Below are 57671 nucleotides of genomic sequence, written 5' to 3' on the forward strand. Positions count from 1 at the left end.
GGGCGTGCGGTGCCTGCTGGGAAGGGGCCGGTGGGGCATTTCGACCCGTCCCTGATGAGCCTCGCCACCGTACGGAAATAACCCACGTGGCGATGCCGCAAGCCCGACCGGACGGCAGGTGTGCCGCCATACAACACAACCGTGACGATGCGGATTCGCCCGACCGCGACCACTCCGCACCCAGCACGCCGCCGGACCGCAGACGTTGGATCGCGCTCGCCGTGGTCCTCGTCGCGGGGTTCATCGATCTGCTGGATTCCACCATCGTCAATGTCGCGGTGCCGAGCATCCAACGTGACCTCGGGGCGCAGTACGCGCAGCTCGAATGGATCGTGGCGGGATACGTGCTGGCGTTCGCGGCAGTCCTCATCACCGGTGGCAGGCTCGGCGACATCTACGGCCGCCGCCGGGTGTTCCTGACAGGCGTTGCGGGGTTCACCATCGCCTCGGCGCTGTGCGGCATCGCCGTCAGTCCCGGCATGCTCATCGTCGCGCGGTTTCTCCAGGGCGCAAGCGCGGGGCTGATGGTGCCGCAGATCCTCGCGATCATCCACGTCACATTCCCGCGCGACGAGCGCGGCCGGGTGTTGGGCATCTTCGGCGCCGTGGTCGGATCGGCGGCAGTGGTCGGGCCGACCGTCGGCGGTGTGCTCGTCGACTGGAATGTGTTCGACCTGCAGTGGCGGCCGATCTTCCTGGTCAATGTCCCGGTCGGTATCGCGGCCGTCGTGGCGGCCCTGTTCGTGGTGCGCGAATCGAGGTCCGCGACCGCTCCGAAGCTCGACCTCGTCGGCGCCACCCTCGCCACGGCCGCGATCGCGATGCTTGTGTACCCGCTCACCGAGGGGCGCCGATTCGGCTGGCCGGCCTGGACTCTCGTCATGATGGCCGGCGCGGTCGCGATGCTTGCGGTCCTTGTCGTCCACGAGAACCGGCGAACCCGGACGATCGGTTCACCGCTGATCGTGCTCGGATTGTTCCGGCGGCGGTCGTTCTCGATCGGCAGTGCGCTCTGGCTGATCTTCTGGATCGCGCTCGGTGGCTTCTTCCTCGTCTGGACGCTCTACATGCAGGTCGGCCTCGGCTGGTCGCCGCTGCGGGCCGGTCTGACCTTCGGCGTGTTCGCTGTCGGCGCTGCGGCGGCGGCAGGCATCTCCGTGGAGGTGCTCGTACCCCGGTACGGGCGGCGAGTGCTGATGGCGGGAGCACTGCTCAATGCGACGGGCTTCGCCGGCTACGTGTGGGCCGCGTGGCACTATGGTACCGCGATCGCCTCGTGGGAAATGATTGCGCCGCTGGCTATTTCGGGTCTCGGCTTCGGCCTGGTCGTCTCGCCGACCATCGATTTCGTGCTGGCCGAGGTCCCCAAGGACGACGCCGGTTCGGCGTCCGGTCTGCTGAACACCGCTCAGCAGCTCGGCATCGCACTCGGGGTCGCACTCGCCGGCGTGGTCTTCTTCGCCCAGCTCGACAGTGGTTCCGGCCGCGGCGTCGACGTGGTCGCACCCCGGGTCCGCACCGAATTCACCGCGGCCGGCCTGAACACACAAGCGCAGGCGCAGGTCCTCTCCGGCTTCCGGGCATGCGTGCACGACAGATCGGCCGGTACCAACCCCACCGAGACCCCTGCGAGCTGCCAGGCGATTCAGGGTCCGTCCACCCAGCCCGGAAAGCCCGATCGGGTCGCCGAAATCCTCAGCGACGCAGGCAAAAAGGCCAGCGCCGAGAACTTCTCCCGCACGTTCGGGCTCACGCTGTGGTGGGGCGTAGGAATTCTCGCCGCCGTCTTCGCGGGATTCTTCGCCGTGCCGCGACGCGCAGAACACCACGATCCGAACGATCTCTGACTATCGAACTTCCTTGTAGCAGCGGGCTCGAACGGTGTCTCATGTCGCCGTGAGTCGTTCGCCGCGTGCCGGATCCGGTTGCGCGGCACGATGTCCGGCCGTGATCGACGAGTTGTCGCGCCGCCCGGTGGTGCTCGACGAACCGACCAAGGCTTGATCGCGGCCATCCTCAACGCGGCCTTCGGAATCTGCCTGGGTTGCAAGATCTATCGAATGATCGCGGGCGGTGATCGATGCGGCGTCAGTGTGAGCGAAACCGTGGGTGTTTCGGCCGCCGACACCAACTTGCCGGGAGTGTGGCCGCACGACCTCTGCCGGCCGAGTGCCGTGCGAAGGGGCATCATCCCGCGAGTTGTCCTGCGATCGGACCAGTCGCCGTGCCGGCGCTCGACTGCCTGTCGATGGCGATCACTTCGGCGACCATCGGTGTCCGCGCCCGCGGGCTGGGGACCGTCGACGATTCCTTGCACCCGATGCGCGCGTGCAGCCGGCGCAGTGGTCGTGGCGCCCACCAGTTCAGGTCGCCGGCGATGCGCATGAAGGCCGGGACCAGGACGCCGCGGATCAAAGTGGCGTCGACGAGGACGGCCAGTGCGGTGCCGATACCGAACATCTGCATGAACGACAGGCCGGTCGCGAACGACAGCAGTGTCACGGTGAGCAGGGCCGCCGCGCTGCTGACGATGCGGCCGACGCGGCCGAGGCCCTCGATGGTAGCCGTAGTGGTGTCCGCGCCGGCGTCGTGGGCCTCCTTGATGCGGCCGAGCAGAAAGATCTCGTAGTCCACCGAGAGGCTGAAAGCGATGCAGCACAGCAGCACCACCATCGCGATGTTGAGCGGTGCCGGAGTGAAACCGAGCAGCCCGGCCAGGTGACCGTCCTGGAACACCCAGACCAGGGCGCCCAGCACGGCCGAGAGCATGAAGATGTTCAGCATCAGCGCCTTGATGGGCACCACGATGCTCCCGGTGAACAGGAACAGCAACACCAGCGTCGCTCCCGCCATGATGGCCAGCGCCGGTGCCAGCCGGCCGGTGATCGCGGCGCGGCTGTCGATCAGCGACGCCGTCGGCCCGCCCACCGAATGGTCCCCCGGTAGTGCGCGAATCGCGCGCACCACAGCCTGCGAAGCCGGGCTCTGGACGGTCGTCGACGGCTGAACCTCTACGAATCCGGTTGTCCCTGAAAGGAATCGGGCGGCGGTCGACCCGGGTGCGGTCACCAGCACGCCATCCTCGTACCGCCCGAAGGCGCCGTCGACGTGGCGGACGCCGGGCATGGTCGAGACCTGCCGGGCGAGCGGTTCCAGCGCTTGCGGGTCGTGCTCGGACAGCACGGTGACGGCGTTGGACATGTCGGCCGGGTAGTCGTCGCGGATCGATGTCGTGACCTGCCGGGCAGCGGAGTCGGCCGGCAGCGCCCGCTCGTCCGATGTCGCGAACTGTGCGTGCGCGAACGGGATTCCCATCAGGAGCAGCAGCGCCATGACTCCCAGCGCGGCCCGCAGCGGCCGGCGCGTGACGGCCATCGCGGTGCGCCGCCAGAATCGCGACGGCTGCGCCAGCAGATCCCGGCGGCGGCGCAATGCCAGGGCATCGACGCGGGATCCGAGCAGGCTCATCAGCGCCGGCAGGACGACGACCGCGGCCAGCGCGGCCAGCAGCACCACCACGATCGCGGCGATACCGACCGACCGCAGGAAAGACGTGGGAAACACCAGCATCCCGGCCATGGCGACGGTGACGGTGGCCGCGCTGAACAGGATCGTGCGCCCGGCTGTCGTGACAGCCTCCACGACAGCCTGTTCCGGCTCGTGACCGCGTTGTCGTTCCTCGCGGAATCTCGACACCGTCAGCAGGCCGAAATCGATGGCCAGCCCGAGTCCGAAGGCGGTGGCGACGGTGAGCGCGTACACCGACACCTCGGTGACGTGGGCCAGCCAGAAGAGCACCCCGGTCGTGGACACGATCGAGACGACGCCCACCGTCAGCGGCAGCAGCGCGGCCATCACACCGCCGAACACCACGATCAGCAGGAGCAGGGTCGCGGGCAGTGCGATCGATTCGGAGAGGACGAGATCGCGGTGCACCCGGCTCTCGATGTCGTTGGTCAGGCCGAGCTTGCCGCCGGCCCGCACCTCGATCGCCGGGTCGTCGGCGGGCAGGTCGTCGACGACCCGTTTGGTGATCTGGGCCGCCGCTTCCGGGCTGCCGTTCGGGTGCAGCAGGACCAATCCGGACCGGCCGTCCGCGCTGCGCAGCTCCGGCGTACCGGTGGACCAGTACGAGCCCACGACCGCCACGTCCGGTTCCGCGGCGATCTTCTGTGTCAATCGCTGTGCGGCCATTGCCACTTCGGGGCTGCCGACATCGCCGTCACGCGCGGTCACCTGCAGGATCAGATCGGGGGAGCCGCCGAACCGGGTGTCGAGGATGTCCTGGACATGGGCGGACTCCGAGTGCGGATCGTCGAATCCGCCGACCTTCAAATGCTGGGACACCCCGGCTCCCATCAGGCCCGCGAGCACGAGGACGACGGTGGTGAGGGCGAGGACCAGCCGGGGGTGGGCGACGGTGGCGGTGGCAAGGCGTCTCAACATGGCAGGCTCGCCTCGGATCGGGTGTACCGGCGCAGCAGCTGCCGTAGGTGCCGGAACAGAAGTTCCTTGTGTTCGGTGAGGTAGAAGTGATCGCCCGGAAGAATCCGGACCTCGTGGAAGCCGGTGGTGCATCCTGCCCAGGCGGCCAGGTCGAGTTCGCCGGCCAGCGGATCGGCGTCGCCACCGAAGACGTGGATCGGGCAGGGCAACGGTGGCTCGGCGGCCTGGGGGTCGCTTGCGCACAGACGCAGATCGTCACGGGTCGTCGCGACCAGATCGCCCAGCAGCGCGGGAAATTCGAGCAGTTCTGCGGGCAGGCCGCCGAGGTCGGTGAGCAGCCGGATCAATGCCGGGTCGTCGAGGGGGTCGGTCAGCGACAACGCCATCGGCAGCGGGGGAGCGGCATACCCGGACAGCAGCAGCGCCCGGGGAGTGGTTCGCCCGCTGTGCAGGCGGCGGCAGGCCAACCGGTAGGCGATCAGAGCACCCATGCTGTGCCCGAAGAACAGGTGCGGTTCGGTGAGGAACTCGTCCAGCTGATCGTCGAGCTCCGCGAGCAGTGCCTCGATGTCGGTGAAGCGGGCTTCTGCGGCGCGGCGCTCGCGGCCGGGCAGCAGCACCGTCCAGACCGTCGCGTGCGGGTGCAGCGCGCGCTGCCATCCGTGGAACAGCGAGGCGCCGCCGCCGGCGTGATGGAAACAGAACAACCTCAGGCCCTGCTCGTCGGCGGGCCGAATCAGATACCGGCTCATGGCAATGCGGCCAATTCCTCGGCCAGTACCCGTACGGTGTGCCGGATCTGCTCCTCGGTGTGGCACACCGTGACGAAGAACCGCAGCCGGGCCAGGTTCTCGGGCACGGCCGGGTACAGGATCGGATTGACGTTGATTCCGCGCCGCAGCAACGCATTCGACAGTGCCAGCGTCTTCATCGAATCACCGACGATGCACGGGATCACGGGCGTGGCGAAGCTGTCGCCGGTGTCGATGCCGGCCTTCCTGGCGAGTTTCAGGAACAGCTCCGACCGGCTCCGCAGCTGCTCGAGCAGTGCGGGCTGGGACCGCAGCTGCCGAAGCGCCGCCAGCGATGCCGCGGCGTTGGGCGGGGTGATGCCGACGCTGTAGATGAATCCGGGCGTGGTGTATTTGAGGAATCGGATGAGCTCGGCGCTACCCGCCACGTACCCACCGCACCCGGCGAGCGCCTTGGACATGGTGCCCGACCAGAGCTCCACATCGGCACGGTCGACGCCGAAATGCTCGCCGATGCCGGCGCCGGTCGCGCCGAGCACTCCGATGCTGTGCGCCTCGTCGATCATGAGCAGCGCGCGGTGCTTCTTCTTCACCGCGATGAGCGCGGGCAGATCCGGGATGTCACCGTCCTGGCTGTAGATGCCCTCGATGACGACGAGCACTCGCCGGTATTGATGCCGAATCTCGGTGAGCAGGCGGTCGAGTGCCTCGTGGTCGTTGTGCGGGAAGGGCCGCCGGGTGGCGCCGGAGAGCTTGCAGCCCTGCAGAATACTGTCGTGCGCCAGGCTGTCGTGCACGATCAGGTCGCCCTCCCCGACGATGTGCCCGATCACCGTGACATTGGTGGCGTGCCCGCTGACCATCGCGAGCGCATCCTCGGTGCCCAGCAGGGCGGCGAGTTCTCGCTCGAGTTCGGCATGAATCGGTTTCTCGCCGGACAGCAGCCGGCTGGCCGAGCACGAGCTGCCGTACCGCGCGACCGCATCCTGGACCGCCGACACGACGGCGGGATGTCCCGATAGGCCGAGGTAGTTGTAGCTGGAGAAGTTCAGCACCTCGCGGCCTTCGATCACCGACGTGTCCTGGGTGATTCCGTCGTTGACGAGGAAGTAGGGGTTGGACATGCCCAGGGACTCGGCCAGCGCGATACGCTCCGAGATCGCCTTGACCTCGGGGAAATCCGCGATGCGATGCTGGGGTTCGACGGCCGGTCGTGGCTCGGCAACCGGTTCGGGTAGGTATTGCTCTCCACGGTGACGGGCGACGAGTCCGGCCACATCGCCGAGAGTCGTTGCGGGGGTGAACCCATTCGGCTCGATGACCAGTCCCGGGAACTTCCTGGCGAGGCCGCCGAACAGATCGGCGATCATGATCGAATCGAATCCCAGGTCGCCGCTGAGGGTTTGGAAAGTGCTCACCTTGTCCGCCGGAAATCCGCTGACCCGAGCGACTTCGGCGCGGACGGCGGCCGAGATGGCCGGACCCTGCTCCACGGGGGTGGGCTGCACCCGCATTTCCGGTGTGGCCGAAGTGTTCCGGGCCGCGGCCGCGAGGACGGCGGCCTGCTCCCGGAAGAGCTCGATCAGGTGATCCATGGTGGTGTCCGTCGTGTGTCGTGTTGTCGGAGTGGGTGTTTCGGTGCTGGGCGCGGGAGCATCCACCTGCGTCCAGAAGCGGTGGTTGGTGGCGAACTCGTAGCCGCCGATGCGGTGCCGCACCCGGGCGGCGGGCTCGTAGAGGACGTCCCAGTCCGGGTTCAGACCGTCGCGGTACAGCGCCGCGACCGTCGAGTCGAGCTCGTGACCGGTCGCATCCGGTCCCGGGCAGGGCACCTGGGTCGGCAGGTCGAGCCCGGCGTGGGCGCGCCCGACCATCGGGGCCAGCGTGCGCCGGGGACCCACTTCCACGAGGTGGGTGGGCTCGGCCCGCAACGCAGCCGCCGCGGCATCGGCGAACCGCACCGTGGCCTCGACGTGGTCCACCCAGTAGGCGGCGTCCATCGGCTCGTCGGCGTCGAGCAGGCGTCCGCGCACGCTCGAATAGATCGGGATTTCGGGCCGGCGGTAGTGGCATTCGCCGGCCACCTCGGCGAAGGCGTCGAGCATCGGCTGCATCAGCGGCGAGTGGAATCCGTGCGAGACGGTGAGCGGACGCGCGGTGATCCCGAGGTCGGTGAGCATCGCACCGATCCGTCCGACGCCGTCGGCGGCACCGGACAGCACCAGCTCCCGTGGACCGTTCACCGCGGCCACCGCGACACGGGGCTCGGCGGCGATCAACTCGGCGAGCTCGGAGGTCGTGCCGCGGACCGCGAGCATCGTTCCGCCGTCGGGCAGCTGCTGCATGAGCCGGCCGCGAGCGCAGACCAGCCGGCATGCGTCGGCCAGGCCGAAGACTCCGGCGACCGCGGCGGCCGCGTATTCGCCGACACTGTGGCCGAGCAGCCAGGCCGGCTCGACGCCGAGGTCGGTGAGCACCCGGGCCAGCGCGTACTCGACCGCGAAGATCGCCGGCTGCGCGAACTCGGTCCGGTGCACGAGATCGCTTCCGCCGAGCAGCAGTTCGGTCACCGAACGGTGCAGGTGCGGTGCCAGCTGTGCGTCCACCTCGGCGAGCGCCCGCCGGTAGGCAGGACTGCGCTCGTGCAGTGCGCGCGACATCCCGGGATACTGCGAGCCCTGGCCGGTGAACAGCCAGCCGATCGACAATGGCTGCGCGACACCGGAATCGGGTCCGGTGCCCGAGGCGAACGCCCGCAGCGCCGACACCGCCTCCGTCCGCTCGCCGACCGCGAACGCCAGCCGATGCCGGCCGGAGGACTTCACGAGATTGCTCGACCAGCACAGCCGATTCAGGGCGGCGGGATCGTGGTCGATGTGCTCGGCGAGCCGGGCGGCATTGCGCCGCAGACCATCCCGGTCGTTCGAGGAGACGGTGAGCACGCCGCCGCCGTCGGTCGCCGCCGGAACGCTGGTCGCGGGAGCGCCGGCCAGCAGCATGTGCGCATTGGTCCCGCCCATGCCGAAGCTGCTGACGGCGCCGTGAATCGGGCCGTCCGGCAACGGCATCGGCTCGTGCAGCAGTCGCAGCCCGTGGGCGGCCAGCCGCAGCCGCGGATTCTCGTCGGCGGCGAACCTGGTGGGCGGGACGACGCGGTGGCGCAGGCTGAGGACCACCTTGATCAGGCCCGCGATGCCGGCCGCACCCTCGGTGTGGCCGAGGTTGCCCTTGATCGACCCGATCGCGCACGGCTGCGGCCGCTCGACCGCGTGCACCGCGCCCAGCGCCTTGGCCTCGATCATGTCGCCGAGAACCGTTCCCGTGCCGTGTGCCTCGACGAAGGCGACCTGCTCCGCGGAAACGCCGGCGCGCCGGTAGGCCTCGGCGATCACCTGCTGCTGTGCCCAGCGATTGGGCGCGGTGATGCCGTTGCTGCGCCCGTCGTTGTTCACCGCACTGCCCTTGATCACCGCGTGGATCGGCAGACCCTCGGCCAGGGCGTCGGCGAGCCGCCGCAGCACCACCACCGCGACGCCCTCGCCGCGGCCGATGCCGTCGGCCTTGCCGCTGAACGGCTTGCACCGCCCGTCCGGGGCCGACAGGCCGGCCTGGGTGTAGAAGACATTGAGCGCGGGCGTGACGGTGATGTTCACCCCGGCGGCGAGAGCCTGATCGCATTCCCCTGCCGACAGGGCGACACACGCCTGGTGCACCGCGACCAGCGAGGACGAGCAGGCGGTGTCGATGGCCAGACTCGGGCCCTTCAGGTCCAGCTGATAGGAGATCCGATTCGCGGTCATGAAATAGCCGTTACCCGAACCCATTTGGGGCGTGATGCGCGTGTAGTCGCGCATGTGCACGGTCGCCCACTCGTTGGCCATGACGCCGACGAAGACACCGGTATTCGACCCGGACTGGCGGCGGGGGTCGAGGGTGGCGTCCTCGAACGCCCGCCAGGCGGCCTGCAGCAGCAGCCGCTGCTGCGGATCCATCGCCTGCGCCTCGCGCGGCGCGATGCCGAAGAACTCGAGGTCGAATGCGTCGGCATCGCAAAGGAATCCGCCATTGAGGTTGTTGACCGATCCCGGTCCGCCCGCCGGATCGTGGAATTCGCCTGCTCGCCAGCGCTGCTCGGGCACCTCGGTGACGGCATCGGCGCCGGTCATCAGCAACGCCCACAACGCTTCGGCATTCGGCGCCTGCGGGAACCGGCAGTCGAGGCCGACGATCGCGATATCGCTCATGCTGTGTCCATCGGGCATGCGCGGCGGCTCTGCGTGGTCACGCTGCGCTGCCGCCTCCGAGCCTTGACCGCTCATGCCGCCGACTCACGGTGCAGGACAGCCTCGTTCGCGATGAATCCGGCCAGTTCGGCGATCGTCGGATGGTCGAACACGACGGTGGCGTCGAGTTCGAGATCCCATTCGTCCTCGACCTCGCCGCACAGGCTCACCGCGGATACGGAGTCCAGGCCGAGTTCGGCCAGCGGCAGCGTGGTGTCGACGCTATAGGCGGGCTGGTCCAGATAGCCGGCGACCCGCTCGACGAGCCACTCGATGATCGGGGCTGCCGCGCCGGCAACCGTGTACGTGTGCATCGTGGTGATCCCCTTGTGGTTTCGGCTGTCGGATCAGCCGAGGGTGGCCAGGGCGCTGGTGCGCAGCTGTTGGACGGACGGTTCGATCTGTTCGTGCAGCACCGAGTCGATGGTGCTGTCGAAGAAGGCCGCTCGCATGGAGCTGCGCTGCACCTTGCCGCTGGTCGTGCGGTGCACGCTGCGGTGCTCCACCAGCACCACATTCGGCGCCGGCAGGTCGAACGCCGCCGCCACGGTGGCGCGGATGCGGGTTGCCAACTCGGCGGGGGTCGATTCGCCCAATGCGGTGGTCCGCACGCCCTGGATCAGCAGCAACCGCTCCTGCCGGCCGGTTTCCACGGCCAGCGCGACTCCCAGTGAGTCGGTGAGTGCCGGGTGCTCCGCGCGGACGGCTTCCTCGATGTCGTGGGGGTACAGATTGCGGCCGTTGACGATGATCACGTCCTTCAGCCGGCCGCTCACGAAGACTTCGCCGTCATGGATCGCGCCGAGGTCGCCGGTGCGCAGATACGGTCCCTGCCCGGCGATGCGCGCACCGAACGTCTCGCGAGTCTCTTCCGGTCGGTTCCAATAGCCCTGTGCCACACTGTCTCCGGCGATCCAGATCTCGCCGACCCGACCATCGGGCAGCGCCTGCAGGGTGTGCGGATCCACGATCCGGATCTCCATTCCCGGTACCGCCGGCCCGTTACCGACCAGGCGGGTTCCATGCTCGGCCGGCACCAGCCGGTGGGCTTCGAGCTGAGCTGGATCGACGGTCAGACAGTCGAGCGGACGCCCGGGCGGGCGGATGGACCCGATCAGCGTCGCCTCGGCCATGCCGTAGCCGGGGGTGAAGATGTCGGGGGCGAATCCCGCCGGGGCCAGCCGCTCGATCACCGCCTCGAGGGTCCGTGGCCGGATCGGTTCGGCACCGACGAGCGCCGCCCGCAGCGACGACAGGTCGAGCTCCGCCAACTGCGCGTCGCTCACGCGCCGGGCGATCAGGTCATAGGCGAAGTTCGGCGCGACAGTGGCGCGGGCGCGGTAGCGGTGGATGGCCTCGAGCATGCTCACCGGTCGCTTGAGGAACGTCATCGGTGACATGAACACCAAGTTCGCGCCGTGGTAGATCGGCTGCAGCAGCATGCCGATCAATCCCATGTCGTGGAAGTGCGGCAGCCATCCGACGGCGGTGTCGAGATCGGTGGCGCCGAGGGCCGTGCTGGTGGCGGCCGCATTGTGCACGAGACTGCGGTGGGTGACCACCACACCCTTGGGCGCACTGGTGGAGCCGGAGGTGTACTGCAGGAATGCGACTGTGCCGGAATCGATCTCGGGCATCGCCCAGGTCTCCGGATCGCCGAGCTCGGCGGTGTCGGTCGCGGCCACCGACACCTGCACGCCCGCCTCGCGAGCCCAGGCGGCGAGCGGATCCCGAATCTCACCGGTCGTGAGCACCAGACCGGTCCCGGTGTCGGCGAATATCCCCGCCGCGCGCTGCATGCTGCGCGCATCGTGCGGAACCGGGGCAGGTACCGCGATCACGCCCGCATAGAGGCAGCCGAGGAAGGCCCGCAGGAATTCGAGTCCGGGGGGATACAGCAGCAGCACCGGCCGGTCGGCCTCCGGGCGTTGTGACAGCCAGACCGCCATCGCCCGGGCATCGCGGTCGAGTTCGCGATAGCTCGCCGGCTGCTCGATCAATTCGCGGCCCTGCTCGCGCAGATACGTGTAGCGCCGAGTGTCGCCATAGGTAGCGGCCTGCTCGCGAATGTGCGCGACGAAGGTGGACTGCATTCGTGAACTCCCGGGATTTGATTCGTGTACCAGGTGCGACAGATTTGCTGGCATTTGTCGCACTACTTGGAAAAGAATCTTCCGGGTCGGCGGTTGCGCCGGAAAGCCACCAAAGGTGGAGACCACCTTCACCCCCCGGGTCCACATTCCCGCTGGAGGTGGCCCTGTTAGTCGGCGGATACCTTGGCGGGCATGGAGCGGTAGGCGTGCAGGTTTCGCAGGGGATGCGGGATCGGCGGGCCGTCCAGGCGCAGATCCGGATACCGCTCGAAAAGGGCTCGCAGCGCGATGGCACCTTCCAGCCGGGCGAGCCGGGCTCCCAGACAGCCGTGTATCCCGCTGCTGAACGCGAGATGCTCCGCGGCGTTGTCCCTGGTCACATCGAATTGCTGGGGGTCGCGGAAGACCGTGGGATCGTGGTTGGCTCCGGCCAATGACAGCAGGACCAGGGAACCCGATCTGATGTGCTGATTATCGATATCGACGTCACAGTTCGCCACCCGGCCGGTCATCCGCACGGGACCGTCGTAGCGCAGGATTTCCTCGACCGCGTTCGGCCACAGCTCCGGCCTTGCGGCCAGCAGTTCCAGCTGGTCCGGATGGCTTGTCAGCAAGGCGATTCCGTTGCCGAGCATGTTCACCGTCGTCAAGAATCCGGCATCCAGGAGCAGGGCCGCATTGGCCATCTGCTCGCGGCGGGTGAGTTCGTCATTCGCGACCAGCATGCTGAGCACGTCATCGCGCGGCTCGGCGGTGAGCCGATCGAGGTGCTGGTCGAAGTACTGTTTGATTTCGGCCAGGTCTTTGACGGCGTCGCGATACGTGGTCCAGTCCAGGCCTCGTTCGAGCAGTGGTGCACCCGAGTCTCCCCATTTCAGCAGGGTCGAATGCATGTCCTGCGGCAGCCCGAGAATTTCGGCGATGATCGTGACCGGCATCTGCGCGGAGAAATCGCTGATCAGATCGGGTCGAGGATTCGAATCCAGGCGGTCGATCAGGTCATCGGCCACTTCGGCGACTCGCTCCTCCAGCGTCGCGATCGCCTTCGGGCCGAATGCGTGCCCGACCATGCGCCGGTACCGGGTGTGATCCGGCGGATCGGTCACCAGCATCGAGGGCGGTTCTCCGAGGTTGGGAAGTCCCGGATCAGTCTTGGCCAGCATCCAGCGGATCGGCTTCGGCAGGGCTGGATGATTCGGCGAGACCACGCCGAAGCGCCGGTCTCGGAGGACGAGCCGGCAGATTTCGTAATCCGCGGTGATGTGCACCCCCGACATCCGGGGAATCCGGCCCTGCCGCCGGATGTCCTCGATATACGGCGATGAGCCGAGCAAGCTGTCCGGGTGGAGGGCGAGATTCCCCAGCGGCTCACCACGACGCGCCGACCACCGGAGGTAGGTCCGCAGGAAGCCGTGCATGAGCAGCCACCGAGTCCATGTGCGAGTCAACATCGTCACCTCTCACCCCCGACCCGCTCCCTATGATAGTGATTCGCTATGGGCTGTCGCAGCTGCTCGAAGGTGATGGAGTGACGTTCGGATCGGGCGAGGGGCCCACCATGGACAGGCGCAGGTTCATACAGGGCGTCGGCGCGGCTGCGGCGACGCTGGGCTTCGCGAGCGCAGGCGCGGCCAAATCTGTCGCACGAGCCGACGTTTTCGACCAGAGCTCGAAGACGCCGGAATATCGCACGCTGGTGCCGGAGATCTTCGAACCCCTGCCGGATCCCGCCGATCATGTACCGGCGATCGTCGTCGGATCAGGGTTCGGGGCGTCGGTCACCGCGCTGCGCCTGGCGCAGTCCGGGATGGACGTCGCAGTGCTCGAGCGCGGATCGCGCTGGCCGAATGATCCGTGGCGCACTATCTTCACCGTCGACACGATTCCGGATGGCCGCGGCTTCTGGCATCGAACCACCTTCACCGGGGTGAACAGGATCCCGCTTGCTTTCGATCCGTTCGGCGGGGTCCTCGATGTCTGCAACTACCCGGGCATCGACGTGTGGCGCGCCGCGTGTGTCGGCGGTGGCTCGGTCGTGTTCACCGGGGTGATGATCGAGCCGGAGCAACGGTTCTTCGATCACGTATTCCGCGGGGTGGTCGACTATCGCGAGATGCATGACGTCTACTACCCCAGGGTCCGAAAGATGCTGCGGCTCAGCCCGATACCGGACGACATCTACAACTCCTCCGCGTTCACGCACTCCCGCGCCTGGGACGAACAGGTCCGCGCGGCCGGATACACGCCGCAGCCCATCGACGGCATCTGGAAGTGGGACGTCATCCGCGACGAGCTGGCCGGGCGATCGACGGCGTCGGCGACGGTGGGCTGTTCGGACCTCGGCAATTCCAACGGCGCGAAGTTCGATCTGAACCAGAACTACCTGCTCGGTGCCGAGGACACCGGCCGCGCCCGGATCTACCCGGGCCATCGCGTGGACACCATCGCCGAGGTGCCGGGAGCGCCGGGTCGCTATGCCGTCGCCGTGACCAAACTCGCCCCGACCGGCGAGGTGCTCCGCACCCGGACCCTGACCTGCGACATGCTGTTCCTGGCCGCGGGCTCCCTGGGCACCTCCGAGCTGTTGGTGCGCGCGAGGGCGACCGGCGCGCTGCCGAACCTGAACGAGCACATCGGCGAGGGCTGGGGCAGCAACGGTGACGTCGCCCTGGCCCGGCCACTCACCGCGCTCGATATGGGCACGCAGGGTGCGCCGTCAGCGAGCCGGATTCTGGACGAGGCGGGCGCACCCGTGACGCTGGAGAACTGGTTCATCCCCGGCACGACGCCTTTCGACATCGGGTTGCTCGGATCGCTGGGCATCGTGCTCGACGACACCCGCGGCCGGTTCGTCTGCGATCCGGCGGACGGGCGCGTGGACCTGCTGTGGCCAACCGGCGGCGCCGCCAGATATCTCGCGCGAGCACGCGAAGTCAACAACACCATGATCGGTAAGAGCGGTCAGCTTTTTGCTCGATCGGGCCTGGATGCGGACGCGTCGTTCACCGCCCATCCGTTGGGCGGCGCAGTGATCGGGCGCGCGACGGACGAGTACGGCCGGGTGCGTGGTTACCGGAACCTCTATGTGATGGACGGGGCGGCGGTGCCCGGGAGCACCGGAACCGTGAACCCCGCGTTGACGATCAGCGCGCTGGCCGAGCGCAATATCGAACAGATCATTCGTTCCGGCGGGTAGTGGAATAGTCCAGCGATACAGTCGAGAGCTGTGGACGAGACTCCGGTCGCACACCGTCGGCGGTCGCTCGCCGAGCGGGTGGCGATCCGGCTGCTGTACCCGACATTCCGGCCCACCGCGGAGTCCTTGCGGGAGGCCGTCGCGGGCAAGGTGGTGCTGGTGACCGGGGCCTCGCACGGTATCGGCAAGGCCAGTGCCCGGAAGCTGGCCGCGGCGGGGGCGGTGGTGCTGCTGGTGGCGCGTTCCCGGACCGAATTGGAACGGCTGGCCGCCGACATCACGGCCGCGGGCGGCGTAGCCCACGCCTGCCCGGCCGACCTGACCGACATGGATGCCGTCGACCGGCTCGGCCGGACGCTACTGGCCGAGTATGGACACATCGATGTGGTGATCAGCAACGCCGGCAAGTCGATTCGACGTCCTATCGCCGAATCCTACGACCGCTTCCACGATTTCACCCGCACCATCGACATCAACTATCTCGGCCCGGTGCGGCTGCTGCTGACTCTGCTGCCCGATATGCGCGCACGCGGGCGGGGGCACATCGTGAACGTCTCCACCTGGGGGGTGCTCATGCCGCCGAGTCCGCGCTGGTCGGCCTACGGTGCCTCGAAGGCGGCCTTCGACGTCTGGCTGCGCAGCGTCGCCGCCGAAATCGCCGGTGACGACGTCACCACCACCTCGGTCTACATGCCACTGGTGCACACCAGAATGAGCGCCCCCACCGACTTCGGCCGGATGCCCGGCCTGACCGTCGACGAAGCCTCCGACCTCGTCACGCACGCCGTCACCGCCAAACCCCGCGACGTCGCCCCGTGGTGGGCAGTCCGGGTCCAAGCCTGGTCCGCCGTCCACCGCGACCAGGTCCAGCGCTTGATGGAACGCAGGTTCAACCGCTGAAGACCGGACCGCGGCGGGCCGCGCGAGCGTGTCGTCGCCATTACTTTTCGGCGACATTCTTATGGCAAAGGTATAGCCATTGCATCGCGTCGGACAATTTCGAAGGCCGACCGGCGCAAATGCGGGAATGGAGAGACATTTGGTCGTGGAATCGAACGTGAGAAGTCACTGAATCGTTGCTATTCGAACGCAGCGGATGTTCCCGTGAAGTCCTCGGGGAATACCCAGTGCACTGCGCACCTTCCTGGTGGATATGGAAACTATCCCAGCGTGCGGCGGTGTACACGAACGTACCGATCGGCTTATACTGGCCGCGGTCGGGGTTGCAGGAAATTAAGGCGCGAATACAGCGCGGTCCAGGTTAGAGGGATGTAATGACTGCACCGCGACCGCAGCCCGACCCTGGCCGAGGATCGAGCGGAAATGCCGAGCCGGGCGCGTCAGCCACACAGTTGATACCGCTGTCTGCCGGGCAGCAGGGGTTGTGGCTGGCGCAGAAATTGACTCCGGATGTGCCGATATCCGAGGCGCAGTATGTCGAGTTGCATGGCGACTTCGACGGTGACCTGCTGCGCGAGGCGGCGATTCGAGCCGGCCATGAGTTCCAGTCGGGGTATCTGCGACTGGTCGAGATCGACGGTGAGCCGTATCAGCGGTACGACCCGTCGCTGAACATGACGGGACCGGTCATCGATGTCCGTGGTGCACCGGATCCCGTCGCAGCCGGCTTGGAATGGATGCGCCGGGAGTACACAGCGCCGCTGGATATGACCCGGGATCTGTTGGTCGCAACGGCGATTGTGCAGGTGGGGGATCGGCATTATCTGCTGTACTGCCGGAGTCATCACGTCGCACTGGACGGCTACGGCGCGATGATGATCGTGAACCGGATTGCCGAGTTGTACACAGCGGTGGTGCAGGGCCGTACCCCAGAGCCCAATCGGCCGGCAGACATCCGTGCCCTCTACGAGGCCGAGCGCAGCTACCGGGAGTCGAAGCGGTTCACCGACGACCAGGCATATTGGGTGAACAGGCTCGCCGATGTCGGCGAGGAGTCCAGCCTGGCCGCCGGGCAGGCGCCCGCGTGCGCGGACAGTGTTGTGGCAATCACCGAACTGCCGGCGGCGACGGTGGAGCGGATCGAACACTTGGCGGAAGTGGTGGGGGCGAGCCCGGCCGCGGTGGTGATCGCCGCATTCGGCTGTTATCTGGGCCGGAAGACCGGCCGCGACGACGTTCTGGTCAACATTCCCGTATCGGGTCGCACGACCGCCGTGCTGCGGCGGTCCGCAGGGGTCTTCGTCAATGTGGCACCGCTTCCGATCGTCCTCGATCCACGGGACACCGTCGCGGCACTGGCACTGCGGGTGCAGTCCGATCTGGTGGGTGTGTTGCGGCACCAGCGGTGCGGCCTCCCCGACATTCGCACCGCCACCGGGACGCGTGGCGCCGAGCGCCGCTTCGCGGGCCCCGTCGTGAATGTCATGCTCTTCGACCAGAAGCTCCGACTCGGGTCGGTGACCGGCGAATTCCATATCCTCAGCTCCGGCCCGGTCGAGGATGTGCTGGTCGACGTGTATCGGACCGGGGATCCGCCGCGGACGCTCCTCCAGTTCCTGGCCAATCCCAACCTGTACACCGACTCCGAACTGTCGGCGCACAGCACCGCATTCGCGGAGTTCATCGACGAATTCGCCGCCGCATCGGACACCGAGCTCGGACAGGTCCACCCCGGCAGCGCCGCCGAAAGCGCCGGGATCCGCCGCCGCCGCGAGAACCTGGCGTTCTGGCGCGACACCCTCGCGGATCTTCCCGAGGAACTCGGTCTGCCATTCGACAGGCCCCGGCCGGTGGTGATGTCGAATCGTGGTGCGACTGAGGATTTTTCGTTGGATGCGGGGTTGGTTCGGGGGTTGGAGGACTATGCGCGGCGGCATGATTCTTCGTTGTTCACGGTGGTTCACGGTGCGCTGGCGGTATTGCTCGCGCGGATGAGTGGTGGCACCGATATTCCGGTCGGCACAGCGGTCGACGATGCGATCGGGATGTTCGCCAATACCCTGGTGTTGCGGACCGAGATCGATCCGGGGGAGTCGTTCGCCGATCTGCTCGGGCGGGTCCGGAAGGTCGATCGGGATGCGTTCGATCATGCCGATGTCCCGTTCGAGCACGTGGTGGACCAGCTAACTCGGTCGCGACGGCCCTTGTGCCAAGTGATGCTGGCATTCCGGAAACCTGTCGAACCGGAACAACTCCACCTCGAACTGCCGGCGGTCGGCCTCTCCAGCGAAATATCCTGCTTCGACCTGCAATTCATCCTGTCGGACCACAGCGGCGGCGACATGACCGCCGCGGTCACGTTCGCCACGGATGTGTTCGATGCCGCGACGATCGATTCTCTGACCCGTCGGTGGATCCGGATTCTGGAGTCGGTGGCCGCCGATCCGACGGTTCCGGTCGGGGCGATCGACGTGCTCGAGCCCGCCGAGCGCGCCGATCTGCTGGCACGTCATGGCGCGCCTGCGCTGGCACCGGTCACCCTGCCCGAGCTGCTGGCCACCGCTGTCGGTGTGGATCCCGATGCGGTGGCGATCGTGTCCGGCGGCCGGAAATTGAGTTACCGGGAGGTGGACGAGCGTTCGAATCGGTGGGCGCGGAAGCTGATCGAGCGGGGTATCGGTCCGGAAGATGTTGTCGCGATCGGTATGCCGCGTTCCGCGGATTCGGTGCTGGCGGTGTGGGCGGTTGCCAAGTCGGGGGCTGCCTTCCTGCCGATCGATCCGGGCTATCCGGTCGAGCGCGTCGCCCATTTGGTGACCGATTCGAGGGCGGCGGTCGGCCTGACGGTGGCCACCGTGCGTGGACGGTTGCCCGATGAGATCGATTGGCTGACAGCGGATTTCCTCGATGAGGGCGATGATCGGCCGGTCACCGACGGTGATCGGGTGCGTCCGGTTCGTGTCGACGATATCGCGTACGTCATCTACACCTCCGGATCGACGGGGCTGCCCAAGGGCGTTGCTGTCACCCATCGGGGACTGAACAACTGCGCCACCACGCACCGCGATGCCATCAGCGTCGGAAACCTGTCCCGCACACTGCATCTGGCTTCACCGGGCTTCGATGTCTCGGTCCTGGAACTGCTGTTGTCGCTGTGCGCGGGCGCGACGATGGTTGTCGCACCCGGCGACAGCTTCGGCGGCGACGAACTCGCCGAACTCCTCGACCGCGAACATGTGAGCCACGTGTGTATTACACCCTCGGCACTGTCGACCATCGACCACACCCGTTGGCTGTTACCGGATTTGGGGCATCTGATCGTCGGCGGCGAAGGCATCGGCACCGACCTGATCGAACGGTGGAGTGGTGATCGTGAACTGTTCAACGAATACGGGCCCACCGAGACGACGATCGCGGTCACGCTGACCTCGCTGGCGGCAGGGGAGCTGGTCACGATCGGCCGCCCGATCCGCGGCGTTTCGACATGGATCCTCGATCAGCGATTGCAGCCGGTGCCGGTCGGTGTGGCGGGTGAGTTGTATGTCGCCGGTGGCCTATTGGCGCGTGGGTATTACCGCCGGGCGGGTTTGACGGCGGAGCGGTTCGTGGCGTGTCCGTGGTTGCCGGGTGAGCGCATGTATCGGACCGGTGATGTGGTCCGGTGGACGCCCGACGGTGCGATCCAGCATCTCGGCCGGTCCGACTTCCAGGTCAAGATTCGCGGTCTTCGGATCGAGCTCGGTGAGATCGATTCCGTGCTCACGAGTCACGCGAGTGTCGTTCACGCCGCCACGATCGGCTATCGCGCCGCATCGGGAGCTCAGTCGCTGGTCTCGTATGTTGTTGCCGCGCCGGGGTATTCGATCGATACCGTGCTTTTGGCGGAGTATGTCGCCGATCGGGTGCCGTCGTATATGGTTCCGTCCTCGATCGTGGTGCTGGACCGGATCCCGTTGACACCGGCGGGCAAGATCGATCGCAAGGCGCTGCCCGAACCGGTGTTCACCGACAACAAACCGTACCGGGCACCGCGAACACCGATCGAGCACCTCATCGCCGAGACACTCGCCGATGTGCTCCACCTGGACGCCATCGGTATCGACGACTCCTTCTTCGCCCTGGGCGCAGACAGTTTGGTCGCGACCCGGGTCGCCGCGCGCCTGGGGGCCGCACTGAATATCGAAATTCCGGTGCGGCTGCTGTTCGATGCGTCCACGACCGCGGAACTGGCCACCCGGATGGAGCAGGAAGCGCTGACGGGGCGGCGGCCCCGCCCGCCACTGATCGCCGGTCCGCGCCCCGATCTCGTGCCGTTGGCGCCTGCGCAACAACGAATGTGGTTCTTCAACCAATACGACACCGCCTCCGGGGCATACAACATGCCGATCGCCCTGCGGCTGCGTGGCGAATTGAACGTCGACGCCCTGCGGCTGGCCCTGATCGACGTGCTCACCAGACACGAATCCTTGCGAACGCGGTACCCGGATCACGACGGAATGCTGATCCAGGTCATCGAATCCGTCGACCACGTCGACCGGGAACCCACTCTGACGACGGTCTCGTTCAGCCAATTGGTCCCGGCGATAACCGAATTGGTGACCGAAGGCTTCGACGTGAGCACCCGGGCGCCGGTGCGCGCCCGGCTGTTCCGCGTGGCCGATGCGGAGGAACCGGAATACGTGCTGGCCGTCGTGGTGCATCACATTGCCGCGGACGGCTTCTCGATGGCACCGCTGGCTCGTGACGTGACGACCGCGTATGCCGCCCGGATCCGTGGTGAGGCCCCGTCGTGGACACCGCTGCCCGTCCAGTACGCGGACTATGCCCTGTGGCAGCGAGCTACCCTCGGCTCGCCGGATGAACCGGAATCGCTGTGCGCGCGGCAGATTCGATACTGGACCGAAGCATTGGACGGAGTTCCCGACGAGCTCTATCTGCCGTTCGACAGGCCGCGGCCGGCGGTGATGTCGAATCGGGGTGCCACGGCGAACTTCTCGTTGCGTGCGGGATTGGTTCGAGCGTTGGAAGATGCTGCGCGGCAGCACAATTCTTCGCTGTTCATGGTGATTCATGGTGCGTTGGCGGTGTTGCTCGCCCGGATGAGCGGGTCCGCCGATATTCCGGTCGGTACGCCGGTTGCGGGTCGTGGTGTGGCGGAGCTCGACGATATGGTCGGGATGTTCGTCAATACGTTGGTACTGCGGACCCAGATCGATCCGGGGGAGTCGTTCGCCGATCTGCTCGGCCGGGTGCGGCGGGTCGACCTGGATGCCTTCGACCATGCCGATGTCCCGTTCGAGCAAGTGGTGGATCAGTTGGTCACGCACCGATCCCAGGCTCGCCATCCGCTGTTCCAGGTGATGCTGGCATTCCAGAACCTGGAACCGGTGAAGCTGAAGCTGCCCGATCTCGAACTGTCGGTGGTCGACCTGCCCAACAACGTCTCGCGCTTCGACCTGCAATTCATCCTCTCGCAGAACCACGACAGCGGCGACATGGCCGTCGCGCTCACCTTCGCCACGGATGTGTTCGATGCCGCGACGATCGATTCTCTGACCCGTCGGTGGATCCGGATTCTGGAGTCCGTGGCCGCCGATCCGTCGGTTCCGGTCGGAGCGATCGACGTGCTCGAGCCCGCCGAGCGCGCCGACTTGCTGGCTCGTCACGGTGCACCTCCGGCCGCGCCCGTCACCATGCCCGACCTGTTCGCCGCCGCAGTCGGAGTGGATCCTGATGCGACAGCGATCGTGGCCGGGGGGCGGCAGCTGAGTTACCGGGAGGTGGACGAGCGTTCGAATCGGTGGGCGCGGCAGCTCATTCGCCAGGGGATAGGTCCGGAAGATGTTGTCGCGATCGGTATGCCGCGTTCCGCGGAATCGGTGCTGGCGGTGTGGGCGGTCGCCAAAACGGGAGCCGCTTTCCTGCCGATCGATCCGAGCAATCCCGTCGAGCGCGTCGCCCATTTGGTGACCGATTCGAGAGCCGCTGTCGGCCTGACCGTGGCATCCGCGCGCGCACGGTTGCCGGATGACATCGATTGGCTGACAGCGGATTTCCTCGATGAGGGCGATGATCGGCCGGTCACCGACGGTGATCGGGTGCGTCCGGTTCGTGTCGACGATATCGCGTATGTCATCTACACCTCCGGATCGACGGGGCTGCCCAAGGGCGTTGCTGTCACCCATCGGGGACTGACCAACTCCACCACTGAACGTCGCGCCGCCCTCGGTATCGAAACCCATAGCCGCATACTGCATCTGGCCTCCCCGAGCTTCGATGTCGCGGTTCTCGAGCTGCTGTTGGCGTTGTGTTCGGGCGCGGCGCTGATCATCGCACCCGGCAACGCCGTGGGCGGCGACGAACTCGCCGAGCTCCTCGACCGCGAACACGTCAGTCACGTCCTGCTCACCCCCTCTGTCTTGTCCACGATCGACCACACCCGCTGGCCATTGCCGGATTTGGGGCATCTGATCGTCGGTGGCGAGAGCTGCCGCACCGAACTGGTCGAGCGGTGGGGTGGGAATCGTCAGCTGACGATCGACTACGGGCCCACCGAGACCACCATCACCGCGACGATGAGTTCCTCGTTGGTAGCGGAGGAGTCGGTCACGATCGGTGGACCGGTGCCGGGCGCCTCGACATGGATACTGGATCAGCGATTGCAGCCGGTGCCGGTCGGTGTGGCGGGTGAGTTGTATATCGCCGGTGGTCTATTGGCGCGCGGGTATCTGCGCCGCGCGGGTTTGACGGCGGAGCGGTTCGTGGCGTGTCCGTGGTTGCCGGGTGAGCGCATGTATCGGACCGGTGATGTGGTCCGGTGGTCGCCCGACGGTGCGATCGAGTATCTGGGCCGGTCCGATTTCCAGGTGAAGATCCGGGGTCTTCGTATCGAGTTGGGTGAGATCGATTCGGCCCTGGCCGCACACGAGAGCGTTGGTCATGCCGTCACGATCGGCTATCACGCCGATTCGGGAGCTCAGTCGCTGGTCTCGTATGTTGTTGCCGCGCCGGGGTATTCGATCGATACCGTGCTTTTGGCGGAGTATGTCGCCGATCGGGTGCCGTCGTACATGGTTCCGTCCTCGATCGTGGTGCTGGACCGGATCCCGTTGACACCGGCGGGCAAGATCGATCGCAAGGCGTTGCCCGAACCGGTGTTCGCCGACAACAAACCGTATCGGGCGCCCCGAACTTCGATCGAGCACCTCATCGCCGAGGCATTCGCCGGTGTGCTCCACCTCGACACCATCGGTATCGACGACTCCTTCTTCGCCCTCGGCGGGGACAGCATCATGTCGATCCAGCTGGTGAATCGGGCCAGAGCCGCAGGCGTGGTGTTCTCCCCACGCGACGTGTTCGAGCGCAAAACGGTCGCCGGTCTCGCCCAGGTCGCCATTCAGGAGGGCGCCGCGGAGACATCCCTGCCGGCGGAACCGCCCGGCGCGGGCGTGGGCCCGCTACCGCTGACACCGGTCATGCGAGAGTTGCTCGAGCGGGCGGGGCCGACCTGCGGCCGCTACTCGCAGGCGATGATGCTGGGCCTGCCGGCGGGGATCGACCGGCGGCAGCTGGCCGACGCCGTGCAGGCGATACTCGATCGGCACGGCATGCTGCGTGCGCAACTGACCCCGGGCACCGACGGGCGGTGGACGTGGGAGGTGCTGCCGGCCGGAACGATTCGCGCCGACGACGTTCTCGTGCGGGTGCCGATGGAGGCGGGGCGCGGCGAGTTCCGCGCGTTGGCGGCGGCCGAGCTGGATGCCGCCGCGGACCGGCTCGACCCTGGAGCCGGGATCGTGACGCAGGTGGTCTGGTTCGACCCGGTGCACACCGCGGAGCCGGGCACGGTGCTGGTGGTGGTGCATCGTTCGGCGATCGATCGCGTCTCCTGGCGCGTGCTGCTCCCGGATCTCACGGAGGCGTGGACGCGGACCACCTCCGGCGAGCTACCCGATTCGGCCCCGACCGGGACATCGATGCGCAGCTGGGCGCGCGGGCTGGTCGAGGCGGCCCGACGCCCGGAGCGCGCCGCCGAGCTCGAATTGTGGCGGGCGATGACCGCCGGGAACGATCCGACGCTCGGGTCACGGCCCCTCGACCCCGCGATCGACGTGGTCGCGACCACCCGCACGGTCCAGGTCGACATCGATCCCGAGACGACCGAGGCTCTGCTGACCGCGGTGCCCGCGGCTTTCCACGGCAGTGTGGACGACGGGCTGCTGGCCGCCTTGGCGGTGACGATCGCGAGGTGGCGGCGCGAGCACGAGACGGCGACTCCCGCGGACGTGACGATCCGTCTCGAAGGAAACGGCCGTGCGGAAGGCATTGTCCCGGGCTCGGATCCGGCACGGACGGTCGGCTGGTTCGCCACGAGTTTCCCGATGCGCCTGGATCTTTCGGGCATCGATCTCGACGATGCGTACGCGGGCGGGCCGGCGCTGGGGGCAGCGGTCAAATCCGTCAAGGAACAGCTCCTCGCCGTCCCGGACCACGGGATCGGCTACGGCCTGCTGCGGTATCTCGACGAGGACGCCGGAGCGATCCTCGCCACCGCGCCGCCGCAGATCGCGTTCAACTATCTTGGCGCCGAAGCGATTCCGGCGGCCGAAGCGATGCCGGTGGACGTCGGCGATGCCTCGGGTGCGGCAGAGCTCGCCGGTAGACAGCCTCCGGATATGCCGGTGCCGGCGGTGCTCGACATCAATGCTCTCGTCATGGACGACGCGAACGGGCCACGGCTGCAAGCGATCTGGTCGTATCCCTCCGGGGTTCTCACCGCTGACGCCGTGCGCGAGGTGGCGGAGTCGTGGCGCTCGGTACTGACCGCGCTGGCGGCGCATGTCCGCCGTGCCGGGAGCGGGGGACGGACGCCGTCGGATCTGGCGCTGGCCGGGCTCGGACAATCCGAAATCGAGCGGCTCGAGGATCGGTATCCGGCCTTGAGCGACGTCTGGCCCTTGGCCCCACTGCAACAGGGGCTGCTGTTCCATGCGCTGGTATCCGAGCAGTCGGTGGATGCCTACATCACACAGCTGGTCCTCGAGCTGCGCGGCCGGGTCGATCCACAGCGCCTGCGCCGAGCCGCGCACGTGCTGCTCGACCGGCATGCGAATCTGCGCGCCGCCTTCGTCATCGACGCCGGACCGGTACAGGTGGTCGACGACGACGCCGAGGCGCCATGGACGGAGCTGGACCTGTCCGGGCTGGATGACGGTGCACGCGAACGCGAGTGGACGCGGCTCATGGCCACCGACCGCACCACCCGGTTCGACCCGGCGCGTGCCCCGCTGCTCCGCTGGATGCTGGTCACCACCGGGCCGGAGCAGTACCGGCTGGTGCTGACCAATCACCATCTGCTGCTCGACGGCTGGTCGACGCCGCTGCTCCTGCAGGAGCTGCTGGTGCTCTACGCCATCGACTGCGACGCCACGATGCTGCCGCAGGTGCGCCCCTACCGGGACTTCCTGACCTGGGTCGCCCGGCAGGACCCGGCCCCGTCGCTCGACGCCTGGGCCCGGGCGTTCGACGGCGCCGACGAGCCGACCCTGGTGGCTGCGGCCGATCCTCGCCGTCACTACACCGAATCGCGTGAGGTGCTCGGCGAACTCACCGAGGCACAGACCGCGGAGTTGACCGGCCGCGCACGATCCCGCGGAATCACGCTCAACACCATGATCCAGGCGGCATGGGCAATCGTGCTGAGCACGTTGACATCCCGGCAGGACGTGACGTTCGGTGCCGTGGTCTCCGGACGGACCCCGCAGATCGCGGGTATCGAATCGATGATCGGGCTGTTCATCAACACGGTCCCGGTGCGTGTCCGCCTCGACGTCACCGAGACCCTCGGGCAACTGCTCGACCGCATCCAGGCGGAGCAGGCCGCTCTGCTCGATCATCAGTTCATCGGTCTGGCCGACATCGAGCGGGCGGCCGGGCCGGGGGCGGTATTCGACACGGTGACGGTGTTCGAGTCCTTCCCGGTCGATCGTCACGGGCTGACCGCGGACACCGACATCGCCGGCATGCGGCTGGTCGACGTGACCGGCGCCGACGCGGCGCACTATCCGCTGGGCGTGGTCGGGCGCGTCGACTCGCGACTGCACCTCGAGATCAAGTACCTGCCCGAGCTCTTCGACCACGACACCGTCGCGGCGACCCTGCGGCGGTTCGTGGGCGTGCTGGGCGACATCGCCGCCGACCCGGATCTGCCGCTGACCCGGCTGAATCTGCTCTCGCCGCAGGAATACCGCGAATTGGCGCCGGTATCAGGTGATCCCGCGATGCCGGAGCGGACATTGCCGGAGCTCTTCGCGGCGACGGTGGTCCGGGATCCGGGGGCGGTGGCGGTGGTGTGCGGGGACCGGCAGTGGACCTATGGCGAGCTCGATGCCGAGTCGAATCGGCTGGCGCGCTTGCTGATCGGCCGAGGTGCCGGGCCGGAGACGAGTGTCGCGGTTGCGTTGCCGCGCTCCTACGAGTCGGTGCTCGCAGTGTGGGCGGTGGCGAAGTCGGGGGCGGCATTCGTCCCGGTGGATCCGCGCAATCCCGGGGACCGGATCCAGCACATGCTCGGCGATTCGGGCGTCGCGACAGGAATCACGCTGTCGGAGTGGAGGAATCGACTGCCCGGATCGGTGCGGTGGCTGGTCCTCGACGAGCCGGCGCTCGAAGCGGAGGTGGCGGAGTCGCCCACCGTGCCGGTGACCGATGCCGAGCGAATTCGGCCGGTCCGGGTCGATCACGCCGCGTACGTGATCTACACGTCCGGCTCGACGGGGGTGCCGAAGGGCGTGGTGGTCTCGCACCGGGGGCTGGCGAACCTGGTGGCCGAGCAGTGCACGCGGTTCGACCTCGGGCCGGGCGCGCGGGTGCTGCATGCCGCGTCGCCCAGTTTCGACGCGGCGGTCCTGGAACTGCTCTGGGCGTTCGCGTCCGGCGGGCGGCTGGTGATCGCGCCGCCGACCGTTCTCGGCGGAATCGAACTGGCGCAGATCATTTCGCAGAATTCGGTGACCCACGCCGCGCTGACACCCACGGCCCTGAGCACGGTCGACCCGGCCGGGCTGCGGAACCTCGGGACCGTCGTGATCGGAGGCGAGGAGCCCCCACCGCAACTGGTGTCACGGTGGGCGCCGGGCCGGAAACTGTTCAACACCTACGGTCCGGCGGAGGCCACGATCCAGACCGATGCCGGTGCGCCGATGGTGCCGGGTGAGGCGGCGACGATCGGCGGACCGATCCGCGGTGTCGGTGAGGTCGTGCTCGACGCGTGGTTGCGTCCGGTGCCGCTCGGCGTCGTCGGCGAGTTGTACCTCACCGGTCCCGGACTGGCTCGCGGCTACCGCAACCGGACGGGTCTGACAGCGTCGCGGTTCGTCGCCGACCCGTTCGCGGGTCACGGGCAGCGCATGTATCGGACCGGGGACCTGGTGCGATGGCTGCGGCTACCGGAAGGAGGTCTGACCCTCGACTATGTCGGCCGGACGGACTTCCAGGTCAAGATCCGTGGCTTCCGTATCGAACTCGGCGAGGTCGAAGCGGGCCTGCTGGCCTACCCGGGAGTGGCTGCCGCGGTGGCGACCGTGCACCGCGGCTCCGGCACCAGCGATCGGTTGATCGGGTACGTGGTGCCCGAGCCCGGTGCCGACCTGGATCCGGTCGCGATCCTCGCGTTCGCCGGGCAGCGATCGGCTCCGCACATGGTGCCGGCGACCGTGATGGTGCTCGACACGCTACCCACGACGGAGACGGGCAAGATCGACCGCCTCGCGCTGCCCGAACCCGACTTCAGCACGGGCCGAACCGAATTCAGGGCGCCGGTCACCGAGATGGAGACGACGCTCGCGGGCCTGTTCGCCGAGGTACTGGGAGTCGGCACGATCGGACTCGATGACTCGTTCTTCGCCCTCGGCGGCGACAGCATTATGTCGATCCAGCTGGTGACCCGGGCCAAGGCGGCCGGTCTGGTGCTGTCCGTGCGTGAGGTGTTCGAGCGCAGAACGGTCGCCGGACTGGCCCAGATCGCGGTCCGCGACAGCGCCGCGGCAGCCTCCCTCCCGGCAGAACTGCCCGGCGGGGGCGTGGGGCCGATGCCGCTGACGCCGATCATGTGCTGGATGTTCGAGCGTGGCGAATTCGACCGCTTCTGCCAGTGGGTGATGCTCACGCTGCCGGCCGGCATCGAGCAATCTGCCATCGAGGCGACCGTGCAAGCGGTGATCGATCACCACGACATGCTGCGGGCCCGGCTACAACCCGACCTCGAACGCCCATCGGGCTGGGCAGTGCAGGTGCAGCCGACCGGGCTATCCGCCGCCGGACTGATCCGGCGGGTGCCGGTCGATGCGGCACCGGACAGCAGCGCGTTCGCCGCGATTGCCGACGCCGAGGCACACGCGGCCGCCGAACGCCTCGATCCCGCCGCGGGAGTCATGCTCCAACTGGTCTGGTTCGACTGCGCCGGCGGGCCGGGCCGGCTGCTGGTCGTCGCACACCACCTGGTGGTGGACGGAGTGTCGTGGCGGATCCTCGTTCCCGACCTCGCTGTCGCCGGGGCCCAGGTGAGCGCGGGTCAACAGCCGCAGCTCATGCCCGTCGGTACGTCGATGCGACGCTGGGCGCACGCTCTCGAGACCGCTGCCGCGAACCTCGATGAACTCGACCGGTGGCGTTCCACACTCGCCGCCGCTGATCCGCCGATCGGGACCCGCCCGCTCGACCCGGTCGTGGACCGGCAGGCCACCGTTGCCACCGTCCGGGTGACGCTGCCGACCGTGGTGACCCGCGCTGTACTCACCACCCTGCCCCGGGCGTTCCGCGGCAGTGTGGACGATGCCCTCATCGCGGGACTTGCACTCGCGCTGACCCGGTGGCGGCGCCGCCACGGCGACGACGTCACCGACACGCTGCTCACTCTCGAAGGCCACGGGCGCGACGACACGGTTCTCCCCGGTGCCGACCTCACCCGCACTGTCGGATGGTTCACCACCACCTCCCCGGTGCGGCTCGACCTGTCCGATATCGACATCGATGACGCGTTCGCCGCCGGCGCCGCCGCGGGAGCGGTCGTCAAATCGGTCAAGGAACAACTCCGGCGGGTCCCCGGCCACGGGATCGGCTACGGGCTGCTGCGCTACCTCAACACCGATACCGCCCGCATCCTGGGCGCGCTGCCCGACCCCCAGGTGAGTTTCAACTATCTCGGCCGATTCGACACGATTCCCGACGCATTGCGCGACACCGGGTGGATGCCCGCCGGTGAGGATGCCGCCGGCGGCGCCCAGCACCCCGACGCATCCGCGGCAGCCGTGCTCGGCATCAACGCGGCCACCGAGGACACGCCGGACGGCCCTGCCCTCACCGCGACCTGGGACTACCCGGCCGGCCTGATCACCGCCGCCGAGGTCACCGACCTCGCGGAACTGTGGCGCGACGCGGTGACGGCGCTCGCGGCCCACGCGTCCCGGCCGGGCGCGGGCGGGCTGACGCCCTCCGACGTCGGACTCGTCGACCTCGACCAGGCCGCGATCGACCGGATCGAGGACCGGTACCCGGAGCTGGACGATATCTGGCCGCTCACGCCGCTGCAGGCGGGTCTGTTGTTCCACGCCCAGCTCGCCGACGGCGCCCGCGACGACTACATCGTGCAACTTCGGATGGAACTCGGTGGGCACGTCGACGCGAACCGGTTACGCCGCGCCGCACAGACTCTCATCGGACGGCATCCGAACCTGCGGACCGCGTTCGTTCAAGACGGTGCCGGTGAGCCGGTCCAGGTGGTGCACCGCCGTGTCGACGTGCCGTTCACCCGGATCGACCTCGCGGAAGGCGCCGACACCGCGGCGGTGCTCGATCAGCTCATGGCCGCCGACCGGCACTTCGACATGACCGAGGCGCCGCTGCTGCGACTGACGCTGATCAGCACGGCCCCTCAGCGGTACACGCTGCTGCTGAGCATGCATCACATTCTGATCGACGGCTGGTCCACTCCACTGCTGATCCGGGACCTACTGATCCTCTACGCCGGCGACAGCGACCCCGGTGCACTGCCCCCGGTGCGTCCCTACCGCGACTACCTGATGTGGCTGCAGGCCCAGGATCAGGATGCGGCCGAAGCGGCGTGGGCACGGACACTCGAGGGCGTCACCGAGCCGACCCTGCTGGCGCATGCGGACCGCGGCCGCCAGCACACCGCCGCCGCGCGCGAAATCCGGGTGGGGCTGAGCGAGCACCGCACCGCGGCCCTGGTCGCGGTGGCTCACCAGCAGGAGAGCACCCTCAACACCATCGTCCAAGCCGCCTGGGCGATCGTGCTCGCGAACGCGACCGCGCGCGAGGACGTCGTCTTCGGGACCACCATCTCCGGACGTCCCCCGCAGCTCCCCGGCATCGAATCGATGATCGGCCTGTTCGTCAACACCGTGCCCGTCCGGGTCCGGCTCGACTACGGCGAGAGTCTCGCTCAGCTGCTTCGGCGAATCCAGGCCGAACAAGCCGCGCTGCTCGACCACGATCACCTCGGACTCGCCCGGATCCAGCGGGTGACCGGGTTCGGCGCGATCTTCGACACCGTGACCGTCTTCGAGTCCTACCCGGTCGACACGGCCGGGTTGTCCGAGGACACCGACATCGCCGGGATGCATGTCCTCGACGTGCAGGGACGAGACGCCGCGCACTACCCGCTCGGCCTGATCGTCCATCTCGGCACCCGGCTGGAGCTGATCTTCGAATACCAGCCCGGACTGTTCTCGCCAGCCGAGATCGACGCCCTCGCCGGCCGGGTGCTGCGCGTGCTCGACGCCATCACCGATGACATCGATCTCTCACTGCTGCGTGTCCAACTGCTGTCGTCGGATGAACTGGCCACCTTCGCACCCGTTCGCGGCGGGCCCAGCGTGGCGACATCGACGTTGCCGCAGGTGTTCGCGGCCGCAGCGAGGTCCGACGCGGACGCGTTGGTCTGTGACGGTGAACGGATGTCCTACCGCGAACTCGACGAAGTCTCGAACCGGTGGGCGCGGATACTGATCGACGCCGGAGCAGGACCGGAATCGTTTGTGGCCGTGGCGTTACCGCGCTCCATCGACGCCATGATCGCCGTCTGGGCGGTCGCCAAGACCGGCGCCGCGTTCGTGCAGATCGACCCCACCCAGCCCGAAGACCGGATCAGCGGCATTCTCGCCGATGCCGGTGCCATCGCCGGGCTGACCGCCGAGACCTATCGAGATCGGCTGCCGGACACCACCACGTGGCTCAGCCTCGACAGTCCCGGATTCGCCGCGAAGGCAATGTCGTTGTCCACCAACGTGATCGACGACTCCGAGCGTACGGCCACGCTCCGGCCGGAGCATCCCGCCTACCTGATCTACACCTCGGGATCGACCGGGACTCCCAAGGGCGTCGTGGTCACCCATACCGGGATTGCGAATCTGGCCGCCGAGGCGCGGGAGCAGTTCGGCCTCACCTCGTCCTCTCGAATGCTGGCCGCGGCCTCGCCGACCTTCGACGTGTCGATCCTCGAATGGCTCAGCGCCGTCGCCGCCGGAGCCACCCTGGTGCTCGCACCGGAGCGTGTGGTCGCCGGCGCCGAACTGGCCGAGCTGATCAAGGCCGCACAGGTCACCCATGCGGCCGTCACTCCGACTGTGCTCGCATCGCTGCGCCCGGACGGACTCGATACCCTCCGCACCCTGTTCCTCGGCGGCGAGACATGCTCACCGGATCTGGCAATCCGATGGGCCCCGGACCGCACGCTGATCAACGCTTACGGGACGACCGAGACCACCATCCAGAGCTGCACCGACGTCCTCCTGACCACGACCGCCGACGGTCCGCCGCCGATCGGCGGCCCGGCCCGCGGGTTCTCCGCCGTCGTGCTCGACCGCAGACTGCGCCCGGTCCCGCCCGGAGTGGTCGGCGAACTGTATCTGTCCGGACCGGGCATCGCCCGCGGCTACCACGGGCAATCCGCACTCACGGCAGCACGATTCGTTCCCGACCCGTGGGGGCCGGCCGGGACCCGCATGTATCGCACCGGCGATCTGGTCACCTGGACCGACGACCGGAGACTGCAGTACCTGGGCCGTAGCGATCTGCAGATCAAGGTCAACGGTCATCGCATCGAACCAGGCGACATCGAAACCGCGTTGTGCAGCCATCCCGACGTCTCGCGTGCCGCCGTCGCCGTCCACACCCGGCCCGACGGTGTCGACCAGCTCACGGGCTATGTGGTGCCCGCCCTGCACACCACACCGGATGTCGCGGCGCTGACCAGGCATCTCGCTACCCGATTGCCCACCCACATGATCCCGACCGCCATCGTGACGCTCGACCGGATACCGCTCACGACCACCGGCAAACTCGATCACAACGCCCTGCCCGCACCCGACCTGCGCGGTCGGGCCCGGTTCCGGGCGCCGTCCACCCCGCTCGAGGCCACCGTGTGCGAAGCCTTCGGCCACACCCTCGGCATCGAGCGAATCGGAGTCGACGACGGCTTCTTCGCTCTCGGCGGCAACTCGCTGGCCGCCACCCAACTGGTGGCGCGGCTCGCGGAGTCCACCGGTGTCACCGTGCCGCTGCCGTGGCTGTTCACCGATCCGACGCCGCAATCGCTGGCCCGCCGCATCGAGAGTCGCCGCGACGGCCTCGCAGGGCAGGACGTCGACGGACATGATCTCGCAGGGGCGCTCGCCGTGATGCTGCCGCTGCGCGCTGCCGGAACCGATCCGCCGCTGTTCTGTATTCACCCGGCGGTCGGATTGGCTTGGGGCTTCAGCGGACTCGTGCAGTACCTCGATCCCGACCGTCCCGTCCGAGGGCTGCAATCTCCCGCGCTGTCCGACCCCACCGTCAGTTTCGACACCCTCGACGAACTCGCCGCCCGCTATGTGCAGGAGATCCGGTCCGTCCAACCGCACGGCCCCTACCATCTGCTCGGCTACTCGCTCGGCGGCACCATCGCGCACGCGATCGCGGTCCAGCTCCGCCGCGACGGCGACTCCGTCGCCACCCTGGCCATGATGGACACCCGCGTCGTCACGGCCGACAGCTCCCGGGGTCCCACCCCCTCCGTGGCGACGATGCTCGCCGAGTTCGGCGGTTTCGCCGTTCCGGACGGCGACACGGAGCTGACCGTCGAGACCGCAACCGAGTTGCTGCACCGGCAGGGCGGACTTTTCACCGAGGTGACCTCCGAGCATCTCGTGAGTCTGCAACGCGACTACACCCGGCTCATCGACCTCACCTGGAACCATCGGCCGGGACTGTTCGACGGTGATCTGATCTACTTCAGCGCCGCCGACCACCACGTCGACGGGGCCTCTCCCGCTCATGCCTGGAACGACCACATCACCGGTCGTATCACCGAGCACCGGATTCCCGTCCAGCACGAACGGATGACCGATCAGGATGCGCTCCGCGCCATCGGTTTCGTTCTCACCGAGCACTTCCGGTCCATCCACGCCGCCCCCACGGAGTCACAAACCCCAGCAAGGACAAGCCGATCATGAACACCGACCGAATCGTCGGAACACGTTCCGGCGTCGAGCCAGTCAACCTGTTCGACCTTGATGTGGCAGCCGGTAACGGCCTGCAACCTCACCTTGCCGAACTGCGCCGGTGGATGGTCGAATACCTGTGCCAATCCCACCCCGACCTGGGCCGGCCCGGCCATGTCTGCCCCTACACCAGCCACGCCATCGCACTGCGATCCCTGTGGGCCGCATTCATTCCCGGTCGTGACATCGACCGCTCGCGCATCACCGCAATAGTCGCCGACCTCTACGACCTGTTTCCCACCTTGCCACCCCGGACCGAACCCGATTCCAAACTCAAAGCCGTCATCGCGGTCTTCCCCGACCTCACCGAATACACCGACATCGACACCGTCCAGCACGACCAGAAAACCAAATTCGTCGAACAGGGCCTGATGCTCGGCCAGTTCTACCCCGGCTGCACCGTCCCGGGCCTCCACAACCCGTTCTTCCCCGCCCTGGACGCCCCCCTCCCCATGCTCGCCATCCGCTACATGGCCCCCACCGACTTCCCATTCCTCAGCTCCCGCCACGAATGGATGAACTTCTACCTCAAGATCTTCGCCCCCGCCATCCCGAAGTTCATCGCCACCGCCATGTCCGACCGACTCGTCGTAACCCCGGACGCCCCACCCGATCTCGGCTCGGATGGCCGGTAACGTCACTTTCCAACCAGCCATCTTCGATGGCGCGAGAAAGGTTCGGTTGCAACCGAATCGGGGAGAACGCACAACCCTCGCCGCAGCTTCGGACCCGTGAATGCGAGGGCGAAAGGTGAAAGATGTTGTGCACCAACGGTTAAGCGTCTCAATGCGGATCTGCCGCGCTCGCCGAACGACCCGCCGAGGCCGAGACCGTGGCAACTTGCACGCGACGCCATGTGCGCCGGCGCGACACGCAAGGTCATGGGTTCCCGGGCCGAGGTCACCCTCTCTGAGCGCGCGGTCAGCGTGGGTGCGCAACCGCTGCTGGTTCTGCCGGGACGCGGAAGTGTATGTGCCGCAGCAGTTCCCAGCGAATTACGCGACGCAACCAGTGTTGTGCGGGTTCGCCCCCTGGTTGCGCTGTTCGAAGCCCGATCGTGCACCTGAATCGCACGATCACCTGGCACGGCGTGGACCTGCGCCATCACCGACAGCAAGCCGGTGTCGGTAGGTCACCGGAAGCATGCGGCCGGTGAAGTGGGGGTTCGACGGCTTGGTGTAGAGCACGGCTGCTTGCCCCTTGGTCGTCGGCAGGAACTTGACAGTGATCGTGGGGTCGGCCGCGCTGCCGAGTGCGATGAACGCCGAGGTGCTGTAGGAGCGCAACAGGCTGATGTACGCGTCGTGCAGGACCGGGGCGACCGCGAACGGCGAGGAGCAGGCCATCACGATCAAGATCACGGGGATGAGGGTGAGCACGGGCACCACGGCCAAGGTAATCGCCGGCGGCCGCATCACGTCCAGGACGAGGAATCTCCTCCCGACACGGGTGGCCTCGGCGATGGCCCGGTACGCGAGGCCCGGCGGGAAGTGATGCAGGGACGCCACCAGTACGACCAGGTCGTAGCTACGGTCAGGTGCGTCGATGGCGGTCGCGTCGGCGACCCTGGCGGTGGCACGAGGGTGGGTGCCGAGGGGACCTGCTTCGATCGCGGCAACCGATTTCGGGTCCAGGTCGGTCACCGTCACCGTCGCGGTGTCGTGCAGGTCGAGCACTCGTGCCGCCAGCTCGCCGTGGCCGGCGCCTAATTCGAGCACCCGCGGATTGCGGAGGCCGTCGAGCCGTCCGACGACCAACTGCGCGTTGTGGTCGTGGTCGCCGAACACGTTGCCGACTCGATCGAGGAACGTAACGATCCTGCGCTTGCGCTGCTCGGGCACGTCATATCTGTCGAGGTATTCGAGCCTTCCGGTCTGTAGTCGCCGGTCGAGCCAAGACGCATCCGGACCGCCACGAGGCATCGCGGCGATCATCTCGATATCAGGTGGGTATTGAGTCATATCCCTCCGCCTCCTGCCAAATTTTAGTCCTGGTGCGCAGCCAGGGCGACCATGTGGCGGCAGTAGCGTCGGTCGGCGCTGCTCTGTTCTAATCCCTGGATCGCATGTTCGATTCGCTCCGGATCACTGTCAAGCGCGATCGAAAAGTCTTGTCTGCCTGTCGATCCGATCGCCTTGTGGCTGCTTTCCGCAACCCGAAAGCCATTCCGAAGGGGACGGGCCCTCAACTCACCCGTTGGGGCAATCCATGTGCTTCAGCGAAAGTACTCGAAGGCATCCTCGCCCGGTCGCCAACACATCCGGGCTCTGTCGACGAACCCGCATAGAGTGGCGATCTCCGGGCCGGCAAGTTCGTCGTAGGTCGGCCGCAGCGTCATCGCCCCACGCGGAAATACCACTCGCAGACCGGCTTCGAACGCTTCGGCCGTCGCGACAACTTGCTCGGAAATGAACGACCGCAGCGCGTCCCCGTAACCGACCTCGCCCTCCAGAAGTTGGGCAATTTTCCGTGTGGACCACCGGAAAGACGTCGCACGTGAGGATCGGCCCGTCCTCGGAGATGTACGAGTAGTCGAAGCACAGCTGCACGGAGTCCATGACGAACACGAACGACAACAGACGACACCCGGCCAAACGAGACAACAGCTCGTTGGGCACGCAAACCAAACCTTCTCCCTCGAGATTGGAACAAAATACCGCTGCTCGACACTGGGGACTGCTGTCAAGAGGCATCGAAAAGACTTGTACGGCTATAGATTTGGCCGCCAGCGGCCACTGTTCGCAGATGAACGCAATTTCGAAATGCATTGGCGGGCAGCGGATTCAGTGGGAGATCGTTGAAGCTCGTCCGGTCCGGGGTACGCACGGAGCCTTGCGTAACCGACCCCCAAATTGCGTCGGCGAACCGTGCCTTGATGCTCGCGATGCCCAGGTGTCGGGTGGTGATGCCGACGGAGTGCGGCGTCGCCACGTACCCGTGATTGCATCGGTTACCACCAGCCCGCGATGTCGCCGCGTATCCGCCAGTCCACCGTGATCGTGGCGTGCGCCGGAGGCACGGAACTAGACTTCGAATTTGCCAGAGGTTTTCTCTTGTTGTAGTCCGTCGAACGACCCAGGGAGACCGGCCATGGCGACGCATACGTGGGAAACCGAACAGCAGCACCGCATCGACCAGGTCTTCACCGACCAGCAGGTGCGCGATGCCATGCCGTCGGAGGAGGTCATCGCCGCCGCCGCGCGGCCCGGCCTGCGACTGGCCCAGATGGTCGACACCGTCGCGGCCGGGTATGCCGACAGGCCGGCCCTGGGCATGCGCGGTAGCGAACTCGGCACCGACGCCGCCGGGCGCCGGGTCCGTCGGCTGTTGCCGCGCTTCGACACCATGACCTACCGGGAGCTGTGGTCGCGGGTGGGCGCGCTGGCCGCCGCATGGCACCGAGACCCGCAGCATCCGGTGCGTGCCGGTGACTTCGTCGCGATCCTCGGGTTCACCAGCCCCGGCTACATCACGGTCGACTTCGCCTGCACCCGGCAGGGCGCGGTATCGGTGCCACTGCAGGTGAGCGCGACGCCCGCGCAGTGGGCGGCGATCCTCGCCGAGACCACCCCGCGGGTGCTCGCCAGCAGCCTGGAGATGCTCGACGGGGCCGTGGACGCGGTGCTCGCCGGAACCGCCGCTCCGCAGCAACTGCTGGTCTTCGACTACCACCCCGAGGACGACAGCGACCGTGCCGCCATGGAGGGCGCCCGCCACCGCCTGGCGCAGGCCGACAGTCCCATCGTGGTGGCCGAGCTGAACACCGTGCTCGACCGAGGCAGCAGCCTGTCTCCCGCCCCGTTGTTCGTGCCCGCCGCCGGCGAGAATCCGCTGTCCACGCTCATCTATACCTCCGGCAGCACCGGCACCCCGAAAGGCGCGATGTATACCGAGCAGATGCTGGCCGCGATGTGGCGTAGCCGCATCGGCACCGATAGCATTTCGCTGCCCGCGATCGAGCTCAACTACATGCCGCAGAGCCACCTGGCGGGGCGGATGCAGGTGGTCAGCACGCTGATGCGTGGTGGCACCGCGTATTTCACCGCCGGTAGCCACATGTCCACCCTGTTCGACGATTTCGCGCTGGTGCGGCCCACCGAGGTGTCCTTCGTGCCGCGGGTCTGCGATCTGGTGTTCCAGGAATTCGTCAGCGACGTGGAACAGCGCGTCGCGGACGGCGCCGACCGCACCACCGCCGAGCGTGAGGTGCGAATCGACCTGCGGGAGCGGCAGTTCGGTGGCCGCGTGCTGGCGATGAGTTGCGGGACCGCGCCGCTGTCCGCGGAGACACGGGCCTTCATCGAGTCCGTGTTCGAACTGCCGCTGCACGACGGGTACGGTTCCACCGAGGCCGGAATCATCATGCGGGACAACCACATTCGCCGACCCCAGGTGCTGGACTACAAGCTCGCCGAAGTGCCCGAACTCGGCTACCACCACGACGACCGGCCGCATCCGCGCGGCGAGTTGCTGGTGAAGACGATGACGATGTTCCCCGGGTACTACAAGCGGCCCGAGCTCAGCGCGGAGATGTTCGACGCCGATGGCTTCTACCGCACCGGCGACATCATGGCCGAGATCAGCCCCGACGAACTGGTGTACGTGGACCGGCGGAACAACGTGCTGAAGCTCTCGCAGGGCGAATTCGTCGCCGTGTCCCAGCTGGAGGCCGTATACGCGATCAGCGCGCTGGTGCGGCAGATCTACGTGTACGGCTCCAGCGAGCGCGCCTACGTGCTCGCGGTGGTGGTGCCCACCGACGAGGCGCTGCATGCGCATCCGGACGATCTGAAGGCCGCCGTCCTGCAGTCGCTGCAGAAGATCGCGCAGAATGCCGGGCTGGCCTCCTACGAGATACCGCGTGACATCATCATCGAGACGCACCCGTTCACCCGCGCCGAAGGGCTACTGTCCGGTGTCGGAAAACTGTTGCGGCCCAAGCTGAAGCAGCGCTACGGGGACCGGCTGGAGGAACTCTACCGGGAGCTGGAGCGGCAGCAGACCGACGAATTGACCGCGTTGCGAAGCGGGATCGGTGACCGGCCGGTGCCGGAGATCGTGCACCGGGCGGTGCGGGCGCTACTGGGCTGCGCCGACGCCGATATCCGGCCCGACTCGCACTTCGGCGATCTCGGCGGCGATTCGCTGTCGGCACTGTCGCTGTCGAACCTGCTGCAGGAGATCTTCGGGATACAGGTGCCCGTCGGCGTGATCGTCAGTCCCGCGGTCGACCTGCAACAGCTGGCCGGATACATCGAGGAGGAGCAGATTACCGCGGGGCGGCGCGCGACCGCGGTCTCGGTGCACGGCACCGGCGATCGGATCCGCGCCGCCGACCTGACACTGGAGAAGTTCATCGACGCCGGCACGCTCGAGGCCGCGCCCGCGCTGCCGGCGGCGGCCACGACGCCGCGGACCGTGCTGCTCACCGGCGCCAACGGATACCTGGGCCGGTTCCTGTGCCTGCGCTGGCTGGAGCGGCTGGACGCCGTCGACGGCTCCCTGATCTGCATCATCCGCGGCAAGGACGCGGACGCGGCGCACGCACGGCTGGACTCGGTGTTCGACTCGGGCGATCCGGCGCTGTTGCGGCACTACCAGGAGCTGTCCGAACGCCGGCTGCAGGTGCTACCCGGCGACATCGGCTACCCGAATCTCGGTCTGACGGAACAGGATTGGCAGCGGCTGGCCGAAACCGCCGACATGGTAGTGCATCCCGCCGCGCTGGTGAACCACGTGCTGCCCTACGACCAGCTGTTCGGCCCCAACGTCGTCGGCACCGCGGAGGTGATCCGGCTGGCCCTGACCGGCACGCGCAAGCCGGTCACGTACCTGTCCTCGGTGGCGGTGGCCGGCCAGGTGCCGCCCGGGAGGTTCACCGAGGACGGCGACATCCGCGAGATGAGCCCGGAACGGATACTCGACAACAGCTACGCCAACGGCTACGGCAACAGCAAATGGGCCGGCGAGGTGTTACTACGGGACGCGCAGGAGCGGTTCGGGCTGCCGGTGGCGGTGTTCCGCTCCGACATGATCCTCGCGCACAGCTATTACGCCGGGCAGCTCAACGTGACCGACATGTTCACCCGGCTGCTGCTCAGCATCCTGGTGACCGGCATGGCGCCGAAGTCGTTCTACCGCACCGACTCCGGCGGCCATCGGCAGCGGGCGCACTACGACGGCCTGCCCGCCGACTTCACCGCCGACGCGATCGTCACCCTCGGCGGCCGCGCCACCAGCGGATATCAGAGCTTCGATGTGCTGAACCCCTATGACGACGGCATCTCCCTGGACCAGTTCGTCGACTGGCTCATCGACGAGGGCCACCCGGTCCAGCGCTTCGACGACTACGGCGAATGGCTGTCCCGCTTCGAGAGCGCCCTGCTGGCCCTACCCCAGCAGCAACGCCAGCAATCCGTCCTCCCGCTGCTGGACGCCTACCGCACTCCCGCCGAACCCACCCGAGGCTCCGTCCTCCCCGCCGGCCTCTTCCGTGTCGCCGTGCAGCAGGCCAATCTCGGCCCCGACGCCGACATCCCCCACCTTTCCCCCGCGCTTGTCCACAAGTACGTCGACGACCTGCACCTGCTGAAGCTCCTCTGACTTCGACCGGTCCGGGTCCAACCCCGGGCGGCGAAACCCCCGAATTTTCACGATCCCTTCCGGAGGCGGGTGGGCCCAGCAGCATGCTTGCGGGCCCATCCGGCCCCCTTTCCTTCCCGCCGCGCACAAGGGCACACCGCGGTTCGGTTTCGATATCGTCGGGAACCCACCGCGGTACATCCGCTCGCCGAGCGAGTGCGCGGCCTTCGATACCGCCGATCTAGTCCCAATCGAAGAATTCGAACGGCAGTAGATGGTGGAACCATCCCGGAGGGATTCCCCAGCCCGGAGGGAAGAACCCCCAGCCTGGCGGGAAGAAGTGCTTACTCTCCCAGCCGTGGTCCCAGTGCTGATCGACAGGGGTGGGGGTGTGGTTGGTGACCACATCGGCCTGGGCCGGCACGGTCACGGCGGTGACCGGAGCCACCGCGATCGCACCGGCGAGGACGGCCCGAGCCACCGTTTGCCTGGTCATTGCGAACATTGCTGATCCTTCTGGTGGTCCATTCAACTCGATCGCCCCATGGCTATCCCCGCGCAACGTGCGTGGAAGATTACTCGGTCAACTGCTATCGATCAGCGGTGGAAATAAGGGCCGATACATCCGCGGCACGGCGAATAGCTCAGGCATCGCCATAACGATAACCCCGGCAGATTCTTCCGAGCAATTGATCGCCGACTTTATCTGGGGTGCCCGTAGCAATTGGCGAGAATCCAACGAAGTTCGGGAATATCCCCTGGTAGAGGCGATCTAGCGGGTCGCGCCTCCATGGTTCTCAGCCAGCGCAATATCGTGCAGTCAGAGGCTCTCCGTCACCACCGGAAGTGAGTCAGGCCCTTTGTTTGTACAGTCCCGGGCCGGCCAGCGGCGCGAGATATACGGTGGCCGCCCGCGCGACCGGTTTCAGGCGCGGTCGACCCAGATCAGCGCCGGAGAATTGGATCCGGCGAGCCGGTCGAGCATGCGTGAGCAGAGCACACTCCGGATTTCGGCGGGATCGTGACCGCCGAGGGCTATGACGCCGGCGATATCGGTATAGGAGCCGGCTGGTCGTCACAGCCGAACGACTGGTTCAGGGCTATCCGCTACGCGCGGCGCACAGCCTGGTGTTGCCGTCGAGATGGTCGGTGCCGATCCTGGCCCGGGCGGGCACGGGTTCGCGTCGGCGTTCAAGGTGACACCAGCGCCGAAGTGGGATCGAGCACGATCTTCACCGCGCCATCGGACTTGTGCTGGAACATCTGGTAGGCGTCGGCCGCGGCGCTCAGCGGAAGCCGATGCGTAGCGAAGTTTTCGACTCCGAGCGGATCGTCGTCATCGAGCAACGGCAGCAGGTCCGGTACCCAGCGTCGGACATTGGCCTGGCCCATGCGCAACTGGATCTGCTTGTCGAACAAGATCCGCATCGGAATCGGGTCGACCATGCCGCCGTACACACCGGACAGCGAGATAGTCCCGCCTCGCCGGACCACATCGATCGCGGTCTGCAATGCCGCCAGCCGATCGATGCCGGCGGTGTCGATCACCTTCTGCGCCAGTGAATCCGGCAGGAACGCTGCTGAACGTTGTGCCAGCTCCGTCAGCGGCGACCCGTGTGCTTCCATACCGACCGCGTCGATCACCGAGTCAGTGCCGCGGCCGTCGGTGAGGTCACGGATGATCGCGCCGACCGATCGATCCGCGGTCGAGAGATCGATGCATTCGATGCCGCGCTCCGATACCCGGCGTAACCGTTCGGGCACACGGTCGACTCCGATCACCCGGTACCCCCGGTGCGAGGCGATCCGGCAGGCCATGTCACCTATGGGACCCAGCCCCAGCACGGTGACGGAGCCGCCGTCGGGCACTGCGGCGTATTCCACCGCCTGCCACGCCGTCGGCAGCACATCCGACATATACAGATAGCGGGAGTCGTCGGGGTCGGGCGACACCGTGATGTGGGTGGCCTCGGCATGCGGTACCCGCAGATACTCGGCCTGCCCGCCGGGAACCCGGCCGTAGAGCTTCGAATAGCCGAACAGCGCCGCACCGCAACCATATTCACGAACCTGCGTGGTCTCACACTGTGTGAACAGACCCTGGTCACACATGAAGCAGTGACCACAGCTGATCTGGAAAGGAATCACCACCCGATCCCCAGCGGCCAGATTCGTGACCGCCGAGCCGACCTCTTCCACGATGCCGATCGATTCGTGCCCGAGAACATCGCCGGCACTCATGTAGCTGCCGAGTACCTCGTACAGGTGCAGATCCGAGCCGCAGATACCGGTCGACGTCACCCGGATGACGGCGTCGGTCGGCTCCTCGATACGCGGATCGGGCACGTTCTCGACCGATATCTTGCGAAATCCCTGCCATGTCACGGCTTTCATCCGTCCTCCTCGATCCGGCTCCGCACATCGCGTGCTCCGTCGATCCCACCGGCGCCGAAACAACCGGCCTGACTTGGCTCGCGTACCCGGAGTCCATCCGGTTATTCACCTGACTGCCGATCCACCGCACGCAGGCGATGAACTGCCCCGCGGGGTCGGGTGATGTGCGCCGATCCGGTGTTCGCCGATCCGGGCAGTCGGAGGCGTTCGGCCAACGGCGTCGCATCTCGATGGCGCGGTCAGCGAGAGCGAATACGCCCGTTGGCATAACGGCCCGGGTGCCGTCTTGTGCGTGTGCCGCGTTAGGGATTCATGCATGTGGGTAAGCGGCAGACAGGAGGTAGTGGAGATAGCCATATTGTTTCTGGTTCTGCTGCCGGCCTATTGAATCTATTGAAGGAGACGATGCAGCTATGTCCAGCGAACATCCACCTGAAGAGCCCCAATCGGAACCCGGAGTCAAAGGCTCGCGAGACACCGGGTCGGATACGCCGGGTGGCGGATCGGCAGATCGCCCGGCTGGCACAATCGACGAAGAAGAAGTCACTTCAACACGCGACCACAACCCGACGGAAGAAAACGTCGGCTCGACCGGGACCCTTCCTCCAGAAGATGCGGAACCGGCCGTACCGCCCTACGAAGGGCGCCGAACAAGCACCGAAGAGGGGAATTGACAGCGCTCCTATCCGGGTGCATCCATCGTGGATTCGCGGAACTGGCCGGGTCTCATTCGTTTTCGGCCTCGGCATCGTTGGCGTGGCGCTCGCATCGGCGCGGCTGATTACGGGTTCGCACGGCGGGCGGACCAAACGCAGGGAACCTGCAAACCAACTGATCCGGAAGGGCATTGACGGGCGGGTTGCTCGTCAACCACGAGGCCGCGGTCGGACCGACCAACCCCGTCGGCGGTTATGACGGCGGATCCCCAGCCGGTCGCTACGGTGATGGGCGACGCGCTGCACGGGTAGCCGATCCACAGCTACATTCCGCCGCCGAGGAGTGCGCCGATGCCGAAACATACCCGTCAGAGGCTGCATCACGGCGGTCCGGTGAGCGGTATCGACGGCTTGGGCCACCGTCGTGAGCCAGACGCTGATCCGGCCGCCTTGCACACGAGAGGACTGGTGCGGTGATGGCTGAGATCGGTGTCCTCGTGCAACGCCTATCCGCCGCCGCGGCCCGCTCGGACTGCACGGTGGCGATCGCGGAGTCGTTGACCTGTGGCAAGTTGTCGTCGACGTTGGGCGCGGCACCGGAGTCCGCGCGCTGGTTGCGCGGCGCGGTCGTGGCCTACAGCACACAGGTCAAACGTCAGCTGCTCGGAGTTCCCGAGGTGCCTGCCGTCTCGCAGACCGCTGCACGTGCGATGGCCGGAGCGGTGCGGACGCTGCTCGGAGCCGACGTCGCTGTGGCGGTGACCGGTGTCGGCGGTCCCGGCGCTCAGGACGGCGAACCGGCAGGGTCGGTGTGGCTGGCGATCGATACCGGCACCGGGCAGTGGGCCCGCCATGAGCAATTCGGCGGGGAGCCCGCCGCGGTGCTGGAGGCCACCGTCGCGGTCGCGCTCGCCATGCTGCTCGACGCAGTGGAAAAGCGCACGCTCTCATCCTGAACGGTGCGATCTTGCCGGCACGTCGCGCGAGGCGGGCAAACGTGGCAGATATGCGGCGCGGGATGCGGGGTCTGGAATCGCTCGAGCTGTCGCGGGCGCCCGTTTTGTCGGTGAAGTCGCGGGTAGGTCCGAGTTGACCTGTACCTCGACCCGGAGGAGTAAACCCCCATGTCCGAGCCTCACAAGAGTGGAACTCAAGAAGGCTTCGAAGGTGCCGTGGAAGGTGTCAAAGGCAAAGCCAAGGAAATCGCGGGGATCGTTACCGTTCACGAGGACCTGCGTGAGGAAGGCCGCGCCCAGCAGGACAAGGCGGATTCGCAGCGCGAGGCCGCCAAGAAGGAGGCTCAGGCCGAGAAGGAACGCGCGACAGCAGAAGTCGATGAGCAGCGCCAGCGATCACATCAGAACCGATGAGGCCGCGATGGCCGACCACACCGGCACCGACGTGATCGATCTGCTGCGTGCAGCTCAAGCCGACATCGCACGAACCCTGAACCACCAAGCAGCCGGCGAGACCATCCAAGCGATCTCCAAGGAGGACGGCGCCTGCAAGGTCGCCGGCGGTGCGTGGTCGCTGGTACACCGGCAGCTTCGAGGCGATCTTCGGCGCCAAGAGGGGCGCTGGCCGATGTACACCGTCGCCGGCTTGCTCGTGGGCAACGGCCTGGTGCAATGCCCGGCCAGCCATACCCCCGAGGGCGTGCATCATGCTCGGCTGCTGGGTCTGACGACCGCGTCGTGGCTGCTGGCCATCGACCTGGTCTAGCGCCACAGGGCCGGATCGCGAAAACCTACCTCCTCGATGCCGCGATGGAGACAGGCTGGATCCTGACCTGGCTGCGACAGCCGCCACCCCGGTCACGGGAGCGGGGCGGCTATAGCCGACGGTTTCTTCTCACGCCAGCACGGACACCGCGACGATGACGAACACGATCACCAGCACGGCCACGACCGCGATGACAGCGATCCCGGTGGGCGGGAAGTGGTTCCGGGTGCGTGGCTCGGGCGCGGACAACCCCGATGTTTGCGGTGTCTCCGGTGGTGTCGATCCCGGTGCCACACCACCACCGGGCTCGAGGTCGGGGATACGGGCGGGGTCAGGGTCCATCGACATGACGGCACCTCCGATTTCGGAAGTAGTCCGCGCGCGAGCAGCGTGCGCGGCAAGGGTCGGTAAAAGCGGTACGTCCCGGGTATGCCCTGATCGTGGACGAGAAAACGCAGCTCCTTCACCCCGGTCAGAAGACCCCGGTCAGCGGCATCTACGAATGCGCCTGCGGTCGGGGACACCGGTTCAGCACCGATGTCGAGGGCCACCGCCTACCGCCGTTGCCACCCGATTGCCGAAGCCGGGGCCGGCGTCTGGCACAGGCAACCCACCACGTCCCTCACCACAGCTGATCACAGCACGCACCATCGGCATCGACACGGTGGCGCTACAGCCACAACTCGGTATCCGGGGAACACCGGTCGGCGCGACCCGACAAACGCTGCGCGAAGCTTTCGGCCCACACAGCCGACTCCGATTCCTCGGGACGCACGGATGCACGCCGCCCCGTTCTCGGGCCACCGGCAGCGGCCTCCCGCTTCGCGCCGCCGGGCCGTGCCTGCAGCGCCAGCAACCGCACTCCCCAGCAGACATAGGCCTCCACGCTCATCCCCGCACACTCGGCCGCATCGTCGAGCGCCAGCCAGTCGTCCTCGCCCACCCTCACCACGATGTCCCTGCTCGCCATCGAGCCAACGGTAGACCCGTCGAGGATACGACCACCAGCACAAACGGTCCCGCACGGCGTGTCCAGACCCCAGCCAGGCCCGGGCGCGACCATGATGTCGGTCATGACCGATTCCGACAGCGTGACACGGTCAGCCTCCACCTGGCCGCCCACACCGCCCGAGCATGAGACCGGCACCCGTCATCAGCACGCGGCCTGGCAGCTCGCCGGCCACGAAGTCGACCTCTACTCCGAACGCGAACTCCAACAAGTCCTGTTCGAGGAACTCGCCCTGCCCGCCACCCCCGACCACACCACCGACACCCCGTCCCTGGCAGCACTACGGCGACAACACCCCCACCCATTCCTCGACCACCTGCTGGCCTACCGTGCCGAACGCGCCGCCGCCGGAGACCTCGGCTGACCAGACCGCCACCGACTCTCTGCCCGCAGACCGGTCGCCAGCCCCTGCTCACCGCTCTCGGCGGTGCGTGCTGCGGCGCGTCCATCCGTCATGGACCGGGCGACCGGCTCGATCGCTGTGCCAGCGGCTGTTGTCGTCCGGCGCCGCCAACAACACGCGAACGCCGCCATACACCGCCCGCCACCGACGCACGAGCGAAGCCTTCCTGGATTCGATCCCCATAACCAACCATCGCGATCAGATGGACAAGGGTCTCGCCCCAGCGTCGCGGAAGTGCACGTGGGGCGCGACCCTCGTATCGGCTCGGACACTCGGGTCGCGTGCTGCGCCGACACCTCAGCACACACCCAACAGGCCACTGGCATAACCGGTCGGTGCCCGATCGTGGCCGACCAATGGCGAACTTGTTACCGACTCCGCCCACCCACCATGGCTGGGCGCATGCCCTCGATGGCTTGCATGCCAACGCTTCCGAGGCTCAACACACATCGGGCTCACGCGATCGTCGACGCCGAGATCGACACGACACAGAGCCGGCCTGCTCACGCGCCGGTCGACGCCGCGACCGACCGCGGATCCCGGTTCCAGCAGGAGGTCGCCTCGGGAACACCCACCGCGGTCGAGGCATCCTCTGGTCTCAGCGCGGCCCGTGCCGCCAACCATCCAGATCCGATTCGCTCGACCTGCACCTGAGCCTTCCTAGACAGATCCAGTGCTACGTCTGCCAGGGCCGCCGCTCGAGACGTGACACCTTCGAGACCACAGGCTTCCAGGACGGATTGCCCGATTGTTAGCGAGGGGTGTAATCGGGTAAGCGGTCGGCAGGAGGTGGCAAAAGAATGGTTATTGCACTGCTTGTGCTCCTGCTCGCATTGCTTCTGTTCGCAGCAGGTTTCGCGATGAAGGCTTTGTGGTGGGTTGCGGTCGCCGTCCTGGTGCTCTGGATCTTCGGGTTCGTCTTCCCCAGCGCCGATGACGTCGAAGCCCACAGACACTGGTACCGATGGTGAGGACGAGGTGAGCGCACGTGGGCTATTCGCGGCCTATCCCCGCCCAGTTACGTTGTAGCGCAGACAATCTGGGTAAGGCGGCGTTCGATGCACGCCCAGGTTCGCGGCGTCAGAGGATGGGCCGTCCGCCGGTCACGGCCAAACGGGCGCCGGAGATGTAGCTTCCGTCGTCGCTGGCCAGCAGGACGTAGGCGGGAGCGAGTTCGGCCGGCTGGCCGGCACGTCCCAGCGGTGTGTCATCGCCGAATCCGGCGACCTTCTCCGGCGGCATGGTGGAGGGGATCAGTGGCGTCCAGATCGGCCCCGGGGCAACGCTGTTGACGCGGATGCCGCGCGGTCCGAGCAGCTGGGCCAGGCTGGCGGAGAGATTGGCGATGGCCGCTTTGGTCGCGGCGTACGGGGCAAGAGTAGGCGAAGGCATATCGGAGTTGACCGAAGAGCTGCCGATGACCGAGGCGCCCGCACTCATGTGCGGCAAGGCTGCTTTCACCAGCGTGAAGTAGGCGCCGACGTTGAGCTTGAAGGTGTAGTCGAACTCCTCGTCGCTGATCTCTTCCAAGTCGGTGTGGGTCATCTGGAAGGCGGCGTTGCTGACGAGGATGTCGATACGTCCGAATTCCCTTGCCGCACTGTCGATCACGGTGTGGCAGGCCTGGGGCTGGGACAGGTCACCCGGCACGAGCACAGCGCGCCGGCCGGCGTCTTCGACCAGCTTACGCACCTGTTCGGCGTCCTCGTGCTCGTCGAGGTAGGACAAGACCACATCGGCGCCCTCACGAGCGAAGGCGATGGCCACCGCCCGCCCGATACCGCTGTCGGCACCAGTGATCACCGCGACCTTGCCGGTCAGCTTGCCCGAACCCCGGTAGGTCCGCTCACCGCAATCCGGTGCCGGACGCATCTGCTGCTGAGAGCCTGGCGGCGACTGCTGTTGCTCGATGAAACCCATGACGATCCGGTCCCTTCCTCGACGACACACGCATCTGCGCCCTACCCCGGCAATCGGTCAGCGAAACAGCGTGCAGCCCAGGCACTGCGGAAGCATTCCGCGGAGGTTCGGCGGTTCATGTGATCAGATCGCGCCTGACGATGTTCTCCGCTTCTCATGCCGTAAACCGACGCACCCAAGCTGTCAGGAGGCCATCCGGCGCGCGACCGCGATCACCGGCGCGCGCCGGGGCGAAGCAATGTCAGATCGGTAAGAAGTTTCAGTTACCGGGTCTGGGGACGTCTCCGCGCCAGGCACCGGTCTCGTGCGGCTGGTTTTCGATGAATTCCTTGAATCGGCGCAAGTCTCCTTTGACTCGGTGGTCGAGCAGGCCGGTTTTGTCGCCGACGTTTTCGATGAATCCTTCAGGGTCGAGGTCCATCTGGGTGATGATGCGGGTGGTGCGGTCGTCGATGCGGTGGAAGGTGACCACGCCGGCATGGCAAGGGCCGCTGTCGGAGTGCCACGCGATGCGCTCGTCGGGGTGTTGTTCGGTGATGGTCGCGTCGAATTCTCGTTCCACCGGGCCGAATTTCACCTTCCAGTGGGTGTGGGTGGCGTCGAGTTGATCGATGCGTTCCACACCGTCCATGAACTGGGGAAACGATTCGAATTGTGTCCACTGGTTGTAGGCGGTGTGCAGCGGTACGTGCACATCGGCCGACGCGGTAACGGTGCTCATGGGACCTCCTCGCTCGGGTGCTTCCAATCCCTGCCTACCCGGCGCATTCGAACGAAAACATGCGGATCGACTGACCGAGCCGTTCGCTCGTCACCATGAGCGCGGCCAGCTGGACGGAGGTCGTGGCGCGGTGCATTCCTTCCCCTGCAGACACGCGGTCTGGCACAGCCGATCCCGTGAGACGAGTTCGCCACGTCGGGCCAGGCGTGGCGAACCCGGGGGTGCGCGAGGACACTGAAGACGTACCGCCGAATTCGTATCCAGGAGCAATGTGATGGCAGCCGACAGACCTTTCGGGATCGATCCAGAAGAATTCGAGCGCGCGTTACGGGAGGTGGGGATCGAATTCCGCGACCTGCTCGGAAAGGCCGGCGAGTACATCGATCGCACAGGTGTGAATACGCTGGCGTCGCTGCTCGGTCAGTTCGGTCAGCCGGAGCGGACGCGGCCACCGCAGCCGGAGGGCGAGACCACCGGCGAGACCGGCAGCGGAGTGTGGGTCATCTACAGCATCGACGACGCCGGCGAGGCCAGGGTCGAGCAGGTTTTTCCGAGTGAGCTCGAGGCCTTGCGTGCGCATCGCGACAACACCGATGAACGCCGTCGCGTGCGGTTCCTGCCCTACGGCGTCCCCGCAACCGCCTTGGACACGCCCTGACCCAGGCTGCGGCCGCTCGCCTCTCGGGCTGATCCGATCTCGCCATCGGGCACCGCCGAGTGGATGGCTACCGACGACAGAACTCGGAAGGCAGCCTCGACCGGACCTCCTGAGGCCCGGGCGATACACCACAATCGGAGACAGCCGAATACGCGACTTCACCGGTCCGGAACCACGCAATACCGACGAATGACCTTGGCACGTCTCCTGATTCGGAACTGAACGAACAGGCCGAGGATCGCACGGATGTGTTCGCACGGTTGCGTCGCGGTAGTGTCGCACCGCTTCATGCACGCCATGACTGTTTAGAGTCGCTCGCTATGAAATGGAATCGGCGTAAGCGGGTGGCCATGGGCGGTGCTTCGGTGACCGGGGTCAGCGAGGCCGCGCGGCGGGACCCGGAGGGTTCGACCACATGCAGCGGATTCGCCGAACGGGCCCTGGCGACGCCGGCGGTCCCGGCGTGGATCCACTGGGTCCATGACCGCAACCCCGAGATCGCTCGGTTCTACTTTCAGCTGCACTATCCCCTCGACGACGGTTACGGCGATGAGGAGCGGATCCTCAAGCGGGCACATCAGGCCGAGCAAGCCGCACGGTGCGTGGAACGAGCCCGCCGCTTCCACACCGACAGGCCCGTGCTGAGTGCCTATTTCCCCGAGCTGCCCGACGACGAGGACTTCCACGCCGCCTGCGACGCAGGGCGCGAATGGGACGGGCACTGGTACTCCCGCGACCCGCTGCAAGCCTGGCCCGAGGTCCACGGCCTCCGATAGACGCTCCGGGCCTCGGTACCGGCGGTCGAGGTCCTCGCCATCCGGGCATCGACCTGCCGGGGTTCCCCCGCAGATCGGCCGGGTGGCCTGAACTGCGGAAAGAGTCAGGTCGTGAGCAGGCGGTTGAAGAACGATCGGTAGCGACGCAGGGCCATACGCAGATCCTCGGTGTCCGCCTGCTCACCGCGATTCCATTGCCCTTCGAGCTCTTGTTTGTGTTCGGCGAACGTCGTGGCCAGCGTCTGCATGACGTTTGCGACCAGAGTGTCGGCCGCGTGCACAGCGTCACGGGGGTCGTCGACGAACTTGTTCTGGATCTCCTGCCACCGCACGCGGAAGCCTTCCTCGTCCTCCGTCGTGAGGAGCTGTGGAGCTTCCTCCTCGGTCGGCGCGTCGGTCGGCCCGGCTGTCTCCGCTGCCTGGGATTCGGGTTCAGCGGAGCCACTCGTCGGGGTGCTCTCGCCCGGGAAGGCGGGGGCCTCGGACTGCGGTTCGGACGCTTCGTCTGTCGCCCGGCCGCGGGGCTGGGCAAGGTCTTCGGTGGACAGACCGTCCTCGGTCGAGTCCGATACGTGGTCGCGTTGCATGTCTCCTCCGTCTCTGATTGCCTTGGCATGCCGGGGATCTGGGCCGCTCAAGCCCGGGCGTGACGGGCTTGGCCGCCGTCCGAGAGCAGCTCGTCGAACAGAGCTCGGTAATGCACCATGGCACCCCGCAGCTGCTCGGTGGTCGCCTTGTGTCGGGTACTGAGCGCCTCGATGTCGTGGGCGGCCCGGTAGTGCTCGAGCGTGCGGCCGTGCTCCACCGAGAGGTCCTCGAGCTGTTGCTCGAAGCCCTCGGTCGGGTAGCCGCATTCGCGCATCAGGGACGTCACCAGGCGGTCCGCGTCATGCACGGCATCCTCCGGCCGGTCCACGAATTCCCCTTGCACGTTCGTCCAGTCCCGGCTGTACCGATCACGGACGCTGCTCTGCAGCGGCCGGATATCCAGCGAGTCATGGCGTTTCTCGCGCGTCCTGAGCTCGCGCTCGCCGGCCAATCGGCTGTCGGCGCCCTCGACGGTCCGTTCGTACTCCGGGCCGAAGCGTTCTCGAAGGTGACGACGGCGGACGAGAAGCAAAGCTGCTGCCGCGATCAGGATCGCCACCACGACCAGGGGGACGACGATCGCGAGAAGGGTCCCTAGTGACATCGTGCCCAACCCCTTCACATTTGCCGGAATCTGCCCTATGGCTTTTGCCCATGTGTTGCCGTTGAAACGTCGTAGTGGGTTGACTTTTACGGAGTGATTGCTATGTCGAGAACCGTCGGTTGCATCGGGCGGAGGGCGTGCCGATCAAGGAAGGCGCTCGCCGCGCTCATGTTCCGACCGGACAGATCCAGGACCACGCACCTGGGCGCGGACGTCGTGAACGCGCTGGCCGCCGAGCATGAACCCCCGCTATATCGGAGGTGAGCCGAGCGCAACGACGGTCAGGGTCTGCGGTGTCTCACGTCCTCGTGCTTCGCTTGCCGCACGCCGGACTCGGTCGCGCGGCATGAGGCAGGAGTTCTGACCGGATCTACCGGGCCGGGCGGTCGCACGCGTGGCACGTGCGGTACACCCGGTCACCAAGCTTCACCAAATTCGCCGGGCGTGTCAGCCCACGGCTCGTGTGTTCGGACTGCGAGCATGGACAGCCATGTCCATGGGGAAAGGGAAGAAGGCAGGCAAGAAGGCGACACGCTGGCGTGTCCGGCGATCCACGCCAGGTGCCCGACCGACCACGTCGGAATCGCAAGCCGAGTTCGCCACGGCACTGCAAGCCGAGATCTGGCACCGCCTCTACCCACCAGCCAGCGTCACGCAGGCCCTGGGCACCGAATACGGCCATCCGGTGCCCGAAGCCGACATGCGGACGTTTGCGGGATTGGACATTCTGCTGCGCGCCCGCGGCTGGAGCTTCATCCGGGAACACTCCGGCCCGCAACAACTCACCTTCGGCTACCCACCCTCCGAAGTCGGCCTCGCCAACCTGAGCCGAGGGTTGGAACCCGCCACCACGATCGTGGTCGTCTTGGACCGCTTCCATCCGAGCGACGCCGTCTCCAACTGCCAGGTCGAAATCCTGCTCGTCGGCACCAGGCATGGGCACCCCCAGCTCACCAGCCTGGCCGATCTCACCCGCTATCTCGGTGTCATCGAATCCCATCGGCCCGCAGACCCGACCCCGCTGCCGTTCCTCCCGATCGGCCACGCCCACGCCGGAGAGCGTGTGGACCGGACGGCAGAGATCGCGCACAGCCACAGCGCTGCCACCGGCCACAGCGACGATCACGCCAGCAGCCACCAGGAATCGGAACTACTCGACCCGGACAGCATCCCGTCGCCGCCACCTACCTCCACTGCCCGTCGTGCCACATCGAGGGTGTCCTGGGCCCGGATCGCCCAACCGCAACCAGCGGCCGGCTGCGGCAGCGACGACGACTGGTGTGCGGCCTGCTTGAGCACTGCCCGAGTCTCACCAACGACAGACGGGTAGTAACCGAACTCGGAGCGGATTGCACTATCGCTGCTGGTCAAACCTAGATTCATTGCTTCCTGGTCGTTGCTACCGAACCCTGATCACGCCTGATCCAGGAAATCCGTGTGGCGCATCGAACTTCTGGCGGGTCGTTGTCTTGGTGTCGATAGGTCAGCTCTGTTGCGGAGTGAGTGATCGTGCCAGCTGTTCCAACATCGGGTTCAGGCGCGGTCCGAGTGTGGCGATGCCCATTGCGGCGGTGACCCCGGCCCAGGCGAGCGGGCCGAGCGGGGTGCAGCCGAAGAACTGGCTGACCAGCGGTGTCTCGATCAGGGCGGCCAGGACAGTGGCCGAGCCGATGACCGTGATCAGGACGAGCGGGCTGCGTCGTCGTCCGGTCGCGGTCTGGATGAGCTGAGCACCGACGACCCCGCACAGGGCCATCGTGCTGGTTCGACGCGCAGAGCCCGGGGTGAGGGTGCCGATCAGCCAGGCCGTCGTGGCGGCGAGCGTCGTGGTGATCCCGCGGCGGCGGATCTGACGGGTCAAGGGGTCGCCGAGTTCCGCGATGCCGACGCGGCCGCTGTCGACGGTAACTTCGTCCTGGTCTGTCTCATCTCTCGGGGTGACCGAGAGCGCCATCGCCGGGAACATGTCGGTCAGCAGGTTGACCAGCAGAATCTGGCGGGTGGACAACGGCGACGCGCCGGAGAGCAGTGTGCCGAGCACGGAGAAGCCGATCTCGCCGGCATTGCCGCCGATCAGCACACTGATCGCGTCCGCGACGCTGCGCCACAGCGCCCGCCCTTCGGCGACGGCATCGACCAGCACGGTCAGCTCATCGCTGGTGATCACCAGGTCGGCCGCGTTCCGCGCCGCCGCAGAGCCGTGGACGGCGACGCCGATACCGATGTCGGCGGTGCGGATGGCGGCGGCGTCGTTGGCGCCGTCGCCGACCATGGCCACCACGCGCCCGGCTTCCCGGAGTCCCTCGATCACGTGGAGCTTCTGCTCGGGTGCGACGCGGGCCACCACGTCGCTGTTTCGCAGCAGTCGCGCCCGGCCGGCCCGGTCCTGGGCAGCCAGCTCATCGCCGGTGACCACCGTGACATCGTCTGGCCAGCCGAGCTGGACCGCGACCGCGCGGGCGGTCTGCGGGTGGTCGCCGGTCAGCATGACGGGCCGGATGCCCGCCCGGCGCAGATCGGTCACCAGCGGTGCGGAGCTGCGGCGCGGGGTGTCGGCCAGGGCGAGGAAGCCCAGCAGGTCCAGGTCGGCCAGTGGTTGTGCGAGCACATCGGCGGCCTCGTTACCGCGCGCCAGCCGTCGGCCGGCCACGGCCAGCACCCGCAGGCCGCTGCTGGCCAGGGATTGCGCTTTCGTGTCGTCGGCAGTGTCTTCACAGGCGGGCAGGATGACTTCCGGCGCGCCTTTCGCCAGCAGTATCCGGGCGCCCGTCACATCGACCGCGACGGCGGCGGCGTACCCGCGGCTGGCTTCGAAGGGCTGGACCTCCACGGGCGTCCAAGGTGATCCGGGCGGGGTCGCGGCGATGATCGCCTCGTCGGTGGCGTGGGCGTGGATGCCCGCCTCGTGGTCGGGGGTGCGGCAGGACAGCGCGGCGGCGTGGAGCAGCATGGCCGCGTCGGTGGAGTCGGCTGGGTGCTCGATCCCGTCCGGGGTGGCCAGGCGCACCACGTGCAGGCGGTTCTCGGTGAGCGTGCCGGTCTTGTCGAAACAGATGGTGTCCATCCGGCCGAGCGCCTCCAGGGCGCGCGGGGTGCGGACCAGGATGCCGATACGGCTGAGGCGTCGGGCCGCGGCCAGTTGCGCGACGGTCGCGACCAGCGGCAGGCCCTCCGGGACGGCAGCCACCGCGACTGCCAGCCCACCCCGGACGGCTTCGCGAATCGGCCGACCGCGCAGCAGCGACAAGCCGGTCACGGCTGCACCGCCGAGCAAGGTGAACGGAAGTACGGCGCTGGTCAGCTTGTGCAGGCGGGCCTGCACGCCGGGTGCCGGCGGGGTGCGGGAAGCCAGATGCTCGGCCCGGCCGGTCTCGGTCTGATCGCCGATTCCCACCACGACGGCGCGGCCGTGGCCGGCGACCACCGTGGTGCCCTGGTACGTCATGCAGTGGCGGTCGGCTACCGGTACCTGGGGTGTGGCGTCCACCTGCTTGGGGGTCGGCAGCGACTCCCCGGTCAGCGAGGACTCGTCGACCTCCAGATCGTCGGCCGCCAGCAGTCGGGCATCGGCCGGTACCACGTCGCCGGTGTAGAGTTCGATCACCTCACCGGGGGTCAGCTTTTCCGCTTCGATCGTGCGGGTTTCGCCCTGGCCGAAGTCAGCCACTCTGCGGGCTTTCCGACGCTGCTCCCGCTTCAACCCGGACAGCGCCCGCTCGGCCCGGAACCGCTGCACCCCGCCGATCAGGGCGGTTACACCCAACGCGCCGAGCACCATCAGCGCGTCCACAGTGGACCCCAACAGTGCCGAGGCCGTCGCGCCGACCAGGAGCAACGGCGTGAGCGGATCGTGCAGTTCAGAGCGGATCGCGCTGATCAGGCCGATGGTCAGGCGCGCCGGGGTGAACACGGGCAGGCGCGCGATCCGGCGGACGAAATTGCGTGCATCAACCAGCGCGGCAGGCTCAGTGGCACGGACGACTCGCAACCGGGCCAGCGCCTCCTGGGGCTGCAGAGAGTGCCACGGGATCCGCGGCGGCGGGTGTGGTGCGCGGTCGGTACTGACCTGGACCGCGGCGCGCCAGCCCGAGACGAGAGCGGCGGCGGCCGCGGCATTCACCGGAGAGAGCCGAACACCGAGCGGGAAGGTGAGGCGTTTGGAACGGGCTCCCCGGGTCACCACCATCAGCCCGGCGAGCGCCGCGCCCGCCTCGGCGAAGATCCTGGCGTGGTTCGCGACTCTGCGCGCGGCGGGGATCGCCGCCAGAATCCGCCACGCCCCGGTGAGGCCGTGCAGCAACAGCACGTCCGCACCCCACACCACCGCGCTGCGCTCGTCGGTGAGCGAGACGGCGATGTCACTGCGCATCAGTCCTGCCAGCACATCGGCGCCCTCAGGACCCAGTTGCCGCCGCGTCCCGGCCTCGCCGGCGGGAACGTGAGCCACCGTCAGAACGACCCGTCCACTGCCCTGCAGCTCCCGCACCACGTCGGCCAACGGCCGTCCGGCGCCCACGAGTTCGTCGGCCAGCGCACCGAAGTCACCGAGCGTGCCGTCGTCCTGAACCACGACGTACAGCCCCGCCCGGCGGGCCGCGTCCAGCGCGGCCTCGGCCAGCGGGTCGATCTCCCAGCCGACGAGGACGGAGCCGATGTCTCTGCCGCGATCGGACGCAATCATCAAACCGGTCTCGGCGAACCGGCCCTGGTCGGGTACCGGCCGCAAGTCGAGTTCCCCACCCGTCTGCAACGCCGCCGTCGCGGCCTGCCACAACGTGTCGTGTTCCCAGTCGGGAACGTTCGTGTTCACATCGAGCACCGTCCGCCGGGTGCTTCGCAGAGCCTCCGGGTGCAGCACCACGGTGTCGACCAGCTCCAGCTGCCTCAGCCGGTCGAGGTTGCGCACCAGGACACCTTCCCGGGCCAGCTCGGTGTACACGGTGGCGGCGAAGACCGCCGGGCCGTAGCGGGCAGCCTTCGGGTTCCCGGCCAGCAGCGCCTCCGCCGCCTCCTGCATATCTCGGGTGACCAGCAATGCTGCGGCCGCACCGGATGCGGTTCCGGTGACCGCCTGCTCCCGGAACCATTCGCCCGGATACCGACGCAGCGCCGGGCGGGCAGCCTGCTGGTCGGCAAGGCTCAATCGCTCCGGCGCGCAGAGCGTGTCGTGCGCAGCGTCGAAGGCCGCCGCCCTGGCGACGGCCTCGGCCAACTGGCTCGCCCGCAGCGCGGCATCCAGTGCCAGAGCGGTGGGCGACTGCCCGATGGCTTGCACTGCGGCATTGGCCGCGGCCAACAGCAGATCGGTCGCCGACCGTCCCAGCCGGCGCCGCAGCATCCTCCGTATGCGCGGATCCTCGCGCAATAGCGTCACCCCGGCTGTGATCAGAGGCGGCGCACTCCGCAGCCGCACCGTCCGGGCGGCCAGCGCCGCGGTGACACCCATCGCGTCGCAGGCCAAGGCGAGCGCCCCGGAGCGGACGCCTCCGGTGTGACCGGGGTGGACGGCTTCGAGAACATCCTCGTCCGGACGTTCCAGCTTCTGCCCGGCCGCCAGCTCGGTCGCGCGATCCACCACCTGCTCGGTGACCGCGTCCTGCGTCATCTGCACGACCAGCCGGGCCAGCCCGCCATCCCAGTACGCGGCGAGGACGTCCGGACGTTTGGCCAGGGCGGTCGCCACCCGTCTGGCCGCCGTCTCCATGCTCCGCACCGTGGCCCCCGCGGCGGGCCGCAACGGCAGCTGCACCCGCGATCCGGCCCGCCAGTACCCCCGACTCGGCGTCGCCGCATTCACACCGACCCGGCCTACACGTACAGCGGTCGCGGAGACCGCCGCCTCTGCGCGCACAGCCGTGCGCACGCCAACATTCACCGCACTAGCGGCCACCCGGATCGGGGCACCAGCTGTCGGAAAAACCCGGCGAAACACTCCGGCCGGCGCCGCCAGCGCGAGGTCGAACCCCATCTCGGGCAGCCTGGTCAGCAGACCTGGGACCATCGCTCACCTCGCCGAGCCGCTAGCCGATTGTGGTCGAGGCCGACCGCGCGGGGGTGCGTCGCCAGGTTGACGGGTTTGGTCTCCGCTCTCCACCGTGGTCTTCTCTGCCACGGCTTTTTCGATGCTTGCCCCAACGCCGCCGAAGAGGACGGTTGCCTTTCCTCGCTCATGAACCAGTCACCTCACAGCCGAGACGTACCCGCCATCTCCACGACGAAACTGGATCCGGATCGATTCACCGCGGGCCGGTTGGACGCCGACCTGCGCCGGGTCGCGCGGTGTCGGGTCTTGTCCCAAGACGCCCCCTACAAATCCACCACCGCGTCAGCTGAGGAACTCAAACGCCCAGGGATGTCCGATGTTCAGCGGAGCACCTGCCAGTCGCAGCGCAGGCTGGGTGACCGTCTCC

Annotated in this window: 30 protein-coding genes and 1 pseudogene; 15 read left to right on the forward strand and 16 right to left on the reverse strand. The window is 67.4% G+C overall.

Features of this window, described 5'->3' with window-relative positions:
• Nucleotides 1–92 precede the first annotated feature (92 nt).
• Both ACFXKA_RS36395 and ACFXKA_RS36400 read left to right on the forward strand, forming a co-directional pair.
• Nucleotides 93–1847 carry an MFS transporter gene (locus ACFXKA_RS36395; RefSeq protein ID WP_379430822.1) on the forward strand — a complete coding sequence of 585 codons (1755 nt, stop codon included), beginning with the start codon at nucleotides 93–95 and terminating at the stop codon, nucleotides 1845–1847.
• Nucleotides 1848–1937: 90 nt separating this feature from the next.
• A pseudogene (locus tag ACFXKA_RS36400) lies at nucleotides 1938–2060 on the forward strand (DUF4395 family protein); the annotation flags it as partial.
• Nucleotides 2061–2187: 127 nt separating this feature from the next.
• Here ACFXKA_RS36400 and ACFXKA_RS36405 read toward each other — a convergent pair.
• The 6 genes from ACFXKA_RS36405 to ACFXKA_RS36430 all read right to left on the reverse strand — a co-directional run bounded on the left by ACFXKA_RS36405 (nucleotide 2188) and on the right by ACFXKA_RS36430 (nucleotide 13025).
• Nucleotides 2188–4446, reverse strand: a complete 2259-nt coding sequence (locus tag ACFXKA_RS36405; protein WP_379430823.1) for an MMPL family transporter — start codon at nucleotides 4444–4446, stop codon at nucleotides 2188–2190.
• Nucleotides 4440–5198: a thioesterase II family protein gene (locus ACFXKA_RS36410; RefSeq protein WP_379430824.1), complete on the reverse strand. Its 759-nt coding sequence runs from the start codon at nucleotides 5196–5198 to the stop codon at nucleotides 4440–4442. The genes ACFXKA_RS36405 and ACFXKA_RS36410 overlap by 7 nt, the downstream gene beginning before the upstream one ends.
• Nucleotides 5195–9442, reverse strand: coding sequence for a type I polyketide synthase (locus ACFXKA_RS36415; RefSeq protein ID WP_379430825.1), 4248 nt, complete (start codon nucleotides 9440–9442; stop codon nucleotides 5195–5197). The genes ACFXKA_RS36410 and ACFXKA_RS36415 overlap by 4 nt, the downstream gene beginning before the upstream one ends.
• Nucleotides 9443–9513: 71 nt before the next feature.
• Entirely contained in the window at nucleotides 9514–9795 is a 282-nt protein-coding gene (locus tag ACFXKA_RS36420) for an acyl carrier protein (protein WP_379430826.1), read from the reverse strand.
• Between the two features lie 33 nt (nucleotides 9796–9828).
• Complete coding sequence (locus ACFXKA_RS36425) at nucleotides 9829–11574, reverse strand: fatty acyl-AMP ligase (RefSeq protein WP_379430827.1); 1746 nt, start codon at nucleotides 11572–11574, stop codon at nucleotides 9829–9831.
• A gap of 167 nt (nucleotides 11575–11741) precedes the next feature.
• Complete coding sequence (locus ACFXKA_RS36430; RefSeq protein ID WP_379430828.1) at nucleotides 11742–13025, reverse strand: cytochrome P450; 1284 nt, start codon at nucleotides 13023–13025, stop codon at nucleotides 11742–11744.
• A 107-nt stretch (nucleotides 13026–13132) separates the two neighbouring features.
• On the opposite strand from ACFXKA_RS36430, the gene ACFXKA_RS36435 reads away from it, so the two are divergent.
• From ACFXKA_RS36435 to ACFXKA_RS36450, 4 genes are all read left to right on the forward strand, one after another.
• Nucleotides 13133–14770, forward strand: coding sequence for a GMC oxidoreductase (locus ACFXKA_RS36435; RefSeq protein ID WP_379430851.1), 1638 nt, complete (start codon nucleotides 13133–13135; stop codon nucleotides 14768–14770).
• Between the two features lie 30 nt (nucleotides 14771–14800).
• Nucleotides 14801–15670: an SDR family NAD(P)-dependent oxidoreductase gene (locus tag ACFXKA_RS36440; RefSeq protein ID WP_379430829.1), complete on the forward strand. Its 870-nt coding sequence runs from the start codon at nucleotides 14801–14803 to the stop codon at nucleotides 15668–15670.
• A gap of 374 nt (nucleotides 15671–16044) precedes the next feature.
• Nucleotides 16045–33180 carry an amino acid adenylation domain-containing protein gene (locus tag ACFXKA_RS36445; protein ID WP_379430830.1) on the forward strand — a complete coding sequence of 5712 codons (17136 nt, stop codon included), beginning with the start codon at nucleotides 16045–16047 and terminating at the stop codon, nucleotides 33178–33180.
• Nucleotides 33177–33863 carry a DUF6875 domain-containing protein gene (locus ACFXKA_RS36450; protein ID WP_379430831.1) on the forward strand — a complete coding sequence of 229 codons (687 nt, stop codon included), beginning with the start codon at nucleotides 33177–33179 and terminating at the stop codon, nucleotides 33861–33863. The genes ACFXKA_RS36445 and ACFXKA_RS36450 overlap by 4 nt, the downstream gene beginning before the upstream one ends.
• A gap of 441 nt (nucleotides 33864–34304) precedes the next feature.
• Here ACFXKA_RS36450 and ACFXKA_RS36455 read toward each other — a convergent pair whose 3' ends face one another.
• Complete coding sequence (locus ACFXKA_RS36455) at nucleotides 34305–35189, reverse strand: class I SAM-dependent methyltransferase (protein WP_379430832.1); 885 nt, start codon at nucleotides 35187–35189, stop codon at nucleotides 34305–34307.
• A gap of 1129 nt (nucleotides 35190–36318) precedes the next feature.
• Between ACFXKA_RS36455 and car the strand changes: the two genes are divergently transcribed.
• Entirely contained in the window at nucleotides 36319–39831 is a 3513-nt protein-coding gene (gene car / locus ACFXKA_RS36460; RefSeq protein WP_379430833.1) for a carboxylic acid reductase, read from the forward strand.
• Nucleotides 39832–40051: 220 nt separating this feature from the next.
• Here the strand turns inward: car and ACFXKA_RS36465 are convergent, their stop codons facing one another.
• On the reverse strand, nucleotides 40052–40306 hold the full coding sequence (locus ACFXKA_RS36465; RefSeq protein ID WP_379430834.1) for a hypothetical protein: 255 nt from the start codon (nucleotides 40304–40306) through the stop codon (nucleotides 40052–40054).
• Between the two features lie 695 nt (nucleotides 40307–41001).
• The gene (locus ACFXKA_RS36470; protein WP_379430835.1) at nucleotides 41002–42204 is read right to left on the reverse strand and encodes an alcohol dehydrogenase catalytic domain-containing protein; all 1203 of its coding nucleotides are present in this window, start codon (nucleotides 42202–42204) and stop codon (nucleotides 41002–41004) included.
• 1132 nt (nucleotides 42205–43336) lie between these two features.
• Between ACFXKA_RS36470 and ACFXKA_RS36475 the strand changes: the two genes are divergently transcribed.
• The 3 genes from ACFXKA_RS36475 (at nucleotide 43337) to ACFXKA_RS36485 (ending at nucleotide 44582) form a co-directional block, all read left to right on the forward strand.
• Complete coding sequence (locus ACFXKA_RS36475) at nucleotides 43337–43816, forward strand: CinA family protein (RefSeq protein WP_379430836.1); 480 nt, start codon at nucleotides 43337–43339, stop codon at nucleotides 43814–43816.
• Between the two features lie 168 nt (nucleotides 43817–43984).
• A complete protein-coding gene (locus tag ACFXKA_RS36480; RefSeq protein ID WP_379430837.1) occupies nucleotides 43985–44230 on the forward strand; it encodes a CsbD family protein in 246 nt (81 codons plus the stop codon).
• The gene (locus tag ACFXKA_RS36485; RefSeq protein ID WP_379430838.1) at nucleotides 44196–44582 is read left to right on the forward strand and encodes a hypothetical protein; all 387 of its coding nucleotides are present in this window, start codon (nucleotides 44196–44198) and stop codon (nucleotides 44580–44582) included. The genes ACFXKA_RS36480 and ACFXKA_RS36485 overlap by 35 nt, the downstream gene beginning before the upstream one ends.
• A 129-nt stretch (nucleotides 44583–44711) precedes the next feature.
• On the opposite strand, the gene ACFXKA_RS36490 is transcribed toward ACFXKA_RS36485, so the two are convergent.
• Both ACFXKA_RS36490 and ACFXKA_RS36495 read right to left on the reverse strand, forming a co-directional pair.
• Complete coding sequence (locus tag ACFXKA_RS36490; RefSeq protein ID WP_379430839.1) at nucleotides 44712–44930, reverse strand: DUF6480 family protein; 219 nt, start codon at nucleotides 44928–44930, stop codon at nucleotides 44712–44714.
• Nucleotides 44931–45252: 322 nt separating this feature from the next.
• Nucleotides 45253–45552 (reverse strand): hypothetical protein, encoded by a 300-nt coding sequence (locus ACFXKA_RS36495; RefSeq protein WP_379430840.1) that lies wholly within the window; start codon nucleotides 45550–45552, stop codon nucleotides 45253–45255.
• A 103-nt stretch (nucleotides 45553–45655) separates the two neighbouring features.
• Between ACFXKA_RS36495 and ACFXKA_RS36500 the strand changes: the two genes are divergently transcribed.
• Both ACFXKA_RS36500 and ACFXKA_RS36505 read left to right on the forward strand, forming a co-directional pair.
• Nucleotides 45656–45955 carry a hypothetical protein gene (locus ACFXKA_RS36500; protein ID WP_379430841.1) on the forward strand — a complete coding sequence of 100 codons (300 nt, stop codon included), beginning with the start codon at nucleotides 45656–45658 and terminating at the stop codon, nucleotides 45953–45955.
• Between the two features lie 839 nt (nucleotides 45956–46794).
• Nucleotides 46795–46965, forward strand: a complete 171-nt coding sequence (locus ACFXKA_RS36505) for a hypothetical protein (RefSeq protein ID WP_354847234.1) — start codon at nucleotides 46795–46797, stop codon at nucleotides 46963–46965.
• Between the two features lie 109 nt (nucleotides 46966–47074).
• Here ACFXKA_RS36505 and ACFXKA_RS36510 read toward each other — a convergent pair whose 3' ends face one another.
• Both ACFXKA_RS36510 and ACFXKA_RS36515 read right to left on the reverse strand, forming a co-directional pair.
• Nucleotides 47075–47914, reverse strand: a complete 840-nt coding sequence (locus ACFXKA_RS36510; protein ID WP_379430842.1) for an SDR family oxidoreductase — start codon at nucleotides 47912–47914, stop codon at nucleotides 47075–47077.
• Nucleotides 47915–48173: 259 nt separating this feature from the next.
• Nucleotides 48174–48635, reverse strand: a complete 462-nt coding sequence (locus ACFXKA_RS36515) for an SRPBCC family protein (RefSeq protein WP_354847237.1) — start codon at nucleotides 48633–48635, stop codon at nucleotides 48174–48176.
• Nucleotides 48636–48909: 274 nt separating this feature from the next.
• Here ACFXKA_RS36515 and ACFXKA_RS36520 point away from each other — a divergent pair, with 274 nt between their 5' ends.
• Both ACFXKA_RS36520 and ACFXKA_RS36525 read left to right on the forward strand, forming a co-directional pair.
• Nucleotides 48910–49293 carry a hypothetical protein gene (locus ACFXKA_RS36520; RefSeq protein ID WP_379430843.1) on the forward strand — a complete coding sequence of 128 codons (384 nt, stop codon included), beginning with the start codon at nucleotides 48910–48912 and terminating at the stop codon, nucleotides 49291–49293.
• Between the two features lie 320 nt (nucleotides 49294–49613).
• The gene (locus tag ACFXKA_RS36525; protein ID WP_379430844.1) at nucleotides 49614–50069 is read left to right on the forward strand and encodes a hypothetical protein; all 456 of its coding nucleotides are present in this window, start codon (nucleotides 49614–49616) and stop codon (nucleotides 50067–50069) included.
• A 104-nt stretch (nucleotides 50070–50173) separates the two neighbouring features.
• Here ACFXKA_RS36525 and ACFXKA_RS36530 read toward each other — a convergent pair whose 3' ends face one another.
• Nucleotides 50174–50656 carry a hypothetical protein gene (locus ACFXKA_RS36530; protein ID WP_379430845.1) on the reverse strand — a complete coding sequence of 161 codons (483 nt, stop codon included), beginning with the start codon at nucleotides 50654–50656 and terminating at the stop codon, nucleotides 50174–50176.
• Between the two features lie 47 nt (nucleotides 50657–50703).
• Nucleotides 50704–51270 (reverse strand): hypothetical protein, encoded by a 567-nt coding sequence (locus tag ACFXKA_RS36535; RefSeq protein WP_379430846.1) that lies wholly within the window; start codon nucleotides 51268–51270, stop codon nucleotides 50704–50706.
• Between the two features lie 481 nt (nucleotides 51271–51751).
• Between ACFXKA_RS36535 and ACFXKA_RS36540 the strand changes: the two genes are divergently transcribed.
• The gene (locus ACFXKA_RS36540) at nucleotides 51752–52591 is read left to right on the forward strand and encodes a hypothetical protein (RefSeq protein ID WP_379430847.1); all 840 of its coding nucleotides are present in this window, start codon (nucleotides 51752–51754) and stop codon (nucleotides 52589–52591) included.
• Between the two features lie 153 nt (nucleotides 52592–52744).
• Here ACFXKA_RS36540 and ACFXKA_RS36545 read toward each other — a convergent pair whose 3' ends face one another.
• The gene (locus ACFXKA_RS36545) at nucleotides 52745–57010 is read right to left on the reverse strand and encodes an HAD-IC family P-type ATPase (protein ID WP_379430848.1); all 4266 of its coding nucleotides are present in this window, start codon (nucleotides 57008–57010) and stop codon (nucleotides 52745–52747) included.
• Between the last annotated feature and the right edge of the window lie 661 nt (nucleotides 57011–57671).

Origin of the sequence: Nocardia sp. NPDC059228 (assembly GCF_042754245.1) — a bacterium.
Lineage (GTDB): Bacteria > Actinomycetota > Actinomycetes > Mycobacteriales > Mycobacteriaceae > Nocardia.

Coding starts and splice junctions, on each gene's coding strand:
- ACFXKA_RS36395 (WP_379430822.1), top strand. CDS start 93: ATGCCGCAAGCCCGACCGGACGGCAGGTGTGCCGCCATACAACACAAC.
- ACFXKA_RS36405 (WP_379430823.1), bottom strand. CDS start 4,446: ATGTTGAGACGCCTTGCCACCGCCACCGTCGCCCACCCCCGGCTGGTC.
- ACFXKA_RS36410 (WP_379430824.1), bottom strand. CDS start 5,198: ATGAGCCGGTATCTGATTCGGCCCGCCGACGAGCAGGGCCTGAGGTTG.
- ACFXKA_RS36415 (WP_379430825.1), bottom strand. CDS start 9,442: ATGAGCGATATCGCGATCGTCGGCCTCGACTGCCGGTTCCCGCAGGCG.
- ACFXKA_RS36420 (WP_379430826.1), bottom strand. CDS start 9,795: ATGCACACGTACACGGTTGCCGGCGCGGCAGCCCCGATCATCGAGTGG.
- ACFXKA_RS36425 (WP_379430827.1), bottom strand. CDS start 11,574: ATGCAGTCCACCTTCGTCGCGCACATTCGCGAGCAGGCCGCTACCTAT.
- ACFXKA_RS36430 (WP_379430828.1), bottom strand. CDS start 13,025: ATGTTGACTCGCACATGGACTCGGTGGCTGCTCATGCACGGCTTCCTG.
- ACFXKA_RS36435 (WP_379430851.1), top strand. CDS start 13,133: ATGGACAGGCGCAGGTTCATACAGGGCGTCGGCGCGGCTGCGGCGACG.
- ACFXKA_RS36445 (WP_379430830.1), top strand. CDS start 16,045: ATGACTGCACCGCGACCGCAGCCCGACCCTGGCCGAGGATCGAGCGGA.
- ACFXKA_RS36450 (WP_379430831.1), top strand. CDS start 33,177: ATGAACACCGACCGAATCGTCGGAACACGTTCCGGCGTCGAGCCAGTC.
- ACFXKA_RS36455 (WP_379430832.1), bottom strand. CDS start 35,189: ATGACTCAATACCCACCTGATATCGAGATGATCGCCGCGATGCCTCGT.
- car (WP_379430833.1), top strand. CDS start 36,319: ATGGCGACGCATACGTGGGAAACCGAACAGCAGCACCGCATCGACCAG.
- ACFXKA_RS36465 (WP_379430834.1), bottom strand. CDS start 40,306: ATGACCAGGCAAACGGTGGCTCGGGCCGTCCTCGCCGGTGCGATCGCG.
- ACFXKA_RS36470 (WP_379430835.1), bottom strand. CDS start 42,204: ATGAAAGCCGTGACATGGCAGGGATTTCGCAAGATATCGGTCGAGAAC.
- ACFXKA_RS36475 (WP_379430836.1), top strand. CDS start 43,337: ATGGCTGAGATCGGTGTCCTCGTGCAACGCCTATCCGCCGCCGCGGCC.
- ACFXKA_RS36480 (WP_379430837.1), top strand. CDS start 43,985: ATGTCCGAGCCTCACAAGAGTGGAACTCAAGAAGGCTTCGAAGGTGCC.
- ACFXKA_RS36485 (WP_379430838.1), top strand. CDS start 44,196: ATGAGCAGCGCCAGCGATCACATCAGAACCGATGAGGCCGCGATGGCC.
- ACFXKA_RS36490 (WP_379430839.1), bottom strand. CDS start 44,930: ATGTCGATGGACCCTGACCCCGCCCGTATCCCCGACCTCGAGCCCGGT.
- ACFXKA_RS36495 (WP_379430840.1), bottom strand. CDS start 45,552: ATGGCGAGCAGGGACATCGTGGTGAGGGTGGGCGAGGACGACTGGCTG.
- ACFXKA_RS36500 (WP_379430841.1), top strand. CDS start 45,656: ATGACCGATTCCGACAGCGTGACACGGTCAGCCTCCACCTGGCCGCCC.
- ACFXKA_RS36505 (WP_354847234.1), top strand. CDS start 46,795: ATGGTTATTGCACTGCTTGTGCTCCTGCTCGCATTGCTTCTGTTCGCA.
- ACFXKA_RS36510 (WP_379430842.1), bottom strand. CDS start 47,914: ATGGGTTTCATCGAGCAACAGCAGTCGCCGCCAGGCTCTCAGCAGCAG.
- ACFXKA_RS36515 (WP_354847237.1), bottom strand. CDS start 48,635: ATGAGCACCGTTACCGCGTCGGCCGATGTGCACGTACCGCTGCACACC.
- ACFXKA_RS36520 (WP_379430843.1), top strand. CDS start 48,910: ATGGCAGCCGACAGACCTTTCGGGATCGATCCAGAAGAATTCGAGCGC.
- ACFXKA_RS36525 (WP_379430844.1), top strand. CDS start 49,614: ATGAAATGGAATCGGCGTAAGCGGGTGGCCATGGGCGGTGCTTCGGTG.
- ACFXKA_RS36530 (WP_379430845.1), bottom strand. CDS start 50,656: ATGCAACGCGACCACGTATCGGACTCGACCGAGGACGGTCTGTCCACC.
- ACFXKA_RS36540 (WP_379430847.1), top strand. CDS start 51,752: ATGTCCATGGGGAAAGGGAAGAAGGCAGGCAAGAAGGCGACACGCTGG.